Raw genomic sequence first — 53,275 nt, 5'->3', positions numbered from 1 at the left:
CTACTGACGACGCCGCGATGAAGGTGGTGTGCCTGGCTATGCAGGCTGCTTCAAAAAAATGGACGATGCCAATCCGTAACTGGAAGCCAGCTCTAAACCGCTTTATGATCGAGTTCAGTACTCCACTCGCCGACTACCAATAAGCAACTGGCAGGAGCGGTTACACAGAATTATTTACACTCTCGGCTATAGCGCCTTGGGTGCAAATAAAGCCCTTTGAGGGCGTCACCCTATAAGCTCCCGGCTTTGCCGGGAGTCGTTTAACTCAGGCACTTAATCAGCTGGCACGTATTGATCTGTATTTTTTTGAGCAACTAAAAAGGGCTGTGATCACTCCTCTCCACGCCTGCCGGTTTTGGACTTTCCTTTACCCAGTAAAATTGGAAAACACCGCAAACCCCCGCCAGCCGTGGGCTGTAGCGATTTTTGGGATTTCACAAATTGAAGAAAAATGAAGAGAATTGAAGAGATTTTTCACAGGTCAAAATGGCTGGAAGCCAGTAACCACGGGGTTTTCCAGCGGGTGCGAGCAGTTTTGTATGAGATCTGATCAGAGGGCAGGGGGGGTGAAACGTGCGTTGACACTTTGGCGAGATTTTCCTCCGCCTCATTGGAGAGGTTTTAGAAATTTCTCGCTAAGTGCTTGATTTTATTGGTGCCCGAGGCCGGACTCGAACCGGCATGGCCATTACAGCCGAGGGATTTTAAGTCCCTTGTGTATACCAATTTCACCACTCGGGCCAGATAGGTATCATCTGGTGTGTGGATGTACCGAAAGCTAAACGCATTGATTCAGAAAGGTTGGTTGTGGATTCTTGAATCACTCGAGCTCATCGGTGTTGGTAACCGAGGGAAAAGGTACTCTGCGAGGGGCTTTAGCCTTTCGCTCAGCACTTTATCCATAAAGTTCACCTCAATGAAAATGGAGGCTAGGGTCGGAATCGAACCGGCGTACACGGAGTTGCAGTCCGCTGCATGACCACTCTGCCACCTAGCCTATTACTCCGCTAGATACGGAGCCCAAACGCGCCGGATTTTATCGGATAAAGTAGAAAAATCCTAGCGTTTTCTTATAGTTACATACACGTGACTGTATGAGGGAGGCTATTCTAGGGACTATCCCCGCTTAGTCAAGCCTTGTTTATGTCTACTTGAAAAAAATTGAGTAAAAGCCAGTAAAGTCGTCATAATGCGTTAGGTAAATTGACATAATAACTTTTAGCGATGTTGCCAATAAACCTATTTCTATTTGTTCTAGATTTGTGGTTTAGCTTGCTGGCAATCTCCCACTGGTGTCCGATACTGTTTTTATCTGGCTAACACGTCTCCCCCAAAACGTGTTTAGTAACGTCAGAAGGGCGCGCCATATGGTAATTGCCCGATGTGTAGCAAGGATGAAATCCTCCAAGTTTCACTCCTAATGGTCTTGGCCCTGACGCTCTCCCCCCCCGTCGTCAGGGCTTTTTTTTGTGGGCACTTGGTGTTTTTTAGCGGATCAATGTCTCTTCTCGGTGAGATTGCCGCTTGCCAATGTCTCCACTGGCCTTCCAGCTGCTTTTTCCGACAGTGCTCTGAAGCGATTAAGGGTCACTTCTCCCCTGGTGCGGGCCAGAGCCCGGGCCACATCATCAATACTTGCTTTCCTGCCACTGGCGACGCGAATTTCTTTATCCAGCGCCATAATTACACCCGCAGCACGGGCGGTAACCGGGCCGGAGGAGCGCTTCACCAGCAGGGTTGGTGCTTTTTCCCCCCATTTCATCAGATTATCCATCGCTTCCTGGTAGCGGGTTTCACTGATTCCCCCGGAGCGGCGCAGAATTTCCAGAGAGTAAAATTCAGCCAGGCCTTCGACAATCCAATCGCTCTGGCTGTCACCGTGAATACCTGTGGCTACATGGATCAGTTCATGGATCATGCTGCTGGTGCGGTTTGCACTGATCAATGGTCGATCTGCATGCATAAACAGGGAGCGAGGGCCGGAAAGCCCTCCACGCCACATGGGGTCACGGGCCGTTACGATCAGCAAGCGGTCGGGAAATAAAGGAAAGATTTTCTTGATTTCCGGCAGATTCCAATTGAGAAACGCGAGCGCATCCTGGCGATGAATATTTTCTCCCAAAGGGCCGGAAACCCAAGTGGAGGTATCGGCGATCCGGTCCTGGCGGCTGGCGATTTTTCCTACGATCATCCAGCCTTTGGGGCGCACAAAACGGCGTGTTGGGTCCGATAGCCGGAACAGGTATTTGTCTATCTTTGGATAGGGGAGGGCGGCAGACCAGTGCTTGGGTAGTTGCAGCTGCAATCGGGCGTTGGCATGGCCCTTACCGCTTGTTGATATGGGGGGAATCAGCTTGTCGCTACGAAGTATTGCCCAGTCTTCGGTAATCCGCGAGTCATAACTGCCGTTGCTTCTTTGGTTATCGATGATAAAGCTGTAGCTGAGTGTTGCCCTGGGTCCAGCGGGATGCCAGATAGCCCTGTTCTCCTCAATCTCCAACGGTTGTCTGCTTGACAGGTTCTTATAGCGGCCCGAACTCAGGTTGAGGGTGAGCGTGCTGGGAAGTTGTTCGCCGCTTAATTCAATACTGACATGTGCCAGCTTTGTATCGGGCGCAATCTTTACGGTATACAGCAGCTCATAGCTCAGGGCGCTTTGGGAGAGCGTAATCAGTAGTAATGAAAGAGTGAGTAACCTAGCAAGCATCATGTGTTGGCTGGAAATCTAACAAGTTATCGATTGGACAACACGAAAGCTTACAGGTGCTTGCGTATTGCCAGCAAACAGTCAGCTACCGCTTGGGGAGCGCACAGGAGAACGGAAGGTGTGCCTCTGGTGGGGCAGAAGGTCGAAGTAATCACTCTGTTAATAGGTAACTACAATTTATAAAAAATACACTTAAAAAGTCGTTATCAAAATTAATCAATATAAAATCTCTAAAAAACGCTAAATAGCGCGTGTAGATGGGCTACCCTAGTCCATCTACAATATTGAGTAGCCTGAATCATGCCCAGATTTTCTCTGGCTGCCAAAACTGCGCATCTAAACTTCTGAATCCCCGCGGGTTTCTCGGAGGCTAACTTTCTTGAGAGAATTAGCCAATGAGCAAACGACCTGGATATTCCCCCGAAGTACGGGAACGCGCAGTTCGCATGGTGTTGACCGGCGAGCACGAGCATCAATCACGTTGAGCAGCGATCACATCTATTGTCTCCAAGATCGGCTGCACACCCGAGACCCTACGATCATGGGTCAACAAGATGGAAGTCGACAATGGTACAGGGTACCATTAACTTAATGACGGGGGATTCTGCTCTGCCATTGGAAAAATACCCCTGGCATCACCAACAGTACAAACACCAGTGTGCTTACCGTGCCCCCGACCATGGGTGCGGCAATACGTTTCATAACATCTGCGCCAGTACCGTCGGAGATCATGACGGGTATCAAAGAAATCAGCAAGGTAAGACTGGTCATCAGCATCGGTCGGATACGGCTGGCTGCAGCTTGAGCTACGTGTCTTGTGGCATCCACAGGGCCGGGCACGGGACCAGTCAGCACGCTGTTTGTGGCAGACAGGTAGTGCAACATCAACAATCCCATTTCTGCTGCGAGCCCCGCCATGGCAATCATGCCAACCCACACAGCGACGCTGAGTTTGTACTCCAGCAGGTACAACAGCCAGAAGGCACCGATCAGGGCCATGGGCATGGCTATAAGTACAAAGAGTGTGTCAGCCAGGCTTCCGCGATGTAGATAAAGCAGGAAACAGATGGCTAGTAGAGTCAGTGGTACTAGCCATTGCAGACGGGATTTCGCACGTTCCAGATACTGGTATTGGCCGGCCCAGGCAATGCGCTGGCCGGGTATGAGAGAGATCTGGTCCGCAACCACTTGCCGGGCGCGGCTCACATAGTCAGAAACAGCGACCCCGCTTTTCAGATCGGCAAATACCAACCCCACAAGCTGTCCATCCTCGTTGCGAATCATCGGCGGACCTGTACGATAGTGGAGATTTGCCAATTGATTCAGTGGTATCTGAGCACCGTCCGATGCTGGCACCAATATCTGTTCCAGCTGCTCCGGGGTATCCCGGTAGTCGCGGGCGTAGCGCACCAGGACATCGTAACGCTCGCGCCCTTCAATGGTCTGGGTAGTGGCGAGTCCGCCGGCGGCAGCCGAAATGACATCCTCGATGTCCTGGACATTGAGGCCGTGACGAGAGGCCCTTGTGCGATCAATATCAAAGTCCAGAAAGTAACCACCAGTAAGCCGTTCGGCGAAGACGCTGCGGGTTGCCTTTGCGGTGCGATCATCGGTGCGCAGGGCGGCCTCAATGGCCAGGGTGGTCTGTTCAATTTCCTCCAGGCTATCGCCGAATACTTTGATACCGAGTTGGCTGCGAATACCGGTTGCGAGCATTTCCGTGCGCGTTTGGATTGGCATCCACCAGATATTGGGCATGCCGGGGAAACGCAGTTTTTCATCCATTTCCGCGAGCAGGTCGTCCCAGCTAAGATCGGGACGCCATTGGCTCTTTGGTTTCAGGCTGATCACGGTTTCCACCATGGAGAGCGGCGCCGGATCAGTTGCACTGTTGGAGCGACCAATTTTGCCGAATACCCGCTCCACTTCGGGGAACCGCTTCAGTTCGGTATCCATCTGCTGCAGCACTTTGCCCGCCTCGCTTACAGACATGCCGGGCAGGGCTGTGGGCATATAGAGAATGCTGCCTTCATTCAATGGCGGCATAAATTCACTCTCGAGCCTGCTGATGGGGTAGGCCATTGAGACCAGAGCCAGCAGCGACAAGACGGAGACCACTTTGCGCCGGCGGATACAATAGTGAATCACCGGTTGCAGGGTTTTCACCAGCACCCGCGTCACCGGGCGTTCTATGCTGCGGAATTTACCGCGGATCAATAACACCGCCAGGGCCGGGATCAGGGTGATGGCGAGCAGTGCGGCGAAGGCCATGCTGTAGGTTTTGGTGAAGGCGAGGGGTTTGAATAAACGGCCCTCGGTGGCTTCCAGTGCGAACACTGGCAGGAAGGAAACCGTGATAATCACCAGAGAGAAGAAAATGCTCGGACCCACTGCCTGCATCGCGCCGACGACCAAGTCTCTGCGTTCGCCAGCAGAGAGCGCTTTGCCGCTGTTTGCCACGAGCTGTTTGTGGATGTTATCCACCATCACCACAGCCGCATCCACCATGGCACCGATAGCCACAGCGATACCGCCCAGGGACATAATATTGGCAGTCAGCCCCTGGATGGAAAGGGGGATAAAAGCCAGCAGTACAGCGATGGGCAGGGTAATGACCGCCACCAGTGCGGAGCGCACATGCAGCAGGAACAGCGCGATTACCGCTGCGACCACCAGCATTTCCTCCAGCAGGGTGTGTTTGAGGTTGTCGATGGCGCTGTTGATCAGGTCGGAGCGATCATAGGTCACGACCAGTTCCACACCCTCGGGCAGGCCGGCGCTGACTTCCTCGATACGCTGTTTGACCCGTTCGATCACTTTGAGGGCATTTTCTCCGTAGCGCATAATGACAATACCGCCCACGGTCTGCCCTTCGCCATCCAGTTCGGCAATACCGCGCTGCATGGCCGGCCCCAGGCTGATGTCGGCAATTTGGTTGAGGGTCACGGGAATCTTTTCCGCATTGACTCCGATGACAACCTGCTCAAGATCCCTGACGCTTTGGATATAACCGCGACCGCGCACCATGTGTTCGTGGCCGGCAATTTCCAGCACGCGCCCGCCGGTATCGTTATTGCTGCGGCGGATGGCTTCGACCACTTTACCCAGGGGAATATTGAACATCCCCAGGCGATAGGGGTCGATTTGCACCTGGTATTCCTTCTCGAAGCCGCCAATGGAGGCCACTTCGGCAACCCCTGCGACCGAGGTGAGCCAGTAACGCAGCTTGAAATCCTGCAGGGCGCGCAGTTCCTGCAGGTCGTTCTTGCCGCTGCGATCTACCAGAGCATATTGGAATATCCATCCCACACCGGTGGCATCCGGGCCCAGAGTGGGTTGTACATTCTCAGGCAACTGAGCCGCCACCTGGTTCAGGTACTCCAGAACCCGCGACCGAGCCCAGTATATATCGGTGCCGTCTTCAAAAATGGCATAGACAAAACTGAGCCCGAGGAAGCTCTGGCCCCGCACAGATTTAACTTTGGGGAGCCCCAGCAACGCGGTGGAGAGGGGGTAGGTAATCTGGTCCTCCACCAGGTCAGGGCTGCGGCCGGGCCACTCTGTCATCACGATAACCTGGGCATCGGACAAGTCTGGAATGGCATCCAGAGGGACGTTTATCAGTGCACGGTAGCCTGCCAATGCGGCTATGGCCGCAAGGACCAGGGTAATGCCGGGTTTGCTGGCACAGAGGCTGATAATGCGCGCAATCAGTCCTTTCGGTTGGTAAGTTACCATTGCTGCGCCCCCGACTTCAGACGGCTTTCCGCAGCGATCAGAAAAACGCCGGAGGTGATTATCCTGTCCCCGGCCAGCAGGCCGGAGCGGATCACTATCTGGTCGCTGTCGCCATAACCTGTGCGAACTTGAACCGGCTCCAAGCGGCCTTCACCCAGATCGCGAAACACAATGCGTTTGTTGCCGGATATCAGCACGGCATCCCGCGGCACCACCAGTTGGTTGCCCAACTCGGCACTGAGCAGGATGTCTGCAAACACACCGGGCCGCAGTTCGCCAGTGGTATTGGGTAGCGAGACTCGCAGGCGTGCGCTGCGGTTGCTGTGATTGAGGAAGGGGTCAATCTGGGTAAGTGTGGCCGGTATGTCCCGGTGCTGTACATTGGTGAGGCGCACCCTGGCAGGCATACCGACTTGCAGAAGGGGTAGCTGATCTTCATAGGCGTGAGCTTCGATCCATATCCGGCTTAAATCGGCAATTCGCAGCAGGTTCTTCCCTTTTTCAAAGGAGGAGCCGGCAACGATATTTTTCTCGATAATCACCCCGCTGGCGGGGGCAAAGATCGGTATATAGTCCTGCGCTTTCTGCTGTTCTGCCAGCCAGTCAATTTGTGCTGCGGAAAGCCCCCAAAGCAGTAGACGCCTGCGCGCTGCCTGTTCGAGCGCGTCGCCCCGGCGACGGGCTTTCAGGTACTCATCCTGCACTGCCAGCAGTTCCGGGCTGTATACAGTAAACAGTACATCGCCGCGGTTGACCTGTTTGCCCTCGAAGTCTGCATCCAGATCACCGATCCAGCCACCGAAGCGGAGGCTGATATCGCGTAAGCGGGTTTCATCATAGGTCACTTGGCCGTGCAGGTGCACTGACAGTGAGAAGAGCTTGCGTTCCACCATGCCGGTTTTGATACCAATGGCCTGGCGCCTGGCACTTTCCACTACAAGGCTGTTGCTGTTTAACTCGTCGTGACGCACCGGCTGTAAATCCATACCGCAAATAGGGCAGGCTCCAGGATCAGCGGATTTGACTGAAGGGTGCATGGCGCAGGTGTAATAGGCGGCATCGGATGCCTGTGGTGCCGACCTCAGGCGCAGCCCCTTGCGGTTGGTACTCATGTCGAAGGAGAGATCCACGTGCTGATCGTGGCCGGTAGCCACATCTACGACCATTGGCCAGGAACCCACCATCGCCAGCTCAATCTCGCCCTGGAAAATACCGGGGGCTGTCTCGCTGAACGCTGCCTGGGCCCGCATCGCCGGCATGGCACCCATGGCTGGCATTTCCGCCACAGCGCGCACCTGGGCACCGGCTACCGGATTGCCCTGTGAGTCCCGCACTTCGATACGTATTTGGTTTCTGCCTACACGGGGTTTGAGGGGGTCGATGGACACTGCAACCTGGAATGGGCCGGTCTGAATAAAGTCCGCCGCGGTGATTGCCGATTGTGGAAAGTGGCCTTTCCAGAAAAAAGCCCCTGTCGCCGCCGCAAGCATAAGTCCCAGGGCCAGGTAGCCAATACGGTTAAGGCGATTCATGGTTTCCCTCCCTGGCTGGAGAGGGCTCGTTCTCCAGTGTGCCGGACGATCGTGGTCTTTTGCCTGCTGAGGGCAGCAATGGGATTATTGGCAGTCAAGGTTCGCTCCTCGGACAATGATTCTGAAAGCCCGCACACTCAAACGGTGGTGAGGACGGGGGGAGTCAGAGAAGGGGAGCGATCAAATACGCAGGCGCAGGGTATCGAGCCAGGTGCGGTTGGCAGGGTAGGGGAGGTGAGAGAGGAGGCCGGTGACTCTGGTTGGTGCTGGCGGGGCAAGAATCTGCGGCCACTGGTAAGTTGGCGGCGGCGCAAACTGCGGCAGTTCGGGTGTCAGGGGCGCTGTGGTCAGGGCTGCCTGGTGACCATCCAGAGGTGTTTTGAGGGAAACCTGAGCTTCATACTCGCAGCAGTCCATCGGGGGCTCGGAGTCTGCAACCGTATGATCACAGCAGCAGGCAGCCCCAGGTGCCGGGCGATCCATCATTTCACAGGCCAAAACAGCCTGCACCTGGAACATTAGCAGGAGCAGGGTGGCCAGGGAGGCCAGTTTGGGGCGAAATCTGGATGGAACCTGTTTCATTGGCAACCAATCATACAGTAAGGGACGCCATGGACAAAGTACCGGGGTGCGGGTTTTCCGACATGCACCACTTAGGATTACCTTAGTCGCTTCTCATGGCGTTGTCATGGTGCTCTGCGAGGTGCGTTGGCAGCAAAAGGACAAACGTACTGTTAGCCGCGACGTATCGTCTACTTGCGTATGGGTATCAATCACTTGTGAGCACCTTTTCATCCATAAACTGAAAACCCAGTGGGGCTGAAAAAGTGCTACAGCACCCTGGGGCCGACGATCCCGGACTACGGAGGTCGGGGAGAGCATGGCTTTTAACTTTTAGGCGGAGCTAGATAATATGGTGGTCGGGCACACCGGCAGATTGACTGCTGAGGCTTGCGCAAAGTGTGCCAAGCTGCCAGCCGGACCTACCGGAGCAGAGTGAGGAGCTTTGGCCAACCTCTAATGTGACCAAATCCTGGAACCTACTCCTGAAACTGAAGTGTCTGGTCCAGTGCCTGGGCACTGTTGCAATGCTGTATTTCCAGGCGGGAAATCCCAAGTAGCTGCAGTTTTTGACGGATCTGGTCCAGTTCGCTGTCGCTTGTGAGTCGGGAGTGGCGGGTCAGGCGTACCTGCAGGGGGATGCCGGCTTCTGCCAGGAATTTTGCACATTGCCAGGGTGTAGCTCCACTGTGGGCCACACCGGAAATAGCCGGGTAATTTTCCGGTAGGGCCTTGATATCAAGGCCGACCCAATCCAATCGGGGGATCAGGCGGCGCAGGCGGCGCGGGTAGATACCGGCGGTATGCAGGCCCACCTTGAACCCCAGTTTGCGTACTCCGGTCACGGCACCCTCCAGGGCTTCCTGAGCTGTGGGCTCGCCGCCGGAAAATACCACCGCATCCAGTAACCCGCGACGGTCGGCAAGAAAGCCCAGAAGCTGGTCCCAATCGTAGGCGCTGGGGGCACGGGCGGGCAGCAGATCGCTGTTGTGGCAGTAGCGACAGCGCCAGGGGCAGCCCTGGCAAAAGACCACTGCAGCCAATTCGCCGGGATAATCGATGGCGGTAAACGGCGTAAAGCCGCCGACTTGCAGGTGCGCATTCATGATTTTACACCGAGCCCGGTTTGCTGTTGGCTACAAAGAAACGGCGCTCCCGGTGTTCGGATTGTTTGCCGGGGTTCCAGAATGAGACCGGACGGTGGTAGCCCATCACACGGCTCCAGACCTCGCAGCGGGTGCGGTCTTTCTCTTTTAATACTGGGGCTTGTTTATGCATGGCATGTCTCCTTGGTAGTCAAGTGTGAATTGCTGCAGGAGCGTTGCTTATTTGCGAGCAGCGCCTCGTCACAGCGGGGGCAAAATTCGTGCTCGCCGCTCAGGTAACCGTGCACCGGGCAGATGGAAAAGCTGGGGGTTACCGTGATGTAGGGCAGGCGATAGTGCTGCAGTGCGCGCTGTAGCAGCCGGCGGCAACTGTCGCTATCTGGCAACTGCTCGCCCAGATACAGGTGCAATACGGTACCGCCCGTATACCGGGACTGCAGGGACTCCTGCCGGGCCAGGGCTTCGAAAGGATCATCGGTAAAGCCAACGGGCAGTTGTGATGAGTTGGTATAGTAGGGCGCTTCTTTACTGCCGGCCTGGATGATATCTGCGAATCGCTTGCGATCCTCACGGGCAAATCGATAGGTGGTGCCCTCGGCTGGCGTCGCCTCAAGGTTGTAGAGATGGCCTGTCTGTTCCTGGAATTCTGTCATGCGTGTGCGAATATGGTCCAGCAGCCCTTCGGCCAGATGGGTTCCTGTTTCAGTGACAATGTTCTCGCGGTCACCACTGAAATTGCGCAGCATCTCGTTGATGCCGTTTACCCCGATGGTGGAAAAATGATTGCGCAGAGTGCCCAAGTAGCGGAGGGTATAGGGAAACAGCCCTGCATCCATATGCCGCTGGATAATTTTGCGCTTGACCTCTAGTGAATCCCGCGCCAGTTCCAGCAGCCGATCCAGGCGGGTGACCAGGGCATCCCAATCGCCGCAGTAAAGGTAGCCGAGACGTGCACAATTGATTGTTACTACGCCGAGAGAGCCCGTCTGTTCTGCGGAACCGAACAGACCGTTACCGCGTTTGAGCAATTCGCGCAAATCCAACTGCAAGCGGCAGCACATGGAGCGCACCATATTCGGGCTCAGGTCTGAATTGATAAAGTTTTGGAAGTAGGGCAGGCCATAGCGGGCTGTCATGGCAAACAGGCGCTCTGCGTTGTCGCTGTGCCAGGGAAAATCCGCAGTGATGTTGTAGGTGGGAATCGGAAAGGTAAAAACCCGGCCGCGTGCATCGCCCGCGCTCATCACCTCGATATAGGCGCGGTTGATCAAGTCCATTTCTTCCTGCAGAGCACCATAGGTGAAGGGCATTTCCTCGCCTGCGATCACCGGTACCTGATCGCGCAGATCCTGCGGGCATACCCAGTCAAATGTGAGGTTGGTAAAGGGCGTTTGGGTCCCCCACCGGGACGGCACATTGAGGTTGAAAATCAATTCCTGCATACATTGGCGCACGGTGGCGTAGTCCAGTCGGTCCTTGCGCACATAGGGGGCCAGGTAAGTATCGAAGGAACTGAAGGCCTGGGCGCCAGCCCACTCGTTTTGCAGGGTTCCGAGAAAATTGACAATCTGGCCTACGGCGCTGGATAGATGTGCCGGTGGTGCGGATTCCACCTTACCCGGCACGCCGTTCAAACCCTCGTACAACAGAGTGCGCAGCGACCAGCCGGCGCAATAACCCGCGAGCATATCGAGGTCGTGAATATGTAGGTCACCATCTCTGTGGGCCGCGCCGATTTCATTCGAATAGACATGATTCAGCCAGTAGTTGGCAATCATTTTGCCGGCACTGTTCAGAATCAAACCGCCCAGAGAGTAGCCTTGATTGGCGTTGGCCGCGACACGCCAATCTGCCCGCTGCAAATACTCATTGATTGAGGTTTCCACATTCACCAGGGACTGCCGATCACTACGCAGTTGCTGATGCCGGCCCCGATAGGCAATATAAGCCCGTGCAGTATCCACATAATTGCAGCTGATCAGCACCTGCTCGGCAATATTCTGGATCTCCTCGATATCAATTGGTGCGCTGTCATCAAAGCGGTGGCCAATCACTTGCAACACCGATTGGGTGAGACGCAATGCTTCCTCTTCGTCATAAGCCTGGGTAGCGCGCCCGGCACGCAAAAGTGCACTGGTGATTCGCCTGGCATCGAAAGCCAGTGTGCGTCCATCGCGCTTGCAGACCAGAAAGCCTTCCGGAGTTGTGGTTGGGTGTGCTGAGCTGGACAGATTTTGGTTGGCGGGAGTGGCAATGCTCGTCATAGGCAGTCCTCAAAAACACTGCGCGAAGCATAGCGAGGCGCTTGGGGTAGCACTTGATCTGGATCACTATATATTGACTATAAAAAGCAATGCTGCACAATATATGGTGTTTTCTGCTTTTGAGCGGAGTTGTGGGTAGAGGCTGTAGTGCCCAGGGGGAAGTCAACCTGAAGCTTTAGGTGCCACTGTCGGCTGCAGGTTCGGTATGAGCTTGGATGACCAGCTACGCCTGGTGATGAGTGCTGCCTTTCAGGCCGGCAATCCAGCGCGTCAAGGGAAAGCTAATGGTCAGCCAGATAATGAATCCAGATCCCGCACCATCCTGATATGGGGGATATTCGCCTCTGAGAAAATGTCACCTTCGACAACAAAGCCAGACCGACTGTAAAACCCCTGGGCTTGTTGCTGGGCGTGCAAATAAACACGTTGGTGTCCAAGGTGTCGGGCATGTTCGCAAATGGTCTCAAGCAGCTGCGCGCCATACCCAAGGCCCCGTGCAGATTTTTTGATTGCTAGGCGACCGATCTTGCCACCTGCTGTCAGACGCCCAGTGCCTATTGCCACGCCATCTTCGAAAACAAGGAAATGCTGGGCGCTTTCTTCCAGGGTGTCCCACTCCAAATCGGCGGGTACTTTCTGTTCCCGCACAAACACAGTCTCTCGGATGGTGCGGATAGTGCTTCGCTCGCTATGCCAGTTAGCAGTGCGGACAACAATAGCCATATCAGAAATCCTCCGGGGGATAGATGAGCGTGCCCTGGGAAACCAACTGATCGATCAGGCCATCTGCGACGCCCAGTAGCGGGTAGTTGTCGATATCGCGCCAGTGGATCGTGCGGTTTGCAGTAAATTGTCTGGCAAAAGCAAGGGGCACAGGGAGGGCTTCCCCATCTACAAACAGCGTTGCAGGCTGGCGACAAAAGGCGCAGCGCGATGCAGGATTCAGTACCAGCGACAGTCCCCGGCGCAGTTGTTTCCGCCAGTCGGCAGCGCTGTCCGCATCCAGGGCTACGATATCTGGATATTTTGCCTCGGTCATCACTGCACCGAACCACTGGGTGATTTTCTCCGGCTGTTGCAGCCAATGGCCTATCTGTTTTTGCAAACGTACCACTGAGGCCGCGTCAATTTCAGCGGGATTTCCTGTGGGCTCTATGCCCGCATCGGTGTAGCGCATGCTGTCTGGCAATCCCGTTGCGATTTCGCTGGCGAGCTCTTCGAGTATCTCGGCGGCAGAGGGCGCACGAAAGCCGATGGAAATTGTCGTGCAGGCGCCTTCGGCAATACCCCAGTGGCTGTATTGCGGGGGCAGGTAAAGCATATCGCCCGGTTCCAGTATCCAGCGGTTTTCAACTTCGAACGTGCTGAGGATATTGAGTGGTGTGCCCGCCAGCCGCGGCTGGGTTTCATCGACTTTGGGCCCCTGCTGCCAGAGGCGCTTGCCCTCGGCTTGGAGTAGAAACACATCATAGTGGTCGTAGTGCGGACCCACGCTGCCCTGGTCGGCGGCATAGCTGATCATCACATCGTCAAGGCGCCAATCGGGGATAAAACGAAAGTACTCTTTGAGTTCGGCTATTTCAGATAACCATTGATCGGCGGCCTGAACCAGTAGGGTCCAGTGGGTGCGGGGCAGGGAGAGGAAGTCCGCCTCGGTGAAAGGTCCTGTGCGCATTTGCCAGGGTTCGTTTTCCCCCTGTTCCATTACCAGGCGCGATTCCACTCTTTCTTCGAGAGCCATGCCCGCCAGCATTTCAGCGGAGATTGGGGATTTGAAATCGGTAAAAGCGTTGCGGATCAGCAGGGGTTTTTGCTGCCAATAGTCGCGCATAAAAATGTCGATCGGCATTTCACCGAGATGGGTCAGGGGGCTGGGCATGGGAAACTCGTTATTGAAAACCAAAAGTGCACCGGCGTTCTGTTTCCGGTCATTGCCCACTGGAAGGCCCGGAGCGCGCAGGCAGTGTCTCCATGCGGCCACCTGCCGGTGGCCGCAGTCGGGGCTTGGTTAAAGCTTGCGAGCCTGTTCTGCGGCATTTCCGGTATAGGTGGCCGGAGTCAATTCCAGCAGGGCACTCTTGGCTTCGGCAGGAATCTCCAGGCTTTCAATAAATGTTTTCAGGGTTTCACGGGTGATGCCCTGGCCGCGCGTGAGGTTCTTGAGCTTCTCGTAGGGTGCCTCAATATTGTAGCGGCGCATCACGGTCTGAATGGGTTCCGCCAGTACTTCCCAGGCATTGTCCAGGTCTTTTGCGAGGCGCTCACGGTTGATTTCCAGCTTGCCCAGGCCCTTTGTGGTGGCGGCATAGGCGATGGCGGAATAGCCGGCACCAACACCCATATTGCGCAGTACGGTAGAGTCAGTCAGGTCGCGCTGCCAGCGGGACAAGGGCAGCTTGGCGGCCAGGTGCTGCAACACGGCGTTGGCCAGGCCTAAATTGCCCTCGGAGTTTTCGAAGTCGATGGGGTTGACCTTGTGCGGCATGGTGGAAGAGCCCACCTCGCCGACAACCACCCGCTGTTTGAAATAGCCGAGGGAAATGTAACCCCAGATATCCCGATTGAAATCAATCAGGATGGTGTTGAAGCGTGCGATTGCATCGAACAGTTCAGCGATATAGTCGTGTGGCTCGATCTGGGTGGTGTAGGGGTTCCAGGTCAGGCCCAGGGAATTTACAAAGGCTTCTGCATGTTGTTCCCAGTCGACCTCCGGATAGGCGGACAGGTGTGCATTGTAGTTACCTACCGCGCCATTGATTTTACCCAGCAGGGGTACCGCGCGGATTTGATTTATCTGACGGCGCAGGCGTGCAACCACGTTGGCGAGCTCCTTGCCCACGGTGGAGGGGCTGGCGGATTGGCCGTGGGTGCGCGACAGCATGGGCACGTCGGCAAAGTGTTGGGCAAGCTCGGCGATTTTGTCCACGAGGTTGTGCATTGCTGGCAACAGGACATTTTCGCGCCCGGCGCGCAGCATCAGTGCGTGGGCAAGGTTGTTGATGTCTTCTGAGGTACAGGCGAAGTGGACGAATTCGCTGACTCCGGCCAATTGTACATTGCTACGGATTTTTTCCTTGAGGAAGTATTCGACGGCTTTTACGTCGTGGTTGGTGGTGCGCTCGATCTCTTTGATACGCCGGGCATCTTCCAGGGAGAAGTTAGCCACGATGCGGTCGAGCAGCTGGTTGGCATCGTCGTCGAACTGCGCTACTTCGGTGATTTGCCTGTGCGCGGAGAGTTGCTGTAGCCAGCGTACCTCTACTTCAATGCGGGCGGAAATCAGGCCGTATTCGCTGAAAATAGCGCGCAGAGGGGCGGTCTTGCTTTCGTAGCGGCCATCAATGGGGGATACCGCTGTGAGTGCGGAAAGCGCAACGGTCATAGTCAATCTCCGGAGCTAGTGATTTGTGGATTCGAGTTGTGCGATCCAATCATTGGTCGCATGCAATAGCCTCTTGCGCCGAAACAGCAGGTGCAGGCGGCGACCGCCTAGTTGTCGCCACAGGGTTGCGGCACGGATGCCGGCAAACAGCATGGAGCGGATCTGGTTGGCGATGCGCTGCTGCTGCAGGTAGTTAAAATCACCGAGTACCTGAATGCGGAAGCGAAAGGTGCCGAGGGTATCGCTGTAGATACTGGCCAGGTTTGAAAACACATTTTCGTGTGTCGGGGCGAAATGCTCGGCCTGGGCTTTGGCTTTTTGCAGGCGGTTGCCGATGATGGAAAGGAGTGCGCTCTTTTTGCTGAGCTGCCGCTGCAGATAGAGTATAGAAAGCGCATACCGAAGGCAGTCGGTATATTCTGGATGCTGACGCGACTGTAACAGTTGTCTTGAAACCTGCAGGCCCGGCAGTAGATTGGCGGCACCGCCAAAGACAGTGTCGGTGTGGTCGGGATTGAGCTGAAACAGGCTGAACACACCTGTTTCCAGCTGTGTCTGTGGGGCCGTGCCGGTCTTTGCCAGGCGCTCTACCAGTGTTGCAGCTTGAAATATTCCGGCCAGTGCCAGAGCCTGATCCCGCCAGTTATTCAAAATCGCTCCTTAGTGCTTATTGTTTTTTCGACACGGCAGAGCCGGTGCCGGTGGCTTTTTCTATCACCGCACCGCCAAGGCAAACTTCGCCATCGTAGAGTACCAGTGATTGCCCTGATGTTACGGCGCGCTGTGGCTTATCAAATGCCACAATCAGGTCACCATTTTCCTGTACCTGCACTGTGCAATCCTGGTCTGGCTGGCGGTAGCGGGTTTTTGCCTGGCAGCGGAATGTTTCACCGGGTGCAGCACCATTAATCCAGTGTGTCTGGGTTGCTTCCAACCCTGTGGCATAGAGCAGGGGGTGGTGTGCACCCTGTACAACGATCAGCACATTGCGCTGCAGGTCTTTGCCTACCACGTACCAGGGGTCCTCCCCGCCACCTTTGACACCGCCGATACCCAGGCCCTGTCGCTGGCCAATGGTGTGGTACATCAATCCCGCATGGCGCCCCATGAACCTGCCTTCTGGCGTTTCCATATCCCCAGGCTGTGCCGGCAGGTACTGTTCCAGAAAATCCTTGAAGCGGCGCTCGCCGATAAAACAGATACCGGTGCTGTCTTTTTTGTTGTGGGTGACAAAACCGTTTTCCTCAGCAATATGCCGCACCGCGGGCTTTTCCAGCTCTCCGAGCGGGAAGAGGGCGCGGGCAAAGGCCGCTTCTTCCACCGCGTGCAGGAAATAACTCTGATCCTTGTTGCCATCCAGCCCCTTGAGCAGATAGGTGCGCCCCTTGATATCGCGACGGCGCGCGTAGTGGCCGGTGGCAATGGCATCTGCGCCCAGTACTTCTGCGTATTCCAGAAAGGCTTTGAATTTGATTTCGCGATTACACAGGATATCCGGATTGGGCGTACGCCCGACCTTGTATTCCGCCAGGAAGTAGGCAAAGACATGATCCCAGTACTCAGCAGCAAAGCTGGCAGTGTGTAGATGGATACCAAGCCTGTGACAGATGGCCTGGGCATCAGCCAGGTCGGCTCTGGCGGTACAGTAATCGGTGCCGTCGTCTTCGTCCCAGTTCTTCATAAACAGGCCCTCCACCCGATAGCCCAGCTGGATCAGGCGCAGTGCGGCTACGGAGGAATCGACACCGCCGGACATACCGACAATGATACGCTTGGGCTGCTTGCTGGGTGTGGAGTCAGACATAGAGGGATTGCCGCTACCTCACTGGAAGAGAAAAAAGGGGCGAATTTTACCTGTGAAAACGCCTCGGACCAAGACCGCTTGGATTTTCCGCTAGGACTTGCCGCTGTCGTTGCGGGGGAATACGCTTTTGCCCGGGCTTTGAGGGGGCCTGATTGACGGTGAAAATCTCCTCTATTCGGTACTCTCCGGGTTTGAGCGCGCCGAGATGCCAGCGGCCGATTGCCATACGCACCAGACGCAGGGTGGGGAAACCGACAGCTGCGGTCATCCGCCGAACCTGGCGGTTGCGGCCCTCGCAAATGGTCAATTCCAGCCAGCTGGTGGGAATGGACTTCCGCTCCCGGATCGGCGGTGTGCGCGACCACAGTTTAACATCGGACAGGCGCCGGGTCCTGGCCGGCGCAGTGCGCCCCTCTTTGAGCAGTACGCCACGGTCCAGAGCCGTGAGCGCATCAGCACTGATTTTCCCTTCAACCTGGACCCAGTAGGTTTTTGCCACCTTTTTCTTTGGGTGGCTGATTTGGTGTTGCAGCGCGCCATCGGCTGTGAGCAGCAGCCCTTCCGAGTCAAAATCGAGCCGGCCGGCGGGATAGATATCCTTTTTGCGGACGTAGTCTGCAAGCGTGGGGCGGCCCTGGCTATCCGTAAATTGACTCAGGACGCCGTAGGGTTTGTTAAGAAGAATGAGCATGGCCATGACAAAAATCCGGTATTGTAATCCAACTACAAAAAGAGGCCGATGCTGCTATAATCCCGCCGTTTTTGTCCGGGCCCGAGGGTGCCGGGGCAGTGATGCAAGCAATGCTGGGCCTAAAAAGTCACAGAATTTAGGGAGTTTACGCAATATGGGTCATATCCAAGTGCCGGCAGACGGCGAAAAAGTTACAGTCAATGCCGACGGTTCTCTGAATGTTCCGGATCGCCCGGTGATTCCCTTTATCGAGGGCGACGGCATCGGTGTGGATATCACCCCGGTCATGCGCAAGGTGATCGATGCTGCAGTAGAGAAGGCTTACGGTGACGGCAAGAAAATTGCATGGATGGAAATCTACTGTGGAGAAAAAGCGGCCGAGATTTACGCGGGTGACTGGTTCCCGGCCGAAACCCTCGCCGCGATCAGAGACTATGTTGTCAGCATCAAAGGCCCTCTCACCACTCCGGTAGGTGGGGGGTTCCGTTCCCTGAATGTCGCTCTGCGCCAGGAGCTGGACTTGTATGTCTGCCAGCGGCCGGTGCGCTGGTTCAGCGGCGTGCCCTCTCCGGTAAAGGAGCCGAACAAGGTAGATATGGTGATCTTCCGGGAGAACTCCGAAGATATCTACGCCGGTATCGAGTGGAAAGCGGACAGTGACGAGGCGAAAAAAGTCATTAAGTTTCTGCAAGACGAGATGGGCGTTAAGAAAATCCGTTTTCCGGAGCACTGTGGTATCGGCGTCAAGCCGGTCTCTGCCGAAGGCACCAAGCGCCTGGTGCGCAAGGCGATCCAGTATGCCATAGACCAGGACCGCGATTCCGTTACCCTGGTGCACAAAGGCAATATCATGAAGTTCACCGAGGGCGCCTTTGCAGATTGGGGCTACGAACTGGCGCGCGATGAGTTTGGTGCTCAGCCTCTGGACGGGGGGCCCTGGCATAGCTTCAAGAGCCCGACAACCGGTAAGGAAATCATTATCAAGGATGTGATTGCAGATGCCATGCTGCAGCAGATCCTGCTGCGTCCGGCGGAGTATGATGTTATCGCCACTCTGAATCTGAACGGTGATTACCTGTCCGATGCCCTGGCTGCTCAGGTGGGCGGAATCGGCATTGCACCGGGAGCCAACCTTTCCGACGAGGTCGCGTTGTTTGAGGCTACGCACGGCACAGCACCCAAGTACGCCGGTCAGGACAAGGTAAACCCTGGCTCTCTGATCCTGTCTGCAGAAATGATGTTGCGTCATCTGGGTTGGAAGGAAGCGGCAGATCTGGTTATCAAAGGTATGGAAGGCGCCATCGAGGCCAAGACGGTTACTTACGATTTCGAACGCCTGATGGAGGGCGCCGAGCTGAAATCCTGCTCCGAGTTTGGTGGCGAAGTTATTAGGCACATGACCTAGATTAGCGCCGGACTGGCCGTCCGGGCGCCGGTTGCAGACAAGCCCTTCACTGGCAGGTGGAGGGCTCTTTTGCCTGAGGGTATAGCCGGGTAGGGCGTCTAATCCAGCGCCTCGGCTTCCTTTTCTCTGAGTGCTTCAGAAGGTACCGACTCAGTTTCGTGACTTACTGGGCTGGAGTCCCCCGCAGGCACAGTGGAAATATTGGTTGCGTGATAACCTTTATCGCCTCGAATGATATCAAAAGTGACCTGTTGGCCAGCTTTCAGGGTTCGATAACCCTCCATCTGAATTGCGGAGTAGTGTGCAAAAAGATCCTCCCCTCCGTCATCCGCCAGAATAAATCCATATCCCTTGGCGTTATTGAACCACTTCACGGTACCGGTAGGCATAGCGAACTCCCTCTAATTGCCCAGGCGGCCCCCTGGCCACCGTACAGAGTTTTATTTTTATTTGAACTACGAATGAATCGGCTGCGATCCTGACTGCTATTAATGGCTGCGAATGAGGCAGACAGTACCTCTTGTAGTCAACTGGCGTGAGAATGTCAAGAAACCCAGTTGGCCACTGCGGTATTCCTGTGTCGATGGTTAAATAAGGTTACAATGGCAGGTCATTAGTGTTTGTGCAGGTGGCAACGTCCGGGCTCGAAAGAAAGAATGCATTGATGATTTTTATGAGTATTACGCAAATCATTAAACTAAATACCAGTGAAAGGGGGGGAGACCTCGAGGATCGCGGGTTCTCAGGCGGTGGGCTCGCACTGGAAGAAACGCCACCAAAGTTAAAGCGGCCCCCGATGTACAAGGTGGTGATGCTCAATGATGACTATACCCCCATGGACTTTGTGGTTGAGGCTCTGGAGCGGTTTTTTGGTGTCAATCGGGAGCGTGCCACGCAGTTGATGCTGCAGGTACACACGCGGGGAAAAGCAGTGTGCGGTGTCTATACTCGGGATATAGCGGAGACAAAGGCCGCCCAGGTCAATCAATTCGCCCAGGAGAATGAACATCCATTGCTGTGCGAGATTGAGGCGGATGAAAGTAAAGACCAGTGAGCTTGAACAGAGCTGCCTTTGAACTAGGGCCCCGTCACCTGAAAGGAATCAGCCAGGATACAGACGCCGGCAAAGGGTGCGCGCCAACCAGCGGAGTCGGCGGGAACTATTGGCGATTACGGTTTGAGGTTTAAATGCTCAGCAAGGACTTAGAGGTAACGCTTAATCTGGCGTTCAAGGGTGCGCGCGCAAAACGGCACGAATTCATGACCGTAGAGCACCTGTTGCTGGCACTTTTGGACAATGAATCGGCAGCCGATGTATTGCATGCCTGCGGAGCCGATCTCAGTGCGCTGCGGCGTGAACTGCTGGAGTTTGTGGATTCCACCACCCCACTGATTCCCGAGGCCGATACCGACCGCGAAACCCAGCCGACACTCGGGTTCCAGAGAGTCCTGCAGCGGGCCGTTTTCCACGTTCAATCCTCCGGCAAAAAAGAAGTAACCGGGGCCAATGTCCTGGTGGCGATCTTTTGCGAGCAGGAAAGCCAGGCTGTTTACTATCTGAAGCAGCAGAGTGTTGCGCGCATCGATGTGGTCAATTACATCACTCACGGAATTTCTCGTGTCGGTTCCAGTGGCAACAATCACCACCACAGCCCCGATGCTGCCCCAGAGCAGGTCGACGAAGAGATTGGCGGTGGTACCGAAGCCGGTGGTGCGGACCCTCTGGGAAGCTACGCCACCAACTTGAACCAGGAGGCTATTCTAGGCCGTATCGACCCCCTGGTGGGGCGCGGCCCGGAGGTGGAGCGGGTTACCCAGGTGCTGGCACGCCGGCGTAAAAACAATCCATTGCTGGTTGGCGAGTCCGGCGTCGGTAAAACGGCTATCGCCGAAGGACTTGCCCGGCGCATTGTGGATGAGGATATTCCCGAGCCCCTCAAAGAGAGTACCATCTACTCACTGGATCTCGGTTCTTTGCTGGCCGGTACCAAGTACCGTGGGGATTTCGAGAAGCGCTTCAAGGCACTGTTGGCCGAACTGAGGAAGCGTGAGCACGCGGTGCTGTTTATCGATGAGATCCATACCATTATCGGTGCCGGAGCAGCCTCTGGTGGCGTAATGGATGCCTCCAACCTGCTTAAACCACTGCTCTCCAGTGGCCATCTGCGCTGTATCGGCTCCACCACATTCACGGAGTATCGCGGTATCTTCGAAAAAGATCGCGCCTTGTCCCGTCGCTTCCAGAAGATTGATGTGAGCGAGCCAACCGTGGAGGAGACGGTGCAGATTCTGCAGGGGCTTAGGAGCTGCTTCGAGGATCACCACAAGGTGCGTTTTACCGAGGCGGCTCTGGAAGCGGCGGCGCAGCTTTCCAGCCGCCATATCACCGAGCGTTTTCTTCCGGATAAGGCCATCGATGTCATCGATGAGGCCGGCGCCTACCAATCGCTGTTGCCCCTTGAGGAGCGCACAGAGATCATCGGCGTGGGTGAAATTGAGTCGGTGATCGCAAAAATGGCCCGTATCCCGGCCAAGAGTGTTTCTGCGTCGGATAAAGAGCAGCTGTCCAAACTCGACGATAACCTCAAGATGGTGGTTTTTGGCCAGGACCGGGCTATCGAGGCACTCAGTACCGCAATCAAGCTCAGTCGTGCGGGCTTGGGTGCCGAGGAGAAACCGATAGGCTCCTTTCTGTTTTCCGGCCCCACCGGTGTCGGCAAGACCGAGTTGTGCCGGCAGTTGGCGAAGGTGATGGGCATTGAACTGATTCGCTTCGATATGTCGGAGTATATGGAGCGGCACACGGTTTCCCGCTTGATCGGGGCGCCGCCAGGCTATGTGGGATTTGACCAGGGCGGCCTGCTGACCGACGCTGTTACCAAGCATCCCCACAGCGTGGTTTTGCTGGATGAAATTGAAAAAGCCCACCCCGAGGTGTTTAATCTACTTCTGCAGGTGATGGATCACGGCACCCTCACGGATAATAATGGGCGCAAGGCCGACTTCCGCAATGTGATCCTGATTATGACCACGAACGCCGGCGCCGAGTTGATGAGCCGCCGCTCAATTGGTTTCTCCAGTCAGGATCATTCCACGGATGGTATGGAGGAGATCAAAAAAATATTCACCCCAGAGTTCCGCAACCGCCTGGACAACGTTATCCAGTTTGCTGCCCTGCCACTAGATGTGGTGAAAACGGTGGTAGACAAGTTGATTGTCGAACTGCAGACGCAACTGGATGATTCCCGGGTGACCCTGGTTGTGGACGATGAGGCTCGCGAGTGGCTGGCCGTACACGGTTACGATGAAAAAATGGGAGCCCGCCCCATGTCCCGCCTGATTCGCGACAAGTTGCGTAAACCCCTGGCCGAAGCCGTTTTATTCGGTGAGTTGGCGGAAGAGGGAGGGCGTGTGAGAGTGACGATAGAAAATGATGAGTTGGCAATAAAAACCGCCGTGCCCGCCTGATTGTCGATGGATGCGCCATTGCAACAAAAAAAGCCACCTGTGGTGGCTTTTTTTGTCTGGTCAAGCTGCCGGAAAGGCGCTTTCACCAATGCGCAGATTAGCGCGCCCGGTAGGTGATACGCCCCTTGCTCAGATCGTAGGGGGTCAGTTCCACCTTAACCTTGTCACCGGTGAGGATGCGAATATAGTTTTTGCGCATTTTCCCCGAGATATGTGCGATGATCACATGTCCGTTTTCCAGCTTCACTCGGAAGGTGGTATTCGGCAGAGTGTCAATCACCTCGCCTTCCATTTCAATATAATCGTCTTTTGCCATGCGGCAGCAACCTTAAAATATCTTGATCTGACCTGTACCCCGGAGACACTCTGGCCTAGCCGCGGTTCGACGGGCGAGCATTTTGCACGAAAAGATGCGCTAGAGCAAAGGGCGCGTCTGATAACGCTAGCGGGGTTTCAGTCTCCAGCGGTTCTCCACGAGCATTTCTATCGGCTGGAACTGGCTTTTGTAGGCCATTTTATGGCACTGCCCAATCCAATAGCCTAAATAAAGGTTGGAAAGGCCGAGTCGTCTTGCCCACTCAATCTGGTAGAGAATACAGTAACTGCCCAGGCTTCGCCTGTCCTCCTCCGGATCGAAGAAAGTATAGATGGCGGACAGGCCCGCGGTGAGCAGATCGGTTACAGTCACAGCGACCAGTTTGCCCCGAGCGCGCAATTCGAAATAGCGCGTGGCGCCCCAGGCCTGGCACAGGAAATTGCGATATTGCTCGCGACCGGGGGGGTACATCTCACCGTCGGCGTGGCGCTGTTCAATATAGCGTGCGTAGAGCGCGTAGTGCTCATCGGTGTCGATGGATTCAATATGGAAGATATCCAGGTCCCGGTTGCGCTTCCAGCAGCGGCGCTGATTGCGGCTGGGGACAAACAAATTCACCGGTACCCGCGCTGGGATGCAGGCCTTGCAGGTGGCGCACTGGGGGCGGTACAGGTAGGCGCCGCTGCGGCGGAATCCCAGCTCCGAAAGGTGGTTGTATAGACGTTGATCCACCTCGGTCTGCGGGTCTACAAATACCGTATTGGCTTCCCGGTCCGGCAGGTAGCCACAGGGGTGGGGCAGAGTGGCCAAGAGGCGGACTGAATCCAACTGAGAGTATTTACCCATAAGTCCACGAAAGCTTCCAGGGCTTTGCAAAGGCGGGTTGTTTCAGCCCGCTTTTCAGCAAGTGTTCGAAATCCCTGCGATAGATCTCCACTGCCCCCCAGCTGGTCAAGTGAGGACTGCCTACCTGGCAGTCGATCAACGGGCAGCCCCACAATTCTAATTGCCGAACCAGGTGAACAAAAGCGACTTTGGAGGCGTCTTTCTCACGGTGAAACATCGACTCCCCGAAAAATACACGGCCCAGGGCGATACCATAGAGTCCACCAACAAGATCACCATTGCGCCATACCTCCACAGAGTGGCTGAGACCGAGATGGTGCATGTGGATAAATGCCCGGCGCAGCCTGTCGGTAATCCAGGTACCCTCCCCGCTGGCCCTCTGGATGCGGCAGCCATCGATAACAGATTCGAATGCTCGGTCAAATGTGACCCGGAAGGTTTTGCGGCGCAACACTTTCTGCAGGCTGCGGCCCACACGGAATGCCTGCGGAAAAACCACGCAACGGGGGGAGGGGCTCCACCAGAGGATGGGTTGGCCGTCCGAGTACCAGGGAAAAATCCCCCGCCGGTAGGCAGCCAGCAGCCACTCGGGGGTCAGGTCCCCCCCCGCAGCCAGCAACCCGTTGGGATCCGTCAGTGCTGCTGCTGTGGACGGGAAGGCGATATGCTGGTCGTCGAGCCACACCAAGCGTTGGGTACGACTCCCTGCCATGGTCTGACTCCTGTTTGTGGGGCTACACAATACCCGGAGGCCTGTCAGCCGGGTATCGGGGTTGCTTTGCTATTGCGCGTCCAGGAAGCGCTCGGCATCCAGCGCCGCCATACAGCCAGTACCGGCAGAGGTCACCGCCTGGCGGTAGATATGATCGGACACATCGCCTGCGGCAAAAACGCCTGCGACAGAAGTCTGGGTGGCATTCCCCTCAAGGCCATTGCGGACAATGATATAGCCACCATGCATCTCCAGCTGCCCCTCAAACATGTCGGTATTTGGCTTATGGCCGATGGCGATAAAGACGCCGGAGACATCCAGTACCCTGGCGGAGTTGTCCTGTGTGCTGCGCAGACGCAGGCCGGTAACGCCATTATCATCGCCCAGAACTGCGTCCAGCGTGTGCTGCCAGCAGACAGTAATATTGCCGTTTTGCACTTTTTCCATCAGGCGATCCTGCAGAATTTTCTCTGCCCGAAGCTGATCGCGGCGGTGGATGAGGGTCACTTCGCTGGCGATATTGGACAGGTAAAGCGCTTCTTCTACAGCGGTATTACCGCCACCAACCACGGCTACTTTCTGATCGCGGTAAAAGAAACCATCGCAGGTCGCGCAGGCGCTGACGCCGCGGCCTTGATAGGCCGCTTCCGATGGCAGCCCCAAATACTGGGCAGAGGCACCGGTGGCAATAATCAGTGCATCGCAGGTATAAGTCCTGTTGCCCTGCAGTGTAAATGGCCGTTGCTTCAGATCCACTGATTCGATGTGATCAAAAATAACCTGGGTGTCGAAGCGCTCCGCGTGCGCCTGCATCTGGACCATCAGGTCGGGTCCCTGCAAGTCCGCAGCACCACCCGGCCAGTTTTCCACCTCTGTAGTCGTGGTCAATTGTCCACCCTGTTGCATACCGGTGATAACTACAGGTTTTAGATTTGCACGGGCTGCGTAGATCGCAGCGGTGTACCCGGCGGGGCCCGAGCCGAGAATGATCAGTCGATGGTGGTTGCTACTCATGAAGTACTCTTAAAAATTCGTCGGTGTGCAAGGGAAACAGTGAGCCAGAAGCTCACCAGGTTGTTTGTTTTTTAATCGGAGAGGCTGTCAGTTTGGGCCGTATAATAGGCGATAGGAACCTGTGGGCGAAATAGTTTGGCTTAATTTGTTCCATTGGCAAGCGCTATGTGAGGGTGGATGTGGATTGTCGATTGCGATCTGAGTGGGAAAATAAAGCCCATAATCCGGCCGAGCAAATGCTTTATAGGTTGTCCGGCCGGGGATACTGGCTGCAAGTACCCGCCGGGCATTTGTCGCTGGGCGAAGTCAGCTGCGCTGAGTGTGAGAACCCCCTAAATCCCCATCTGCCTGGAAGCCAAATCCCGCATGATTTCCTCAGAGCCACCCCCGATTGCATTGACCCGTACCTCTCGATAGATGCGCTCAACCCGACCACCGCGTATATAGCCGGCGCCGCCGAGCACCTGCATGGCTTCCCGGGCACAGTACTCGAGGGTTTCTGTGGCCTGAACCTTGAGCAGAGCGACTTCAGCCACTTTGAGTTGCTGTTGCTGTTCAGCCCAGGCACAGAGGTCCAGATAGGCCTGGGTGGCATTGATGCGTTGCAGCATCTGTGCGAACTTGTGGCGGATCACCTGGTGACTGGCGAGGCATTTACCGAAAGTCTCCCGGGCCTGGGCCCATTCGATCGCATCCTGCAGGCAGACACGGCTGTATTCCATACAGGAAGCGGCGATACCCAGACGTTCATGGTTGAAATTGTGCACTATGGGCAGGAAGCCTTGGTTTTCAACGCCGATTCTATTGTCTGCGGGCACGCGGACCTGGTCAAAGAAGATACTGGCGGTATCTGAGCACCACCAGCCCTGCTTTTTGTCCAGTAGCTGCCGGCTGACCCCCTGTGCGTTCGCCGGTATCAGCAACAGGGAGATACCGTCAAAACCCTCGCCGCCGGTGCGCACGGCAGTAGTAAACCAGTGGGCCCGCATACCACCGGTAATATAGGTTTTTTCCCCATTTACTATGTAGCTGTCGCCATCGCGCACCGCGCGGCATTGGAGATTGGCCACGTCAGAGCCGGCACCGGGTTCGGTGACAGCCAGGGAGATTTGTCTGTCGCCGCGCAGTACCGCCGGTATCACCGCGTCTTTCAGAGCATCGCTGCCATAGTGCAGCAGGGGGGGCAGGGCGATACCATGTACCATCAGGCTGGCATAGAGACCACCGGCACCGGTGCGCGCCAGTTCCTCGGCGGCAACAATCATATGAAAGGCATCCGTCTCAGTACCGCCATAGCACTCGGGGTAGCCCATTTGCAGCAGGCCCACTTCGGCAGCCTTTTCCCAGAGTGTCTCCGGCAGCAGGCCCTGCTCGTCCCAGTAGGTGATATGGGGCTGGATTTCCCGCTCGACAAAACGACGCAATTGGTTGCGCCACTGCCGGTGGCTCTCTCCGTAGAAAGGGCTGGCCATACGGGTGGCATCGATATCGTACACGGTGGCATCCTCTAGCAAGGGTCATTGACGGGGTCTGGGCGTTCCGCTGGGGGCGGCCTCTATCTGTACCAGAAGCTGACCGCCGCGCACCTGATCGCCGGCGCAGGCTCCCAGTTTGATAACGGTGCCATCGCGATCCGCGCGCAGGGGGTGTTCCATCTTCATGGCTTCCATCACGGCGAGGATATCGCCGCAGCGCACGGCCTGATTCAGCTCTACCAGCACCTCCAGCAGGGAGCCGTCCATCGGGGCGGTAATTTGGCCACTGCCCTGGCCGAGGCTTGCCTGTAATGGCTTCTGGCTCCGGTCTTCGAACTGCAGCTGGCGACCCGCTCGCAACAGGTAGAGGCTACAGCCCTGTTGCAGGAAAAGAGTGCTCTGGGTGACACCGTCGAGCGTTATGATGGCAATCGCGGTATTGTCGAGCGCCTGTGGCTGCACGGCAATTTCATGGGTCTGATCCGCCACGCTCACGCGGTAGCGGTGTGGCCCCAGAGGCAGCAGCGTGCACTCAAAGTCTCGCCCTTCGCTGCGGAGCCGGTAGTGCAGGTGGACACTGCTGTCGCCACTGCGCCAGTTAGTGCGCCCCTCGCGTCTATCCTGCGGTTTCAGATAACGCTGGTGATTGAGTACCGCCGCTAGTGACACCCAATCGCTGGATATTGCCTCGGGTACAGTGAGGTGGGTGATGGTATCCAGAAAGCCCGTATTGGCATTGCCAGACACAAATTCCGGCTCTGCCAGTAGCCGGTACAGGAAGCGAATATTGTTTTTTGGGCCAATCAGCTGCAGCTGTGCCAGTGCTTGTTGCAGTTTTCTCCGGGCGGTTTCTCGGTCCCTTCCCCAAGCGATCAGCTTGCCCAGCATGGGATCGTAGAAGGGGGTGATTTCAACGCCCTCCCGCACAGTGTGATCAAGGCGTACTCCTTCCCCACTGGGTTCACGCCAGTAGAGGATAGGCCCCGCCTGGGGCAGAAATTGCTGTCCGGGATCTTCCGCATAGAGGCGCACTTCAATGGCGTGGCCGCACTGGCAGACCTGCTGCTGGGTAACCGGCAGCGCTTCGCCACGGGCTACAGCCAGTTGCCAGGCCACCAGGTCGAATCCGGTTACCATTTCTGTTACCGGGTGCTCCACCTGCAAGCGGGTGTTCATTTCCAGGAAATAGAATTCGCCGTCGGGGCAGAGCAGGAACTCCACCGTTCCGGCGCCCTCATAGCCGCAGGCGCGTGCCGCGGCTACTGCGGCTTCACCCATAGTTCTGCGCAGGTCTGCTTCCACTCCCGGGGAGGGGGATTCCTCGACCACTTTCTGGTGGCGTCGCTGTACAGAGCAGTCGCGCTCGCCCAGGTGGATGCAGTTGCCGTGCCGGTCGGCAAACACCTGGATTTCGATATGGCGGGCGCCGACCAGGGCCTGTTCCAGAATCAGTTCACCGCTGCCAAAGGCGCTCTGGGATTCACTGCGCGCAGCGTGCAACAGTGCTGCCAGTTCGTCGCTGCTGTGGGCGAGACGCATGCCGCGGCCGCCGCCGCCGGCGGCGGCCTTGATCATCAGGGGGAAGCCGATCCGGTCCGCCTCAGCCATCAGGGTGCGGTCGTCCTGGGCCCCCTGAAAGCCGGGAATACAGGGCACACCGGCATCGGAGACAAACGCTTTGGCGCGCCGTTTGTTGCCCATCAGTTCAATAACATCAGCGCTCGGGCCGATAAACTGCAGGCCGTTCTCTGTACAGGCACGGGCAAAATCGGCGTTTTCGGCCAGGAATCCATAGCCGGGATGAATGGCGGTGGCCCCGGTTGTCCTTGCGGCAGAGAGGATTTTGTCAATATCCAGATAGGATTCCGCGGAAGTCCGGCCGCCGAGGGCAACGGCCAGGTCGGCGCTATTGGCATGGGGTGTGTGGCGATCCGCATCGCTGAACACGGCAACGGTACGATAACCCTCCGCTCGGGCCGTGCGCAGGATGCGCAGGGCAATTTCCCCGCGGTTGGCGATCAGGAGTGTGGCTGGTGCGGACATCAGTGTTGCCACTCCGGTGCGCGTTTTTCCATAAAGGCACGGGCGCCTTCACGACCTTCGCTACCTTGAATGGCATTGGAAAAATGTTTCGCAGCGTCATCGAGGAGGTGGCTCAGGGCATATTTGTCGGCAATCTGTGCGGCCTGTAAAAGCAGATGTTTGGTGGTAGCCAGGGCTCCTGGCGCGCAGGCATTGATATTGTCCAGGTGTCCCTGCAGTGCGGCCTCCAACGCCGTGGAGCTGTCCAGCAGCTGGTGAATCAGGCCGATATCCAGTGCCTCCCGTGCTTTCAGCGTGGTGCCACCCAATGCCAGCCGCCTCGCCTGGGACAGGCCCACGCGGGCAACCACAAACGGTGCAATCTGTGCCGGCGGCAGGCCCAGTCGGGTTTCCGGTAACGCGAAGCGGCAGCTGTGATCGGCAATGGCGATGTCGGCACTGCAGGCCAGCCCAAAACCGCCACCCATCACAGCGCCTTCGAGTACGGCAATCACTACCAGCGAGGAACTGTTGACTCTTTCCAGTAGTTCGCCGAAGCGGCGGTTCAGGTGATAAAAGGCATCCGTATCGCCGTCGCTGGCGTTTTGTTGGGCAGTGAGCATATCGCCAATATCCCCACCTGCACAGAAGTTGTGTTCGGCACCGCGCAGTACCAGTACCCGGGTCTGCGAAGCGGCCTCCGCCTCTGTCAGCTTCTGTAGCAGCTCGTCCACCATTGGCAGGCTGATAGCGTTGCGTTGTCGGGGGCGGTTGAGGGTGAGGTGCCGGGCAATGCCCACAGTTTCATCAATGATGGTTTGCATAGTGGGCCCACTCTATTCGCCGGACTTGCGTTTGCCGGGCAGGATGCCCATCAACTTGCAGATAATACCGAGCATTACTTCATCGGCGCCGCCACCGATGGCAGTGAGACGGCTATCGCGGTAGGCACGGTTGATGCTGGTTTCCTCGATATAGCCCATACCACCCCAGAACTGCAGGCATTGATCGGGAATGGTGCGGGATAAGCGGCCCGCTTTGAGCTTTGCCATGGAGGCCAGCGTAGTGACATCCTCACCCGCCACATAGGCTTCTACCGCACGCCAGGTGAGTGCCCGCAGACACTCCACTTCGGATTGCATTTCCGCCAAGGCAAAGTGCACGGTCTGATTGTCGAGTAGCGGTGTCGTGAAAACGTGGCGCTCGCGCACGTACTCAATGGTACTGCTGATACAATTTTCCAGGCCCTTCAGGGTCAGGGCGGCACCGGCGAGGCGTTCCTCCTGGAATTGCAGCATCTGCAACAGAAAGCCGGACCCCTCGTCGCCGATACGGAAGTGTTTGGGAACCCGCACATTGTCAAAAAATACCGGTGCGGTTTCCGAGGAGCGCATCCCCAGCTTCTCCAATTTTCCCCCGATGCTCAGTCCCGGTGTTTTGGCGGGAATAATCAGCAGGGATTTGTTCTTGTGGGCCTTGCCTTCACTGGTGTTGACCAGGGTGCAGAAAAAGTCGGCGCAGGGTGCGTTGGTGATCCACATCTTGCTGCCGTTGACCAGATAATCGCCGCCATTATTTTTTGCCGTAGTCTTTATGGCGGCCACATCCGAGCCGGCACCGGATTCGGATACGGCGATGGCGCCGACCATCTCCCCGCGAATCGCCGGGATCAGGAATTGCCGGCGCAGGTCGTCGCTGGCAAAGTTTGCCAGTGCCGGGGTGCACATGGCAGTCTGCACCGAAATGGCCAGGGGCACACCACCGCAATGGGCACCGCCTAAGGCTTCCAGAAAAACGATTTCATAGCTGAAGTCGAGCCCGAGGCCGCCGTAATCGCTGGACTTGCTGATGCCCAGCAGGCCCAAATCTCCCAGCTGCCTGAAGATGTCGCGAATGGGAAAGCTGCCGGCTTTTTCCCACGCCTCTACATGGGGGTTGATTTCCTGCTGTACAAAATGATCTACCGTGCGCTGTAATTCCCGGTGTTGTTCGCTGAGAATCATGAATGTTTTATCCTCTTTATGGGCTTTATCTGCGGGAGTTTTTTATTCGCGAACTGACTGCCTTTCGTCCGGTTGAGATTCCCGGGCTAGGTGAAACATGGCTAGAACCGCGCCACGCCAAAGGTATTTTGACGCGCTGGAACAGATCCCGCTTCGCGACAGATTGCCAGCAGCATACCCAGCAGTTTACGCGTGTCGCGGGGATCGATAATGCCGTCGTCCCACAGGCGGGCGCTGCAGGCCAGGGCATCGGAATTTGCCTGCATAAAGGCACTGGTGTCGTTTTCCAGTTTGTCCAGTAACGCAGTATCTACCTGACCGCTGCGCGCCATTTTCTGTTCGGTGACAATGCGCAAAACCTTGCCGGCCTGAGCTGCGCCCATGACCGCGGTGCGCGCATTGGGCCAGGCAAAAATAAAACGCGGGTCGAAGCCGCGCCCGCACATGGCGTAGTTACCGGCACCATAGGAGCCGCCCACCAGGATACTGAGCTTGGCTACCCTGGCGTTAGCGACAGCCTGAATCATTTTGGCCCCATGTTTGATAATGCCGTGATGTTCGACCTCGGTACCGACCATAAAGCCGGTGGTGTTGTGCAAAAACAGCAGTGGCGTGCCACTTTGTTCACACAGCTGGATAAACTGTGCGGCTTTGTTGGCGCCCTTGGGGGTGATGGGGCCGTTGTTGCCGATAATGCCCACTGCGTGCCCTTCAATGCGGATATGGCCACAGACGGTCTGTCGGTCAAATTGTGCTTTAAAGTCCAGCATCGCCGAGCCGTCGGCGATACGTGCGATGAGTTCGCGCACATCGTAGGGTTTTTTGCTGTCGGCGGGAATCAAGCCGAGCAGGTCGTCGATGGGATAGAGAGGGTCTGCATACTCCTCCGGGAGATTGGGGGTATGCTGGCAGGGAAGGGTAGCGACTATTTCCCGTGCCAAGCGGATGCCATCGGCGTCGCTCTCCGCCAGGTAGTCGCCACTGCCGGACTCACTGCAGTGCATCTCTGCACCGCCCAGGCTCTCCTCGTCGGCAATTTCCCCGGTTGCCGCCTTGAGCAGGGGGGGGCCCGCGAGATACATACCGGATTGTCCACGCACCATTATCACATAATCGGACAGGCCCGGCTGGTAAGCACCACCGGCGGTGGCGCCACCATGCACGACTGTGATCTGAGGAATACCGGCCGCGGACATGCGTGCCTGGTTGGCGAAGCCGAGCCCGCCGGGGGCGAAGGTGTCGGTGGCATACTTCAGGTTCGCGCCACCACTTTGCGCCAGGGTGACCACCGACAAGCGGTTCTCCAGTGCTATTTGCTGTATGCGCAGGGCTTTATCCATTCCGGCAGGGGAAATGGTGCCCCCTTTCACTGCATAATTGTCCACCCGCACCATGCAGCGGCGCCCGCTGACCTGGCCAATACCACAGATAGCGCCGCCGCCGGCACCACTGCCGTCCTGATCGTCGTAGAGCTTGTACCCCGCCAGAGCACACAGCTCAATAAAGGGGGCGCCCGGGTCCAGCAACAGGTTGAGGCGCTCGCGGGGCAGCAGCCAGCCACGTTCCCGGTAGCGGGAGGCGCGTTCCCGCTCGGCTTGCAGCGGCTGCTGTTCGGCCTCGCGAAAGTGGGCAATCTGCTCCAGCATTGCGGTGCGATTATTGTTGAAATCGCTGGAGCGGTTGTCCAGTTGGGAGTGGATGGGTTGCATCAGAGTTTGCCCTCTGCTTCCAGCGCTGCCACGACTTTGGGCCGGCGCTTGCGGTGGAAGCCGTTAAAGCGCTTGACACTGTTGGCCGCCACAGGGCGCCAGAGCGGGGAGTGGTGCTTGAGGCTGGAGCCACCATCAATGCGCAATGTCTGGCCGGTGATATAGCCGGCAGCATCAGACAGTAGAAAGCACACAGCGCCGCTTACCTCTGCTTCCTCGCCCAGGCGGTAGAGGGGGATTGATTCGCGGAAGCCCGGTAACAGTTCGCGCAGAAATTCCGGGTCATAGGTATCCAGGCCGCTGGTGAGGATATAACCGGGTGCCACCGCATTGACCCTGACTCCGGAGGCCGCCCATTCCAGTGCAGCGGTTTCTGTCAGGTTTTCCACGCCTGCACGGGCCGCCCCGGAGTGCCCCATCATCGGCATACCACCGGCGTTGTCTGCGGTGATATTGACGATACTGCCACCGTGGGTTTTCATAGATTGCACATACACTTCCCGGGCCATCAGAAATCCACCCAGCAGATTGCTGCGCAGGACAGCGTCAAAGCCCTTTGCGGGGATGTGCTCCAATGCGGAGGGAAACTGACCGCCGGCGTTGTTCACCAGTCCCTGAATCCTACCCTGAGCCTGCACAATCTTGGCGACCGTATCCTTTACACCCTGCTCATCGCGGATATCGAGGCTATAGAAACTGCACTCGCCGCCGTCACTTGCGATCTCCCCGGCAACACGCTCCAGTTTGTCCAACTTGCGCCCGATCAAGAAAACGCGGGCGCCGAGGCTGGCCAGTTCATGGGCGATACAACGGCCGATACCACTGCCGCCACCGGTGACGATATGGGTTTGTTCACTGAAGCTGCCGGGACGTAACTGGCTGAGATAGCGCATAAAAATGTCCTTTTATCAAGCCCTTGAGGCTTGTCAGTTCTTATCGTTGTTGCTTGCACCCGCGCGACTGAATGCGCAGAATACTCTAACGCTACCAAGCAAGCGCTTGGTATTCAACCATTGTTCCCAGTTTGGTGAAAAATTCATTCGACCGTTACCATATGCGGATTTTCTTGGGGGGTGTTCAGTGCACAAAGGCGCCGCAAGTCTGGCCCGGCTAGGGCAAAACCTGAGTCCGCAACAATTGATCGGCGCGTTGGTAGAGCGGGGGGAACTCACCGATCCGGGCTCTCCCCGAGGGCGCCTCCTCAATGTGGCCGCGCGGCAGTTTGAGCAGAAGGGCTACGCTCGAACCACGGTGCGGGATATCGCTTCCGAAGTCGGTATTCTGTCCGGCAGTATCTTCCACCATTTTGCCAGTAAAGAGCAGATTCTCTGCGCGGTGATGCGGGAGGTCACTATTTTTGCCAGTGCGCGTATGCGCAGTGCGATGCAACAGGCCGAGTCACCGCGGGATAAATTGCGCGCCTGTATTCAATCGGAACTGGAGGCGATTCACGGCCAGGCGGTGCCGGGGTTTTCCATTCTGGTATTGGAATGGCGCAGCCTGTCTAAAGACAGTCGCAAGGAAGTGTTGCGGTTGCGGGATGAATACGAGCATATTTGGTTAATTGCGATTCGAGCGGCCAAGTGCCCTGGTGGGGATGCGGCACTGGTGCGGCGCCTGTTAGTGGGAGCCCTCAGCCATACCTACAGTTGGTTCAAGCCGCGAGGCAAAGGGCTCTCTATTGCCGAGCTGGCAGATCGTATCCTGTTGATTTTTGCTCCCTGATGTATTCGGTGCAAAACCGGCAGACGCAATTGGCTCATGTAGGACCACACAATACAGTTCCCCGGGATTGTATCCACTGACGGTGAAGTTTTGTTGGAATAGAGATGCTGGCAAAACTGTGCGCTTTTCCTCTTTTCCTGACAAATTTCCAATCGACACGGGACTCCTGAGAACTGGCGCTCACTGGCGTTGTTCTGAATCTTTTATCCTGCGCGAAAATTGCCACAAATTTGACATTTTGTGTCACTTGATGACGGGAGAGGGAGATGTCAACTGAGGGTTTATTCCAGATAGTATCCATGGGGCGGACGCTGTATGGCAAAAAGCCGGAACTGGTGGTACAGGATGCAGCCAGGCTGTTTTCTATTCCTGAACCCCAGGCCCGCAGGCTCCTGTTGAAAGGCTGGGTGATCAAAGATCAGCTGGCCTCTGCACAGGCACTGAAATATCGTGCCGGTCTGCACAACATTGGTTTGCGTGTAAAAGTGTACCCGGCGGGTCGATTTGACAACCTGCAGCTGATAGCCAGGATCCAGGTGGCGCAGCGCCGCAGCGCCCAGGGCAGCAAATCAGATCGCAGTGAGGGGCGCGGGACGCATGCCCCTGTTATTGAGGACAAGAGTCGCAACCCAGCCGTGCATGGCCAACAAAGCAGGGCAAGGCGCCAGCCAGCAGTTTCCTCCAAGGGCGCAGCGCTTCGCGCTGTGCGGCCATTCAATGCCAGCGGAGGGATGAAACATCTGTTCCGTGATGACAAGACATTTTCCCCTGCCGGGATATCCGCCGCTGGCGAGGTAATACTGGGTTTGATTCCCGCTGTGGTATTGCCGGGAATTTTTATCCTGCTGCTGGGATTTTGTGCCTATGGGACTGGCTATGCCCTTTGGCAGATCCCCCTGGCCGTTTGGCAGGGCGGGCTGAATGGAGTTGTTGTGGCTCTTAGTTTGGTTGCGACTGCCTTTTGTATTGTTGTCCTGCTGCTTGTGTCTCCCTATTTCCGGCCTCTGCGAGATCTGCAGAGCAAACCCGGCGTGCGGGCGCTGAGTCGCTCCGAGGGCCGGGAACTGCTGCGTTTACTTGAATTACTTTCCACCAGTCTCGGCTTGCCGAAAGTACAGCGTGTATGGATTGGGCCGGATGCCAGAGTTTTCTCCGGGCCGAGCTTTTCTCAGGTGGTCAGTCAGGTATTGCCACTTCACCTGGGGCTTGCCGGTGTCGTCGCCCTTCCGGGCAGGGAAGCTCTGGCGCTAGTGGCGCGGGCACTGGGTCTCTACTGCGGAAGGGTAAATGGGTTTCTTGCCTGGCTGGTGCTGGGCGGGGGAAGCCGTTTGGAATCCATGCAGTGGGCCCTGGAAAATGAACGCAGTGCAGTTTGTAACTCCGGCAGGCCCAGTGGACTGCAAAAGCCGGTGCACCGCTTACTGGTGATTTGTGGTCATTTTTTACTGCCGCTGATCGAACGCTTGGACAATCTGCACCGCGCGCTTACCAGCCGCGCTGCACGGTATCTTGAGGCCCGCGCGGATCTCTACGCGGCGGGGGTGATTGGCAGCGAGGCTTTTGCGAAATTTGCCCAGAGGTGGCACCGTCTGGTTCATGCAGATTTGCTTGTTGCCGAGATTAACCGGGATGCCTTGTTACTGGGGCAGTGTCTCGAGAATATTCCTGCGGCAGTGCAGTGGACGCTGGAAAAGCTGGATAGGGAAACCTGCAAGGCCATTGAACTGGCCATGGCACAAACGAGTGACCCCTGGGACTCTGGTCAGGCCGCAGATGACACGCGCATCTCTGCGATCAGTCAGCAGCGGTTGCCGGCGCAGATCACCAGGGCGTTTTCTCTGAGGGACTTTTTCTGTGATCTGGACGGGTTGGCACGAGCGGTCAGTCTTGCCAGCGCCGGGCCCGATTGCCAGGTTGTGCCAAACCGGCAATTGCTGAGTTCAAACAGCGGGGTGCAGGAGGCCGTTGATGTGCTGAATGTGTATTTCAACCGCCTGCCGCCGCACACGCTACTGCCGCTCGAACGCCCTGCTGCCGAGCAGGTGAAGGGAATGGATCTGCAAGCCACCATCGATTGGCTGCGCGGCAAGTTGATTGAGTTGCGCGGGCTTCGCAAGCAGCGGCAAGGGCTACTGGGGTGTCTTGTGGCCATGCAATTGGGTGCGGCATTGATCAGGGCCAAGGTGCAGATCAGTCCACAGAACTACTCTCTGGAAAGCACAAGCCTGACTGCTGCACAGGAGATGGCTGCGGTGAAACGGTCTGAACTGGAGGAAACAGAGCGGCAGCTACAGAAGGTCTATGCCATTTTCTATCAGCGCCTGTGTCTGGCGATAGCGCTGATGCCGTCCAAAGCGCAACAGTCAGCGCAGAGTCACCTGCGCCAGCTATCCGCCTATGAACCTCTCGCGCCCCACCTGGAGCAGCTCGCCAGCTACAGCAAGAGTCTTGCCCTGCTCGCCAGGCACCTGACTCCTGAAATGGTGGAGCGCGAACTGGTGAAGAAATACCTGGCGCTCAGCGCCAGAACACTCAACGCTCTGCAGGTTATAGTGGGGTCATCGGAGACCCTAAAAGCGCAAGACTTGCACAGCATACTGGATATCAAGGCCAAATCTGACCTCCCACGGCATCATCGGGAGATGCGGGCAGCGCTTCAGGCGATGGAATCCCGCTGTAGATATGCCAATTCGGTTATTATGCAAGGCTACCGGGTGCAGTTGGGAACCCTGCTGGTTCCCTGCCTGGAGCAGGAGCAGCAGTTGGGTGTGAAGCCACTGCGATTACTGCGCACAGTTTAGCCGCCAATCAGTTTTGCAATGTAGTTGCGCGCTTCCAGCAGCGCCTTGATGTCGGCGCGTTTGTCGCCCTGGATTTCGATAACACCGTCTTTCAGGGTGCCCCCACAGCCACAGCGTTTTTTCAATTCTGCCAGTATCCGTCTCAGTTCATTGTCGGTGCCTGAGAGGCCGTGCACACAGGTCACCCCCTTGCCTCTGCGCCCTTTGGTTTCCCTCTGTATACGCACTGTCGCACTGCCCTCGTGGCGTTTCTCCTGCGGGGAGGTATCCGCAATACGGCCGCGGTCGGTGGAATAGACAAGACGATTCTCCCTGGCCATGGTTCTCCCCGGTCGGTAGTTGTTCAGTGCGTATAGGGTGCGATTGTGCCTGAGGGGAAAGGGAAGTTAAAGGCGCAATTCGGAGCGCTGCGTGGATAGCGACGGGATTGAAAATAGAGGGCGACCCGACAGTGCCCAGGGGTTAGAATCTCGTCGCAAATTGGCAGCAGCTTGTAGTCGGGGTGAGAAATGGCGTTGACGGGACGTCGAAAACTGCTCAATGAAGTGATATTCGGTACGGACACACCTGCCGGGCGCAACTTTGATGTTTTTTTAATCTGGGCCATTGTGATTAGTGTGGGCCTGGTGCTGCTGGCATCCATCAGCGCCGTTGCCGAGCGTTATGGTCCCCTGTTGATCGCGCTTGAGTGGGTGTTTACCGGGCTCTTTACGGTGGAATATATCGCGCGTATTTATTGTTCGGTTAACCGGCGCCGCTATATTGTCAGTTTTTACGGGGTTATTGATCTGCTGGCAATACTACCCAGTTACCTGGCACTCCTCTATACCGGCGCCACCTACCTGTTGGTGATCCGCCTGTTGCGGGTGCTGCGCATTTTCCGCATTCTCAAACTGGTGCGCTATTTGCGCGATGCCAATATCCTCCTGCGCGCCCTGGGCTTGGCACGGAGAAAAATCTTTGTATTTTATTCCAGTGTGCTTGTGATGTGCGTTATCTTTGGCGCACTGATGTTTGTAGTAGAAGGCCCGGAGCACGGGTTTACCAGTATTCCCACCAGTATCTATTGGGCCATTGTCACCATTACCACTGTGGGCTATGGGGATATTTCTCCGCAAACACCGCTGGGGCAGAGTATCGCGGCAATGACCATGTTGATCGGTTACTCCATTATTGCCGTGCCCACAGGAATTCTCACCGCGGAACTGGCCGGTGAAATGCATCGGGAGCGCATTCAGCTGGCCTGCCATAACTGCAGCCGCAGCGCTCATGATCCGGATGCGGAATACTGTAAATTCTGTGGGCACAGACTGGAAGATGCAGAGGAGGTGTCGGAAGTCTGAATCTTTTTGCTTGGGCGATGGGTAATTACCACTCCTGCGGTACACGCACAGCAATCACTTGCGCCTCGGCGCACAGACGTCCGCTGCCGCTCAGGTCGCAGTGCAACACGGTTTTGCGGGGGCTGCGTTCGACGATGGTGGCTTCGAGTATCACCGGCTTGTCAATGGCAGCGGGGGCCAGGTACCGGATTGCGAGTTTGCCGGTGGCGTACCAAATTGTACTCCCAGCGCCGATGTCGCGCCCGGCCTGAAGGTAGCCGTCCGCGATGGCGGTGCACACCGTATGGCAATCGATCACCGTGGCAATGATCCCGCCGTTTAAATAGTGTGCGGGACCGGCATTGTGATGAGTAGCGGGGGTGAATATGCAGCGGGTTTTCCCCTCGCCGGCCCAGTAGCTTTTGATGCGCAGTCCGCGGTCGTTGTCTGGGCCGCAGCCGAAGCAGTGATTGTCGGACAGCAGGTCCTGGATGGCGGTTTGCTCAATCATATCGGTCTCTCGCTCTGGACGCGCCATACTACCGATTTGCGTCGGAGAGGGGAAGAAACTAACCTTGCGGGCCTCCGAGCGTGTTATCGGAAATAGAGAGATGAAAATATACGGCTTTTGTGCCCCCGGTTTTGAGGCCCTCCAGGATGCTTTCGCCAGGAATTTTCGCGAGTGCGGGGATACGGGTGCGGCCTTTGCGGTACGCCAGCATGACCAGCTGATCTGCTCTCTGTGGGCGGGTAGTGCGGACCGGAACGCGGAGTGTCCTTTTACCGAGGATACGATTGCCAATGTATTTTCTGCCAGCAAGGGCGTGCTGGCACTGATGGCTCTGCAGCAGGTGGCGGCCGGTAAGTTGGACCTGGACCGCCCGGTGGCGGATTACTGGCCAGAATTTACCGAAGGCAAAGCGACTGTCACCGCGCGCCAGCTGCTTTGTCACCGCAGCGGCCTGGTGGCTTTTCGCAAGCGTGTGGACGATAAGGTGATTTACGATTGGCACGCCGCCTGTAAGGAAGTCTCCCGCACTGAGCCCTGGTGGCCGCCGGGCAGCCAGCAGGGTTATGCCCCTTTTTTGTATGGCTGGGGCCTGGGCGGACTGATTGAAAGGGTTGCGCAAAAACCCCTGACAGAACTCTATCGGGAATCACTGGCCAACCCGCTGGATCTTGATGGTGGGTTTGGTGCCAATGGCCACCGTTCACTCCGTATTGCCGATGTGGCCCCATTGAAGCAACCTCTGCCGGAGCTGCGGGAAAACGCCATAGGCCGGGCAATCAAGGAAGATCGTAAGGGTCCCGTGGCCATGGCATTCGGCAACCCTGTGAGTCTGGTGATGGGCACCAACAGTCCCGAGTGGCGCAGTGCATTGATTCCCGCGGCCAATGGGCATTTCAGTGCCCGGGACTTGGCAGCGTTTTACGGTGACCTGGCCCAGAAAACCCCGACCACCTTGTCGCGAGAGTGGGTATCAGAGGCGTCGCGTGAGCAGAGTTGTGGCCATGACAAGATACTGCAGGCCGAGGTTCGCTTCGGTTGCGGATTCATTCTGAGTGGTGAAGCGGCGGATTTGCGTTTCGGTGGAGCACGGGGGTTCGGTCATCCGGGTGCCGGCGGTAGCGTTGGTTTCGCCGATCCGGAGCGAGGGCTGGGTCTGGGTTATATCACCACGCGCCTGGGGCAGAGCCTGTTTATGGATCGGCGCGCGGTGGGTTTGGTGCGTGCACTGTACGGTTTGCTGTCATGACAGAGGCTCTTATGAAACTGTCCGAGCGCATGGATGAACTGGAGGCCCGGCTGACATTTCAGGAAGATACGATCGCCCAGTTGAATGATGTGATTACCAGGCAGGATGCCGATATCCGCCGCCTTTTGCTGCATATGCGTGAGTTGTCGCAGAAGTACAGTGCAATCAGCGGTGTATTACCGGGGGGTACCAGGTCCTCGGATGACAAGCCGCCGCACTATTAGTCAACCTGGCAGTCCAAAGACATTCAGCGGTCGGTTTGACCTGTAAATGTGGCTTGGCGTGCATGAAGCTGTCCCAGTTCCAGCGACTGTCCCCTGTATCGCTAACTGCCCTTGCTGGCGTATAAGAAAACATAATGGGTCTGGTGCCACTTAGCCGGGAGCCTAAGTTCAAAAGTGTCTAAGCAATGTTTGTCCTCTCGCGCCAGAGGTATTGACAAACTTTTCCACATGCTTATGAGGGGAAAGTGACGTCTCAAAGTGTTGGAATACAATTGTCACTTTTTTGTTTTATTTTTTATAACTTATTGTTTTTAAAAGTAAAAATAAAAAGTTTAAAAAATGTGCAAAATGCTGTGAGCAAGAGTTTATGCCGTTTATCGCTGCCCTTTGTTTATTAATTCACAGAGTTATCCACAGAACTTGTGGAAGAAAAGGGTTTGACGGCTTTCTATTCAGGAAATCTGTACGATAGTACAATTTTGGCGTGATTTATGATGTGCAATGGGGACTGGTTAGTAGAACCGGCGATGACTTCACCGTAGTCTTTGCATAATTTCATTGGATGGATTCAGCCGCCAGTCAGCTTGCGTGCTGGATACTCCCGGGACTGTGCAGGGGCGCTGTGCTCAGCGCATCCCGATACCCCTAAAGTAAAAGTGTGTTAGGAGAACCAATAATGAAACATTGGGTAGCAATTCTGGCTTTGGGATCACTGGTGGGTTGTTCCACTTTGGACCCTTACACCGGAGAAAGCAAAACCAGTAATGCCTCAAAGGGGGCCGGCATCGGTGCACTCACGGGTGCCATTATCGGTGCGGCGACCGCGAGTAAAAAAGATCGCCGCAAGGGTGCGCTCACCGGTGCGCTGGGTGGTGCAGCTATTGGCGGTGGCATTGGTTATTATATGGATCAGCAGGAGATGGCTCTGCGACAGCGTCTGGAGGGCACAGGTGTACGTGTACAGCGCGAAGGCGACAATATCCGTCTGATCATGCCGGGTAATATCACTTTTGCTACCAACCGCTCTGATATCCGCCCGGGTTTTTACGATACCCTGGATTCGGTCACCGTGGTTCTTCAGGAGTTTGACAAAACCGCGATCCGCGTCAGCGGCCACACCGATAGCACCGGTTCAGATGTCTATAACCAGACGTTGAGTGAGCAGCGGGCTGATTCGGTGGCGGGCTTTTTCAGTCGCAATGGCCTCGCCCCTGGCCGTTTGCAGGCCATTGGTTATGGTGAGCGCTACCCGCTGGCCGGCAACGACTCGGAGGCCGGGCGTCAGGCCAACCGCCGCGTAGAGCTGGAGCTCCTGCCACTGTGATCCACACGGCCGGTTAGGGTGCCATACTGTCACTGATACAGCCGCATTTGCGCCGTGAACGGACAGGAAATCTTCGCGAAAGGGCATCCGGTGCCCTTTATATCCCGACAGGTAAATATCCTGAGCTTCGGTGATTTTTTGATTGCTTGGCCTTAAAGAGCAACTCAATTGTGTGGAGCTGTGTAGATTTAAGGACCGGTTTTGGCCGGTCAAGGCACTCTTTTGAGCTGCTCAATGTTTTTACAGAAACAATCACCAAGGTGCTGTTGCCCGATCTTGTTGTCTGTAGGTCAGCCACTGCAGCAATAATGGAGAATAACCGTGAGCCGCCGTCGGTCTGTAAACACCACCCTGTGTCTGGTGTCTTTTCTTCCCGCATGGTTCGCCACACTGGCCCTTGCCTGGCAAGACGAGGGTGAAGCGGCGTTTTCGCAAACCGTCACTCACCTGGAAGCGCAGTTTGCCGGGGCGGCGGTAGTGGCACAGGTGGAGGTGATCGATATCCACCGTGATGTAGACAGTGCCCTTTCAGCGCCAGGGGTTACTGCGATTTCGGGTTATGTGTATTCGGCTGCGCCCAGTCGGGTGTGGAAGGGTGCGGTTGCCGAGCAGATCACTTTCCGTCTCGGACTGGAGTACTGCGACAGGAAATTGGAAGTAGGGGAGCGTTACTTGATCTTTGCCGGTCGCGATGCCTACGGCAGGTTGCAGCTGCTCAGTTGCGAGGCGGCTGTGGCAGAGTCTGATGCGGCGACGCTGCTGGCAATACTCAGTGACTTGACCGCTCGGGATCAACCCTGCTCTCAACGGGCAAAGTTCTGGCGAAATTGCCCCGGGGGGTGTTGGGTCCATAGGCGCCCACTCACTCCGGGTCAGTTGGGACATACCACTTAGCGGCTTGGTTTTCACAATCCGCTATTTGCCCGGTTGATATAATCTCCGGTTTTAAATCTACCCACACTTACAGCAATCCAACCTCTAATAAAGGGGGCCGATTCCTTGAAGAACGCAAATGCCGGGTTATTCTTATCAGTATTGGCGTCACCTTCTTTAGAGAAGGTGCGTTGTTTTATCGGATGATCTAACGCTGCCTTCTGGCGCCAAAAAGGCTTAGGCCACAGGTTTTACCGCAGGGATGCAGGGCCAGCGACGCACAGCTGCCAACGCTGTCCGCCGCCTGTAAATTGCATGACCGGCTGGCCTTGCGACAGGTATTTTTTCTGATTTTGGCTGGCGTCGAGAGGTCGCAATATGAAGAAACTACTGATACCACTGATCATCTTGTTACTGATTATCGGTTATTTTATTTCGCGTGGTGGTGAGCACAAGGCAAAAGACGCCTATGACTCGATGAATCAGCCGCAAAGCGAGCAGATGAATGACAACTCGACACCATCGGATAGTGGTGATGATAGCGATACACCCCCTCCCAACGACGCGCCTACGCCTCCTGATGGTATGGGTAACCCGGACATGCAAACGCCACAGGAGCCGGATCAGACAAACCCCAATCCCCCTGGAGCCAGTAACACTACCGATCCGGGCTCTGGTGCCGCAGCTACAAAACCGGTCGCTGGACAGCCTGATGCCAGCAGGCCGACATCCACCGGTGTGGGTGGCAAACCCCCTCAGACTGCCACCGGCAACAGTGGCAATTCGACAGACAGTACGGCTACGGGCAAAAAGGCTGACAAGGTTGTTGAAGGGGCTTCTGCCGAGTAGGGCACTTGTTGCGCGCTGAGCTTTGGAAGCGGTCATCTTCGGCAAGCGGTACCGGGATTGTACAAGTTGTGAAATTGGGTTCAAATCAACCCAGGCAGGGATAGCAAAACATTGCAAAGCGCGTGGGCTGCCGGCAGAGGCGGCCCTTGCCCGTTGTGGGATCATGATTGAACATAAGTGGTGCCGGGAACACGAGATACTCGAAGTCAAACCTGTAGGAAAATTTTCTGCGGAAGATTTTCAGCAGCTTGCAGCCCAGATAGATCCGGTCATCACGGAGCAGGGCAGGATCGAGGGGCTGCTGATCAATGCCCAGGATTTTGCTGGCTGGGAGAGTTTTGTCGCGCTGATTTCGCACTTCCGTTTTGTGCACGACCACCATAGGCATATCCAGAAAATAGCCGTATTATCCGACAATCCCGTCCTGAGTTTTATGCCGAGCCTAGTCTGCCATTTCGTCAGTGCCGAAGTGCGGCCCTTTTCGCTGAATGCGTATTCCCAGGCCCTGGAATGGCTGGAAAATCCGGGCTAGCATAGGCTGCTTTTTTGACTATTGCACGGAGTGCCGATGAATCCGGCAATGGCTTTGATTGCAGCGACCCCAGAACACCTCCCCGCTGCCGAACAGTTGTCCAGTCAGCTCGATTTTCCCTGCCTGGGCGTTACAGACCCTCGGGAAATAGGCGACTTTTCCCAGGTTTTGCGCTGTGGCGAGCGCTTGGAACTGTGTGCTACCGGTCGCCAGGCGCCGGGGCCTGTCGCTGTGGATTTTGTGGGGGGTGCCCTGGCGCACCGGCGCAGATTTGGTGGTGGCAGGGCGCAGCCGGTTGCCAGGGCCATTGGTTTGCGTCCGGGTTTTTACCCACGTGTATTGGATGCTACTGCCGGACTCGGGCGCGATGCCTTTGTACTGGCGACACTGGGGTGTGAGGTGTGGATGCTCGAGCGCAACCCGGTGGTGCGCCTGTTGTTGCAAGATGGCCTGCGGCGATTGCAGCAGGCGGCAGCAGCCGACACCGAGTTGGTCCCGGCTGCCGGACGTTTGTGCCTGGTTGATGACACCATTTCCGCAGTGGACTGGCTGACCCAGCAGGACGAGGATTCCTGGCAGGTTGTCTATCTGGACCCCATGTTCCCATTGGGGGGCAAGAGTGCGAAAGTAAAGAAAGAAATGGCGGCATTCCACTATCTGGTGGGTGTGGACAAGGACGCGGATCAGTTGTTAGAACCTGCTTTCAAAGCCTGCTACTACCGTACCGTGGTCAAACGCCCCAGGCTGGCGCCTTGCCTGGCCGGAAAAAACCCCAGCCTTTTGTTGCAGGGAAAATCCGGACGTTTTGATATCTATACCAAACATGGCATACCGAGTTGAACGCGTTCCTTGTGTCTGGTGGTTGACCCTAGACAGTTTGCCCGTATTTGTGAAAACGAACTCCTTCCCCAGAGAAAGTTTACCGGGGCACGACCGTCATTCGTGCTTTTTCCATAACCATGTCCTGTCCTGATTTATCTACACTGGCAGGTAGTACTAGGTAAAGGGGCGGCCAAAGGTCACCTATTTTTTCATCTTTTGCCAAGATGAGGTGTGTGACAGATTCCGGAACCCATCTTGCTCAGCGCCTAGAAACGGGAATTGTGGACAAGCTGTTTCTGCTATTGAGTCCATATCCACTTTCCCGATGCGATGAGGGGGCTTTACCGAGGGTTTTTTGCGGCGTCGAAGCGCGACAAGGAGTGTGGTCATGAAACAGAAATCCCCGTTTGATCTGTTCTTTGATGAATACAATGAGGATATTCCAGAAAATCATTTTCCCAGAGATAGTATCTCTGCCTATGCCGCCGAATCCATTGTCACCAGCGAGACCTGGTCCGATGCCAAACCGGCGATGAACTTATCTTCGTTTGTGACCACCTTTACCGAGCCCGAATCTTTTGCAGTGGCAAAGGATCACTATCTGAAAAACTACATCGATCACGATATGTATCCTCAGCTGTTTGCCATGGAAACGCGCATGGTGCGTTGGTTGCACCAGTTGTGGAACGGCCCCGGGGGTGTGGAGCCATACGGTGCTGCCACCATTGGCTCCTCAGAGGCCTGTATGCTGGCGGGTTTGGCCCACAAGTGGAACTGGCGTAAAGGCCGGCAAAAAATGGGCAAAGACGGCTCCAGGCCCAATCTGGTGACCGGTGCCAATGTACAGATCGTGTGGGAAAAATTTATGCGCTACTTTGATGTGGAGCCGCGCATAGCCCCCTTGAGGCCGGGGCATTACCGTTTTACCAGTGCGCATCTTGATCAACTGGTGGATGAAAATACCATCGCGGTAGTGGCCATTGCCGGGCAGACCTTTACCGGTGAGGACGATGCCTTTCGTGCTATTCACAATTGGCTGGATCGCCATCACGAAAACACCGGGCACGATATCCCCATGCATATTGACGGCGCTTCCGGCGGATTTGTAAACCCGTTTTTATACCCCGATTACCATTGGGATTTCCGCCTGCCAAGGGTGAAATCCATTAATGCATCCGGCCACAAGTTCGGGCTGGTGCCGCCGGGGCTCGGTTGGGTGATTTTTCGCGAGCGCTCCGTTTTCGATGAGGAGCTGATGTTCTATGTGAATTATCTGGGCGGTGAAATGCCGACGGCCACCTTGAATTTCAGCCGCAATGCTTCCACCGTCGCCTACCAGTACTACAATTTTATCCGCCTGGGCTTCAAGGGATATCGGGATATCATGCTGCACACTCTGGAGAATGCCCAGCACCTGCGCAATCGCCTTGTGGATAGTGGATATTTCGAGATCATGAATAAGACCCAGCGCATCCCCGTAGTGGCCATGACCTTGAATGGAAAGTATACCAATTTCAATGAGTACGATATATCCGACAAGGTGCGCGAGCGCGGCTGGGTGCTGTCTGCCTATGCCATGCCTCCCGATGCACAGTCAGTAAACTCCTTGCGCATCGTGGTGCGCCCGCATCTCAATTACAATGCCGTTGAAGGCTTGGCGGATGATATTATTCACGCTTGTAAATGGTTGCATCAGCACGGCGGCAATGCGACACCACCGAAACTGAAAGATCCCCACAAGGTGGCACCAAGTAAATGCTGAGACTGTATCAAGTGCCAGGGTAACCCGTAGAGTAGGGAGATTGTATTAACAGTTCACGGCGTTGACCGCAAGGCCTCCCAGAGCGGTTTCCTTGTACTTGTTCTGCATATCGATACCGGTCTGGTGCATGGTTTCAATCACGCTGTCGAGAGGGACTATATGCTCGCCGTCACCGCGCAGTGCGAGGCGTGCAGCGTTAATGGCTTTTACCGCGCCCATGGTGTTGCGTTCAATACAGGGTATCTGGACAAGCCCGCCGATAGGGTCGCAGGTAAGCCCCAGATTGTGTTCCATGCCGATTTCCGCCGCGTTCTCGATCTGCTGGTTGCTGCCGCCTTGCACGGCTGCGAGGCCGGCGGAGGCCATGGAACAGGCCACGCCAATCTCTCCCTGGCAACCCACTTCTGCAGCGGAAATGGAGGCATTTTTCTTGTACAGCATACCAATGGCACCGGCGGTCAGGAGGAATTTCACCACCTGATTCTTCAGTGCACCGTGTTTGTCGGCATCGTGCACAAACTTCACATAGTAAGCGATGACAGCGGGAATGACCCCTGCAGCCCCATTGGTGGGGGCGGTAACAATGCGTCCGCGTGCGGCATTTTCCTCGTTAACCGCAAGGGCAAACAGGCTGACCCAATCGAGGATGGCCAGTCCCTGATTGCGTTCCTCCGTGGGCTGTTTACTCAGTTCCTGATAAAGTTCGGCTGCGCGACGTGGCACGTCCAGACCCCCGGGCAGAATGCCCTGTTGATGACAGCCCCGCTCGATAGAGGCATCCATCACCTTCCAGATATTCCACAAGCGGTCACTCACCGCCTGCTCACTGTGAAATGCCTTCTCGTTTTCCATGGCCAGATCGGCAATGGTCCAGCCGTGCTGTGTGCAGATCTTCATCAGCTGCTCGGCGTTGTGAAAGTCATAGGGCAGCAGGGTAGCGATTTCCTCTCTGTGGGCAAAATCCTCTTCAGACAACACAAAGCCGCCGCCGATAGAAAAGTAGCTGCGCTCAAATAACCGCTCTGAGCCCGAGTAAGCCTGGCAGGTCATACCGTTGGAGTGTTGGGGCAGAAATGCTTCGGTGTGGAAAGTCAGGTCGCGTTCGCGAACGAATTCTATCTTGTGGTCATTGTACAGTAGCAGGGCAGATGTCTGCTGGATCGCAGCCAATCGTTCATCAATGCTGTTTACATCGATGGTATCAGGAGATTGACCCAGCAGTCCCATCAATACTGCCATGTCGGTGCCATGCCCTATACCGGTGAGGGCCAGGGAGCCGTAAAGGTGTATCTGTACGCGATCAGTCTGGGACAGTTGTCCGCGGGCGCGCAGATCCCGTACAAACTGGCGGGCAGCGATCATGGGGCCCACCGTGTGGGAACTGGAGGGGCCCACGCCGATTTTAAAGAGCTCGAAAACACTAATACTCATAGAGATACTCTGCGCCGGGCTGCACTGATTGGCAGCCTTTCCTGAGGGCATTGTTGCACGGTTTGGGGGCGAGCTTTGCCGCAGGGAGGGCAATAATCAAGATCACAGCGGCTATTCCGTATAATATTCTACTAATAGGGGGTTTTTCCGGATTTATGAATACACAGAGCCATGGTGTAAGAGAAGTTACGGTACTTTCGCGACCAGAACGGCGCGTTTAGGCGCAGGATGACCCTCAATGGTCTTACCTGGTGATTGCGGATCGAGAAAATCCGCCAGGGATTCAAAACGCATCCAGTTGGTGCGCCGCTGCTCTTCAGTAGTGGTAGTGCTCAGGTCCACGGTTCTGGGGTTGTCGAAGCCGCACTTGCGCAGCCAGCTCTCCAGAGTTGCACAACTGGGGCAAAACCATACGTTGCGCATTTTTGCATAGCGCCCTTCGGGTACCAGGCAGTCTCCCAGTTTGCCATCGATCACCAGAGTTTCCAGCACCAACTGTCCCCCTGGGCGCAGGGTCCCGCGCAGATCGCGCAGATGATCCATGGGCGAACGCCGGTGGTAGAGTACCCCCATGGAGAAAGTGGTGTCGAAGGCATGCAGGTTTTCCGGCAGCACCTCAATACCCAGTGGCAGCAGGTCCACCGGTTTTTCATTTCCCAGATATTTTTTCAGGGCGTAAAACTGCGCAACAGACTTGGCCGAGGGATCTATTCCGATCACCCGGCGCGCACCGGCACCGTAGGCCCGCCAGCAGTGATAGCCATTGCCGCACCCCACATCCAGCACCAGCCTGTTTTTGAGCGGGGCCAGGTGCGGCTGCACACGATCCCACTTCCAATCGGATCGCCACTCCGTATCAATAGATACGCCAAACAGATCCCAGGGGCCTTTGCGCCAGGGGTGGAGTTTTTTCAGCCCCGCTTCCAGCAATTGCAGTTGCTCGGCACTGGCATCGGCCGCGTTGCCGGCGCATATCCGGTGATTCAATTGAATACTCGAGGGCGCTATATCCGGTAGAGCTTCCAATGCCGAGCGCCAATCGGGCAGGTCGCCCCAGCGCTTCGGGCTCAGACCCTCAGCGACCTGTTGCGGTAGTTGTGACAGCCAGGCGCGCAGGGCCGGGATATGTTGCAGGCCTTGATAGAGACGTGTGTAGTCAATCACAGAAATACTTACTCTTCGGGCTTGCCCTTAAAAGCCAGTAAAGAGGCAAAATTAAAGCACTGGAACCAGACATCTACGCTGGAAAAACCAATGTCCTTCAGGCGCCCGCGGTGGGTAGCCAAAGTTTCTGGAACCAGGATGTTTTCCAGGGATGAGCGCTTTTGCGCAATCTCCAGGGTACTGTAGCCGTTGGCGGCCTTAAAGGCGTGATGCAGCTCAATCATCAGTGCATTGTGTGTTTTATCGGAAAAGTGCACCTTCTCTGAGAGAATCACAATCCCCCCCGGTCGCAGGCCGTCATAGATTTTCTGAAGGATCAGCCGGCGCTTTGTCAGCGGGATAAACTGCAGGGTGAAATTCAGCACCACCACCGAGGCGTTTTCAATGGCAACCGTTTGCAGATCGCTGCAGATAAGTTGTACCGGAATTTCTCCGCTGTCTGCGGCGAGCACAGCGCGGGCCTGCGCCACCATTGCGGAGGAATTGTCCACGGCGATAATTTCACAATTTGCTGCTGGGATGTGATGGCGCATGGCAAGGGTGGCTGCGCACAGGGAACTGCCCAGGTCGTAGCAGCGACTGCCCACCTGGGCGTAGCGTTCTGCCAGGGTACCGATCATGGCTACAATGGTAGCGTAGCCGGGTACTGAGCGTTTGATCATATCCGGGAAAACGTCCACAACCTGGCGGTCAAACTCAAAACCAGCCACTTGCCTCAGCGGGTTTGCGTAAAGATTGTCGTGTTTACTCATCGGATATTTCTATGTACTTATGGAAGGCTGCAACAACCCGTCAAGACAGTGTTGCAATGATACCAAGCAAATCAATGCGATCACCAACAAAGAGAGCAATGGAAGACAATTTTATCCCCAGGGCCCGGCGGTTCTGGTGCTGTTTCAATGTAAAAAGGACCGTGGTTTTCAGCACTGCATTTTGTGTAACGGAGAGTTTATCGTATTGAATCACAAACGTTGGCAGAGAGTGCTGGAACAGTGGGGGAAAGTGTCTTGAAGGGGTCTTCTCGAGCATATTCTGATATCACTGCAAACATTTGCCGGGGAAGTGAATTAAAAAAGCCGCCGGCGCACCCCCTATTCATCGGCCTGGGTTGATCGGGTTGTTGCTCTTATCCGGGCGGTGTCTGTGTCTAAAAGATTTCTCCGACCTAAGTCTAGTTGTGTCTGTAATACACAGCTTTTATGTTGACCAGTGGTTGACTGTCTGTGAGGAGAGTGGCATACAGGCAGTGCAGTTTTCACCCACTCACTATACCACAAAGAGGCGCCAGTAATGTTTTCTGAACACCCGGTCAAGCAGCTATCAATTTTTTTGCTCAGTATGCTGTTTACGGTTTTTGGCGGTACCCCGGTGATGGCTGGTTCCTGGCAGCAAAACGTGGCCATAGGTGGCTTTGAGCGGGTGCATGTGTTTATTCCGGATAGCACCTCGGTCATCGGTAACGGCAAAGCGCTGCTGATCCTTCTACATGGCTGTAGTCAATCTATCGATGCATTTTTGACAGCGAAGCTGGAGGAAACAGCGGAAAACCACGGTATGGCGATCGCCGTGCCGGATGCGGCAAACAAAGCGGGTTTTGGCTGTTGGTCTTACTGGCAGGAGCCACGTACCCGCAGCCACGGTGACTACGCCAATCTGATTAGTCTGGCCACCGCCTTATCTGGCGAAGCCGCACACAATATCGATCCAAGCCAGGTGTATATCGCGGGCCTTTCTTCCGGAGCGGTCTTTGCCAACACCGCCGCCTGTATTGCTCCAGATATTTTTGCAGGTTTTGGCGCCAGTGCCGGGCCCAGTATTGGTACCAGTGCCAGTGGGGCCATTGGCAACTGTGAGCGCGCCGACGTTGCCAGTCGCTGTCGCAATTATGCCGGCAATTACGCCAGCCATTTGGATACCCAGATTGCCAGCATAGGCCATGGCGCTGAGGATACTGTGGTGAATGCTTGCTACAACACACAAAATGCCAACGGTATGGCCAAGGTATATGGGGTGAAGCAGTTGCGCGGCTCCAACCTCCTTAGTGACGCACCCGGTCACACGGCCGATGAACATGTATGGCAGGATGGACGTGTCTCCATGCTCTGGTTCTATGGTCTGGGACACACCTGGTCCGGCGGTGTCGATGCCAGTGGTGCCCATGTGGATTCGGTTAGCATTGACTATGCCAATTATCTCGGAGACTTCTTCCAGCGAAACAACAAACGTGCCAAGCGCACCAACGCTGGGCACATTGATAAAACACACATCGAACCGGTTGAAGCGAAGGAGATGACAGAGGAAGGTAAAGGGCGTGTTCCCGATGCCGAGGCAGTTTCCGCAAATCGTGAGCGCCGTGTGCCGCAGGTTTCTGCTGAGATCGCCCCGTAGTTTTTTGGGTGACTCCCCCCTCAGAAATGATCTCGCTGGGAGAGTTCAGCAAAAGTGATTGCAGGCTGTAACACCACAGACCAGGCTCCCTGCTGCTGTCTGCAGGGAAGCTGCCGAGAACCCTTTCCAATGAGAGAGATGCCCCCTTAAGCGGCCTGCAAACCATATCGGCATCTGAGCAGATGGAAGGCGGTATCTCCACTGGGACCCGGTATTTTTTATTGTTGAAGTGTTTGCCATAAGCCTCATACCTTGGTCATACAGACGGGCTATTTGCTCCTTGCTAGGATCAATTTCGACTGACCAAGTTGAAACGGAGAATTGTAGTGTCTGAAGGTGATCACTCCTGCAAGCTGGCCCTGGTGACCGGTTCTACCAGTGGCATTGGGCTGGGTGTGGCGCGGGAGTTGGCAGGTAGTGGCTACCGGATCATGTTGCACGGCCTGTTGGATGCCGGTGCCGGTGCTGACCTTGCAGCCGATTTCACGCGGGAATTTGCTGTTGACTGTGGATTCAGCAATGCTGATCTCAGCACTCTGCGGGGATGCACCGAATTGGTAGTGGCCACTCAGGAGTTCGGCGGCAGTGTGGATGTGCTGGTGAACAACGCCGGCATTCAATACACATCAGCAGCGGTGGATTTTCCACAAGCGCGTTGGGACAGCCTTATTGCCGTCAATCTGAATGCCCCTTTCTATTTGAGTCAACAGGTGCTGCCGGCGATGCTGGCGGTCGGCTGGGGCCGTATTATCAATATTGCATCGGTACATGGCCTGGTGGCTTCCAATAAGAAAGCCGCCTATTGCGCAGCCAAACACGGCTTGGTAGGACTCACCAAAGTGCTCGCCCTGGAGTCCGCGAAGGCCGGGGTAACCGTCAATGCGATTTGCCCCGGCTGGGTGGAAACGCCCCTGATTGAGCCGCAGATTCAAGCCATTGCCCAGGCGCAGGGTATCGATATCGAGAGGGCCAAAATGGCTCTTGTGGGAGAGAAGCAGCCGCTGCCTGTGGCGACACAACCTGCGGCGATCGGACAGCTTGTGGTCTTTCTGCTGTCCGATGCCGCAGCCACCATGACCGGCATTGCCCTGCCGGTGGACGGAGGCTGGACAGCTCAGTAGACTGAAGCCAGACAATAACCCCCGGTTTCTGGCGATGAGCAGTACCATTCTGATTGCGGATGATCACCCACTTTATCGCAGTGCTCTGTTCGCCACATTGCAGCATGCCAGCGACGCGAAACTGATCGAGAGTGTCGATCTGGAATCTACCCTGGCGGCACTCGCTCGACAAGCGGATCTCGATCTGCTTCTGCTAGATTTAAATATGCCCGGCAGCGATGGCTACAATGGCCTGGCACGAATTCGCAAAGAGTACCCGCAGGTGCCGGTGGTGGTGGTGTCTGGCAGTGACAGTGCCGAAAGTATAGCGGGTGCTGCACAATTCGGTGCAGTGGGCTTTCTCTCCAAAACCGCACAGCCGCTGGAAATCCAAAACTGCATCAGGGCGGTTCTGCGAGGCGAAACCTGGTTTGCTGAGGAGCTGT

46 protein-coding genes, 2 tRNA genes and 2 pseudogenes (1 of these 50 cut by a window edge) are annotated in these 53,275 nt (G+C 56.1%); 19 read left to right on the top strand and 31 right to left on the bottom strand.

Translation table 11 applies throughout. The annotated features are described in order from the left end of the window. Positions 1 to 143 (top strand): annotated as a pseudogene (locus tag Q5Y71_RS04285) (IS256 family transposase); the annotation flags it as partial. 510 nt (positions 144 to 653) lie between these two features. On the opposite strand, the gene Q5Y71_RS04280 reads toward Q5Y71_RS04285, so the two are convergent. The 3 genes from Q5Y71_RS04280 to Q5Y71_RS04270 form a co-directional block, all read right to left on the bottom strand. Continuing rightward, positions 654 to 741 (bottom strand) — tRNA-Leu (locus tag Q5Y71_RS04280). 182 nt (positions 742 to 923) lie between these two features. Further along, positions 924 to 997, bottom strand: a tRNA-Cys gene (locus Q5Y71_RS04275). 498 nt (positions 998 to 1,495) lie between these two features. Then, positions 1,496 to 2,710: a hypothetical protein gene (locus Q5Y71_RS04270; protein WP_306040369.1), complete on the bottom strand. Its 1,215-nt coding sequence runs from the start codon at positions 2,708 to 2,710 to the stop codon at positions 1,496 to 1,498. A gap of 392 nt (positions 2,711 to 3,102) precedes the next feature. Here Q5Y71_RS04270 and Q5Y71_RS04265 point away from each other — a divergent pair. Continuing rightward, positions 3,103 to 3,279, top strand: a pseudogene (locus Q5Y71_RS04265) (IS3 family transposase); the annotation flags it as partial. 16 nt (positions 3,280 to 3,295) lie between these two features. Here the strand turns inward: Q5Y71_RS04265 and Q5Y71_RS04260 are convergent. The 12 genes from Q5Y71_RS04260 to Q5Y71_RS04205 form a co-directional block, all read right to left on the bottom strand. Beyond that, positions 3,296 to 6,445, bottom strand: coding sequence for an efflux RND transporter permease subunit (locus Q5Y71_RS04260; protein WP_306040368.1), 3,150 nt, complete (start codon positions 6,443 to 6,445; stop codon positions 3,296 to 3,298). Next, positions 6,439 to 7,977, bottom strand: coding sequence for an efflux RND transporter periplasmic adaptor subunit (locus Q5Y71_RS04255; RefSeq protein WP_306040367.1), 1,539 nt, complete (start codon positions 7,975 to 7,977; stop codon positions 6,439 to 6,441). The genes Q5Y71_RS04260 and Q5Y71_RS04255 overlap by 7 nt, the downstream gene beginning before the upstream one ends. A gap of 180 nt (positions 7,978 to 8,157) precedes the next feature. Beyond that, on the bottom strand, positions 8,158 to 8,559 hold the full coding sequence (locus Q5Y71_RS04250) for a hypothetical protein (protein ID WP_306040366.1): 402 nt from the start codon (positions 8,557 to 8,559) through the stop codon (positions 8,158 to 8,160). 458 nt (positions 8,560 to 9,017) lie between these two features. Beyond that, complete coding sequence (locus tag Q5Y71_RS04245; RefSeq protein WP_306040365.1) at positions 9,018 to 9,644, bottom strand: anaerobic ribonucleoside-triphosphate reductase activating protein; 627 nt, start codon at positions 9,642 to 9,644, stop codon at positions 9,018 to 9,020. Between the two features lie 4 nt (positions 9,645 to 9,648). Next, positions 9,649 to 9,816, bottom strand: coding sequence for an anaerobic ribonucleoside-triphosphate reductase (gene nrdD, locus Q5Y71_RS04240; RefSeq protein WP_301414026.1), 168 nt, complete (start codon positions 9,814 to 9,816; stop codon positions 9,649 to 9,651). After that, complete coding sequence (locus Q5Y71_RS04235; protein WP_306040364.1) at positions 9,809 to 11,908, bottom strand: ribonucleoside triphosphate reductase; 2,100 nt, start codon at positions 11,906 to 11,908, stop codon at positions 9,809 to 9,811. The genes nrdD and Q5Y71_RS04235 overlap by 8 nt, the downstream gene beginning before the upstream one ends. A 288-nt stretch (positions 11,909 to 12,196) precedes the next feature. Further along, positions 12,197 to 12,631 (bottom strand): GNAT family N-acetyltransferase, encoded by a 435-nt coding sequence (locus tag Q5Y71_RS04230; RefSeq protein ID WP_301414024.1) that lies wholly within the window; start codon positions 12,629 to 12,631, stop codon positions 12,197 to 12,199. 1 nt (position 12,632) lies between these two features. Continuing rightward, positions 12,633 to 13,889: a cupin domain-containing protein gene (locus Q5Y71_RS04225; protein WP_306040363.1), complete on the bottom strand. Its 1,257-nt coding sequence runs from the start codon at positions 13,887 to 13,889 to the stop codon at positions 12,633 to 12,635. Positions 13,890 to 13,916: 27 nt separating this feature from the next. Beyond that, positions 13,917 to 15,290 (bottom strand): adenylosuccinate lyase, encoded by a 1,374-nt coding sequence (gene purB, locus Q5Y71_RS04220; RefSeq protein WP_306040362.1) that lies wholly within the window; start codon positions 15,288 to 15,290, stop codon positions 13,917 to 13,919. A gap of 15 nt (positions 15,291 to 15,305) precedes the next feature. After that, positions 15,306 to 15,941, bottom strand: coding sequence for a high frequency lysogenization protein HflD (gene hflD / locus Q5Y71_RS04215; protein ID WP_306040361.1), 636 nt, complete (start codon positions 15,939 to 15,941; stop codon positions 15,306 to 15,308). 16 nt (positions 15,942 to 15,957) lie between these two features. Further along, complete coding sequence (mnmA, locus tag Q5Y71_RS04210) at positions 15,958 to 17,094, bottom strand: tRNA 2-thiouridine(34) synthase MnmA (RefSeq protein ID WP_306040360.1); 1,137 nt, start codon at positions 17,092 to 17,094, stop codon at positions 15,958 to 15,960. A gap of 46 nt (positions 17,095 to 17,140) precedes the next feature. Further along, on the bottom strand, positions 17,141 to 17,791 hold the full coding sequence (locus Q5Y71_RS04205) for a pseudouridine synthase (RefSeq protein WP_306040359.1): 651 nt from the start codon (positions 17,789 to 17,791) through the stop codon (positions 17,141 to 17,143). A gap of 148 nt (positions 17,792 to 17,939) precedes the next feature. Here Q5Y71_RS04205 and icd point away from each other — a divergent pair, with 148 nt between their 5' ends. Then, positions 17,940 to 19,190, top strand: a complete 1,251-nt coding sequence (icd, locus tag Q5Y71_RS04200) for an NADP-dependent isocitrate dehydrogenase (protein ID WP_306040358.1) — start codon at positions 17,940 to 17,942, stop codon at positions 19,188 to 19,190. A gap of 98 nt (positions 19,191 to 19,288) precedes the next feature. Here the strand turns inward: icd and cspD are convergent, their stop codons facing one another. Next, on the bottom strand, positions 19,289 to 19,579 hold the full coding sequence (cspD, locus tag Q5Y71_RS04195; RefSeq protein ID WP_306040357.1) for a cold shock domain-containing protein CspD: 291 nt from the start codon (positions 19,577 to 19,579) through the stop codon (positions 19,289 to 19,291). A 284-nt stretch (positions 19,580 to 19,863) separates the two neighbouring features. Between cspD and clpS the strand changes: the two genes are divergently transcribed. Then, the gene (gene clpS, locus Q5Y71_RS04190) at positions 19,864 to 20,244 is read left to right on the top strand and encodes an ATP-dependent Clp protease adapter ClpS (protein WP_306040355.1); all 381 of its coding nucleotides are present in this window, start codon (positions 19,864 to 19,866) and stop codon (positions 20,242 to 20,244) included. Positions 20,245 to 20,378: 134 nt separating this feature from the next. Then, positions 20,379 to 22,658, top strand: coding sequence for an ATP-dependent Clp protease ATP-binding subunit ClpA (gene clpA / locus Q5Y71_RS04185; RefSeq protein WP_306040353.1), 2,280 nt, complete (start codon positions 20,379 to 20,381; stop codon positions 22,656 to 22,658). A gap of 97 nt (positions 22,659 to 22,755) precedes the next feature. On the opposite strand, the gene infA is transcribed toward clpA, so the two are convergent. The 10 genes from infA to Q5Y71_RS04135 form a co-directional block, all read right to left on the bottom strand. Further along, entirely contained in the window at positions 22,756 to 22,974 is a 219-nt protein-coding gene (gene infA / locus Q5Y71_RS04180; RefSeq protein WP_299943510.1) for a translation initiation factor IF-1, read from the bottom strand. A gap of 126 nt (positions 22,975 to 23,100) precedes the next feature. Then, the gene (locus tag Q5Y71_RS04175; RefSeq protein WP_306040351.1) at positions 23,101 to 23,820 is read right to left on the bottom strand and encodes an arginyltransferase; all 720 of its coding nucleotides are present in this window, start codon (positions 23,818 to 23,820) and stop codon (positions 23,101 to 23,103) included. Further along, complete coding sequence (gene aat, locus Q5Y71_RS04170) at positions 23,813 to 24,532, bottom strand: leucyl/phenylalanyl-tRNA--protein transferase (RefSeq protein WP_306040349.1); 720 nt, start codon at positions 24,530 to 24,532, stop codon at positions 23,813 to 23,815. Before aat ends, Q5Y71_RS04175 begins: the two co-directional genes overlap by 8 nt. Before the next feature lie 69 nt (positions 24,533 to 24,601). Continuing rightward, a complete protein-coding gene (gene trxB / locus Q5Y71_RS04165; RefSeq protein ID WP_306040348.1) occupies positions 24,602 to 25,546 on the bottom strand; it encodes a thioredoxin-disulfide reductase in 945 nt (314 codons plus the stop codon). A 332-nt stretch (positions 25,547 to 25,878) separates the two neighbouring features. After that, positions 25,879 to 27,042: an acyl-CoA dehydrogenase family protein gene (locus tag Q5Y71_RS04160; RefSeq protein ID WP_306040346.1), complete on the bottom strand. Its 1,164-nt coding sequence runs from the start codon at positions 27,040 to 27,042 to the stop codon at positions 25,879 to 25,881. A 21-nt stretch (positions 27,043 to 27,063) separates the two neighbouring features. Then, positions 27,064 to 29,064 carry a biotin carboxylase N-terminal domain-containing protein gene (locus tag Q5Y71_RS04155; protein ID WP_306040345.1) on the bottom strand — a complete coding sequence of 667 codons (2,001 nt, stop codon included), beginning with the start codon at positions 29,062 to 29,064 and terminating at the stop codon, positions 27,064 to 27,066. Next, positions 29,064 to 29,867 (bottom strand): enoyl-CoA hydratase/isomerase family protein, encoded by an 804-nt coding sequence (locus Q5Y71_RS04150; RefSeq protein ID WP_306040342.1) that lies wholly within the window; start codon positions 29,865 to 29,867, stop codon positions 29,064 to 29,066. The genes Q5Y71_RS04155 and Q5Y71_RS04150 overlap by 1 nt, the downstream gene beginning before the upstream one ends. A gap of 12 nt (positions 29,868 to 29,879) precedes the next feature. Next, the gene (locus tag Q5Y71_RS04145; protein ID WP_306040340.1) at positions 29,880 to 31,046 is read right to left on the bottom strand and encodes an acyl-CoA dehydrogenase family protein; all 1,167 of its coding nucleotides are present in this window, start codon (positions 31,044 to 31,046) and stop codon (positions 29,880 to 29,882) included. Between the two features lie 101 nt (positions 31,047 to 31,147). Further along, positions 31,148 to 32,755 carry an acyl-CoA carboxylase subunit beta gene (locus tag Q5Y71_RS04140; protein WP_306040338.1) on the bottom strand — a complete coding sequence of 536 codons (1,608 nt, stop codon included), beginning with the start codon at positions 32,753 to 32,755 and terminating at the stop codon, positions 31,148 to 31,150. Continuing rightward, positions 32,755 to 33,648 carry an SDR family oxidoreductase gene (locus Q5Y71_RS04135; RefSeq protein WP_306040336.1) on the bottom strand — a complete coding sequence of 298 codons (894 nt, stop codon included), beginning with the start codon at positions 33,646 to 33,648 and terminating at the stop codon, positions 32,755 to 32,757. The genes Q5Y71_RS04140 and Q5Y71_RS04135 overlap by 1 nt, the downstream gene beginning before the upstream one ends. 187 nt (positions 33,649 to 33,835) lie before the next feature. Here Q5Y71_RS04135 and Q5Y71_RS04130 point away from each other — a divergent pair, with 187 nt between their 5' ends. Both Q5Y71_RS04130 and Q5Y71_RS04125 read left to right on the top strand, forming a co-directional pair. Then, positions 33,836 to 34,480, top strand: coding sequence for a TetR/AcrR family transcriptional regulator (locus Q5Y71_RS04130; protein ID WP_301413990.1), 645 nt, complete (start codon positions 33,836 to 33,838; stop codon positions 34,478 to 34,480). Positions 34,481 to 34,746: 266 nt separating this feature from the next. Further along, complete coding sequence (locus tag Q5Y71_RS04125; protein ID WP_306040333.1) at positions 34,747 to 37,281, top strand: hypothetical protein; 2,535 nt, start codon at positions 34,747 to 34,749, stop codon at positions 37,279 to 37,281. Here the strand turns inward: Q5Y71_RS04125 and Q5Y71_RS04120 are convergent. Continuing rightward, positions 37,278 to 37,601, bottom strand: a complete 324-nt coding sequence (locus Q5Y71_RS04120; RefSeq protein WP_306040331.1) for a stress response translation initiation inhibitor YciH — start codon at positions 37,599 to 37,601, stop codon at positions 37,278 to 37,280. The genes Q5Y71_RS04125 and Q5Y71_RS04120 overlap by 4 nt on opposite strands. Positions 37,602 to 37,790: 189 nt before the next feature. Here Q5Y71_RS04120 and Q5Y71_RS04115 point away from each other — a divergent pair, with 189 nt between their 5' ends. After that, positions 37,791 to 38,624, top strand: a complete 834-nt coding sequence (locus Q5Y71_RS04115; protein ID WP_301413983.1) for an ion transporter — start codon at positions 37,791 to 37,793, stop codon at positions 38,622 to 38,624. 25 nt (positions 38,625 to 38,649) lie between these two features. Here the strand turns inward: Q5Y71_RS04115 and Q5Y71_RS04110 are convergent, their stop codons facing one another. Then, positions 38,650 to 39,114: a PaaI family thioesterase gene (locus Q5Y71_RS04110; protein ID WP_301413981.1), complete on the bottom strand. Its 465-nt coding sequence runs from the start codon at positions 39,112 to 39,114 to the stop codon at positions 38,650 to 38,652. A 100-nt stretch (positions 39,115 to 39,214) separates the two neighbouring features. Here Q5Y71_RS04110 and Q5Y71_RS04105 point away from each other — a divergent pair, with 100 nt between their 5' ends. The 8 genes from Q5Y71_RS04105 (at position 39,215) to Q5Y71_RS04070 (ending at position 46,746) form a co-directional block, all read left to right on the top strand. Beyond that, positions 39,215 to 40,360, top strand: a complete 1,146-nt coding sequence (locus Q5Y71_RS04105; protein WP_306040328.1) for a serine hydrolase — start codon at positions 39,215 to 39,217, stop codon at positions 40,358 to 40,360. Positions 40,361 to 40,371: 11 nt separating this feature from the next. Beyond that, positions 40,372 to 40,584, top strand: coding sequence for a SlyX family protein (locus Q5Y71_RS04100; RefSeq protein WP_306040327.1), 213 nt, complete (start codon positions 40,372 to 40,374; stop codon positions 40,582 to 40,584). Positions 40,585 to 41,260: 676 nt separating this feature from the next. After that, positions 41,261 to 41,908, top strand: a complete 648-nt coding sequence (locus tag Q5Y71_RS04095) for an OmpA family protein (RefSeq protein ID WP_301413974.1) — start codon at positions 41,261 to 41,263, stop codon at positions 41,906 to 41,908. 321 nt (positions 41,909 to 42,229) lie between these two features. After that, a complete protein-coding gene (locus tag Q5Y71_RS04090) occupies positions 42,230 to 42,802 on the top strand; it encodes a hypothetical protein (RefSeq protein ID WP_306040325.1) in 573 nt (190 codons plus the stop codon). Positions 42,803 to 43,159: 357 nt separating this feature from the next. Next, complete coding sequence (locus tag Q5Y71_RS04085) at positions 43,160 to 43,630, top strand: hypothetical protein (RefSeq protein ID WP_306040322.1); 471 nt, start codon at positions 43,160 to 43,162, stop codon at positions 43,628 to 43,630. A 163-nt stretch (positions 43,631 to 43,793) separates the two neighbouring features. Then, on the top strand, positions 43,794 to 44,162 hold the full coding sequence (locus Q5Y71_RS04080) for an STAS/SEC14 domain-containing protein (protein ID WP_301413971.1): 369 nt from the start codon (positions 43,794 to 43,796) through the stop codon (positions 44,160 to 44,162). Between the two features lie 36 nt (positions 44,163 to 44,198). Next, positions 44,199 to 45,002: a class I SAM-dependent methyltransferase gene (locus Q5Y71_RS04075; protein ID WP_306040319.1), complete on the top strand. Its 804-nt coding sequence runs from the start codon at positions 44,199 to 44,201 to the stop codon at positions 45,000 to 45,002. Between the two features lie 370 nt (positions 45,003 to 45,372). Further along, complete coding sequence (locus tag Q5Y71_RS04070) at positions 45,373 to 46,746, top strand: glutamate decarboxylase (RefSeq protein ID WP_306040317.1); 1,374 nt, start codon at positions 45,373 to 45,375, stop codon at positions 46,744 to 46,746. A gap of 45 nt (positions 46,747 to 46,791) precedes the next feature. Here the strand turns inward: Q5Y71_RS04070 and Q5Y71_RS04065 are convergent, their stop codons facing one another. From Q5Y71_RS04065 to cmoA, 3 genes are all read right to left on the bottom strand, one after another. Continuing rightward, a complete protein-coding gene (locus tag Q5Y71_RS04065; RefSeq protein ID WP_306040316.1) occupies positions 46,792 to 48,177 on the bottom strand; it encodes an L-serine ammonia-lyase in 1,386 nt (461 codons plus the stop codon). A 186-nt stretch (positions 48,178 to 48,363) separates the two neighbouring features. Further along, a complete protein-coding gene (gene cmoB / locus Q5Y71_RS04060; RefSeq protein WP_306040315.1) occupies positions 48,364 to 49,341 on the bottom strand; it encodes a tRNA 5-methoxyuridine(34)/uridine 5-oxyacetic acid(34) synthase CmoB in 978 nt (325 codons plus the stop codon). Between the two features lie 8 nt (positions 49,342 to 49,349). Continuing rightward, a complete protein-coding gene (gene cmoA, locus Q5Y71_RS04055) occupies positions 49,350 to 50,093 on the bottom strand; it encodes a carboxy-S-adenosyl-L-methionine synthase CmoA (RefSeq protein WP_306040313.1) in 744 nt (247 codons plus the stop codon). Between the two features lie 538 nt (positions 50,094 to 50,631). On the opposite strand from cmoA, the gene Q5Y71_RS04050 reads away from it, so the two are divergent. From Q5Y71_RS04050 to Q5Y71_RS04040, 3 genes are all read left to right on the top strand, one after another. Then, complete coding sequence (locus Q5Y71_RS04050; protein ID WP_306040311.1) at positions 50,632 to 51,729, top strand: PHB depolymerase family esterase; 1,098 nt, start codon at positions 50,632 to 50,634, stop codon at positions 51,727 to 51,729. 326 nt (positions 51,730 to 52,055) lie between these two features. Beyond that, the gene (locus tag Q5Y71_RS04045; protein ID WP_301413957.1) at positions 52,056 to 52,850 is read left to right on the top strand and encodes a 3-hydroxybutyrate dehydrogenase; all 795 of its coding nucleotides are present in this window, start codon (positions 52,056 to 52,058) and stop codon (positions 52,848 to 52,850) included. Between the two features lie 34 nt (positions 52,851 to 52,884). Beyond that, positions 52,885 to 53,275: the 5' portion of a response regulator transcription factor gene (locus Q5Y71_RS04040; RefSeq protein ID WP_306040307.1), read on the top strand. Its footprint extends 263 nt past the window's final position; only the first 391 of its 654 coding nucleotides appear in the window; it begins with the start codon at positions 52,885 to 52,887; its stop codon lies off the right edge, out of view.

Origin of the sequence: Microbulbifer sp. 2205BS26-8 (genome assembly GCF_030731025.1) — a bacterium.
GTDB lineage: Bacteria > Pseudomonadota > Gammaproteobacteria > Pseudomonadales > Cellvibrionaceae > Microbulbifer > Microbulbifer spongiae.
The sequence above is the reverse complement of the archived record's forward strand: the minus strand, read 5'-3'. Positions and strand labels throughout refer to the sequence as shown.

Bases quoted from the DNA above. Each gene is read 5' to 3' on its own strand.
- Q5Y71_RS04270 (WP_306040369.1), bottom strand. From the start codon at position 2,710: ATGATGCTTGCTAGGTTACTCACTCTTTCATTACTACTGATTACGCTC.
- Q5Y71_RS04260 (WP_306040368.1), bottom strand. From the start codon at position 6,445: ATGGTAACTTACCAACCGAAAGGACTGATTGCGCGCATTATCAGCCTC.
- Q5Y71_RS04255 (WP_306040367.1), bottom strand. From the start codon at position 7,977: ATGAATCGCCTTAACCGTATTGGCTACCTGGCCCTGGGACTTATGCTT.
- Q5Y71_RS04250 (WP_306040366.1), bottom strand. From the start codon at position 8,559: ATGAAACAGGTTCCATCCAGATTTCGCCCCAAACTGGCCTCCCTGGCC.
- Q5Y71_RS04245 (WP_306040365.1), bottom strand. From the start codon at position 9,644: ATGAATGCGCACCTGCAAGTCGGCGGCTTTACGCCGTTTACCGCCATC.
- nrdD (WP_301414026.1), bottom strand. From the start codon at position 9,816: ATGCATAAACAAGCCCCAGTATTAAAAGAGAAAGACCGCACCCGCTGC.
- Q5Y71_RS04235 (WP_306040364.1), bottom strand. From the start codon at position 11,908: ATGACGAGCATTGCCACTCCCGCCAACCAAAATCTGTCCAGCTCAGCA.
- Q5Y71_RS04230 (WP_301414024.1), bottom strand. From the start codon at position 12,631: ATGGCTATTGTTGTCCGCACTGCTAACTGGCATAGCGAGCGAAGCACT.
- purB (WP_306040362.1), bottom strand. From the start codon at position 15,290: ATGACCGTTGCGCTTTCCGCACTCACAGCGGTATCCCCCATTGATGGC.
- mnmA (WP_306040360.1), bottom strand. From the start codon at position 17,094: ATGTCTGACTCCACACCCAGCAAGCAGCCCAAGCGTATCATTGTCGGT.
- Q5Y71_RS04205 (WP_306040359.1), bottom strand. From the start codon at position 17,791: ATGGCCATGCTCATTCTTCTTAACAAACCCTACGGCGTCCTGAGTCAA.
- icd (WP_306040358.1), top strand. From the start codon at position 17,940: ATGGGTCATATCCAAGTGCCGGCAGACGGCGAAAAAGTTACAGTCAAT.
- cspD (WP_306040357.1), bottom strand. From the start codon at position 19,579: ATGCCTACCGGTACCGTGAAGTGGTTCAATAACGCCAAGGGATATGGA.
- clpS (WP_306040355.1), top strand. From the start codon at position 19,864: ATGAGTATTACGCAAATCATTAAACTAAATACCAGTGAAAGGGGGGGA.
- clpA (WP_306040353.1), top strand. From the start codon at position 20,379: ATGCTCAGCAAGGACTTAGAGGTAACGCTTAATCTGGCGTTCAAGGGT.
- infA (WP_299943510.1), bottom strand. From the start codon at position 22,974: ATGGCAAAAGACGATTATATTGAAATGGAAGGCGAGGTGATTGACACT.
- Q5Y71_RS04175 (WP_306040351.1), bottom strand. From the start codon at position 23,820: ATGGGTAAATACTCTCAGTTGGATTCAGTCCGCCTCTTGGCCACTCTG.
- aat (WP_306040349.1), bottom strand. From the start codon at position 24,532: ATGGCAGGGAGTCGTACCCAACGCTTGGTGTGGCTCGACGACCAGCAT.
- trxB (WP_306040348.1), bottom strand. From the start codon at position 25,546: ATGAGTAGCAACCACCATCGACTGATCATTCTCGGCTCGGGCCCCGCC.
- Q5Y71_RS04155 (WP_306040345.1), bottom strand. From the start codon at position 29,064: ATGTCCGCACCAGCCACACTCCTGATCGCCAACCGCGGGGAAATTGCC.
- Q5Y71_RS04150 (WP_306040342.1), bottom strand. From the start codon at position 29,867: ATGCAAACCATCATTGATGAAACTGTGGGCATTGCCCGGCACCTCACC.
- Q5Y71_RS04145 (WP_306040340.1), bottom strand. From the start codon at position 31,046: ATGATTCTCAGCGAACAACACCGGGAATTACAGCGCACGGTAGATCAT.
- Q5Y71_RS04140 (WP_306040338.1), bottom strand. From the start codon at position 32,755: ATGCAACCCATCCACTCCCAACTGGACAACCGCTCCAGCGATTTCAAC.
- Q5Y71_RS04135 (WP_306040336.1), bottom strand. From the start codon at position 33,648: ATGCGCTATCTCAGCCAGTTACGTCCCGGCAGCTTCAGTGAACAAACC.
- Q5Y71_RS04125 (WP_306040333.1), top strand. From the start codon at position 34,747: ATGTCAACTGAGGGTTTATTCCAGATAGTATCCATGGGGCGGACGCTG.
- Q5Y71_RS04120 (WP_306040331.1), bottom strand. From the start codon at position 37,601: ATGGCCAGGGAGAATCGTCTTGTCTATTCCACCGACCGCGGCCGTATT.
- Q5Y71_RS04115 (WP_301413983.1), top strand. From the start codon at position 37,791: ATGGCGTTGACGGGACGTCGAAAACTGCTCAATGAAGTGATATTCGGT.
- Q5Y71_RS04110 (WP_301413981.1), bottom strand. From the start codon at position 39,114: ATGATTGAGCAAACCGCCATCCAGGACCTGCTGTCCGACAATCACTGC.
- Q5Y71_RS04105 (WP_306040328.1), top strand. From the start codon at position 39,215: ATGAAAATATACGGCTTTTGTGCCCCCGGTTTTGAGGCCCTCCAGGAT.
- Q5Y71_RS04100 (WP_306040327.1), top strand. From the start codon at position 40,372: ATGAAACTGTCCGAGCGCATGGATGAACTGGAGGCCCGGCTGACATTT.
- Q5Y71_RS04095 (WP_301413974.1), top strand. From the start codon at position 41,261: ATGAAACATTGGGTAGCAATTCTGGCTTTGGGATCACTGGTGGGTTGT.
- Q5Y71_RS04085 (WP_306040322.1), top strand. From the start codon at position 43,160: ATGAAGAAACTACTGATACCACTGATCATCTTGTTACTGATTATCGGT.
- Q5Y71_RS04080 (WP_301413971.1), top strand. From the start codon at position 43,794: ATGATTGAACATAAGTGGTGCCGGGAACACGAGATACTCGAAGTCAAA.
- Q5Y71_RS04075 (WP_306040319.1), top strand. From the start codon at position 44,199: ATGAATCCGGCAATGGCTTTGATTGCAGCGACCCCAGAACACCTCCCC.
- Q5Y71_RS04070 (WP_306040317.1), top strand. From the start codon at position 45,373: ATGAAACAGAAATCCCCGTTTGATCTGTTCTTTGATGAATACAATGAG.
- Q5Y71_RS04065 (WP_306040316.1), bottom strand. From the start codon at position 48,177: ATGAGTATTAGTGTTTTCGAGCTCTTTAAAATCGGCGTGGGCCCCTCC.
- cmoA (WP_306040313.1), bottom strand. From the start codon at position 50,093: ATGAGTAAACACGACAATCTTTACGCAAACCCGCTGAGGCAAGTGGCT.
- Q5Y71_RS04050 (WP_306040311.1), top strand. From the start codon at position 50,632: ATGTTTTCTGAACACCCGGTCAAGCAGCTATCAATTTTTTTGCTCAGT.